Raw genomic sequence first — 55,954 nt, forward strand, 5'->3', positions numbered from 1 at the left:
GTGCAGTTCGACCTGCTGGAGGCGCAGACGGCGCTGCTGCGCGATATCCTCTATACCAACCTTCCCGGCGGGCTGGCCGGGCCGTTGCGCTTTGACGCCCGGATCGCTCGGAGTTTCGATCTGCGCATCAGGCCCCTGGACGAGGACGATATCGAGATCGAATTCATCGCTGCGCCGGATCGTGGTGTCACGCTCGCCGCGCTGCGGGCGGCCTTCGAGAGTGCCCTGGCCGAAGTTTCGGTCACCGGAATTCCCGAAACCACCTATTCCCGCGTCTTCAAGCGCTTCCGCGGGTTCTGGCCGGACTGGACCGATGCGGAGGAAACCGAAGGCTGGATGGCGCGCTATGTGCTTGACCGCGTGTCGGCCCTGCGCGTGCCGCTTTCAAAGGCCGAACTGCGGCAGATCGGCGGGGCGCTGTCGATTGAAACTGCAAACATGCTTCTTCGGCATCTGGCGGGCGAAGGCCGGACCGCCGTTGCCTTCCTTGGACCGATGGAGAGATTCAAATGATCAGGACATTGCTTGTTTTCCTCGTTCTTCTGGCACTTCCCGCCAGCGCTGCACCGACGGCTACTGCCAGCATGGAGATCAGCCCGGGCGGACTCGCCTATGCACGCCTGTTCGTGCCCGGTGCGAAAGAGGTGATCGTGCGAACGGCCTGGCCCACCGACTGGGCACAAAGGGCGGACGCCAATCAGGCGGTCCCCTATGTCGGAGCCGACCTGGTCTTGTCCGGCGGCGCCGAAGGCTATCCCGCCGGCGAGGTCATCGAGGCATTTGCCAATCTGAAGGCCCGGGCGCAACTGGTGCCGTCGGCCGACCATCTGTTCGGCGTTCTGGCGGTGCCGCGGAAGAATCTGAACGAAGCGGTCAGAATTGCGAATGCCCATCTTCGTGCTCCGTCGCTCGATCCGGCCTGGCTGGATCGTATCCGCGAAGGCTTCTCGCAGCGGGCGAGGGAAAACGGGTCGCGGCCGGTCAGCAGGGGATATGAAGCGCTTCGGTGGGCCGTTCTCGGCGACACGCCCTTGCGCCGGTTTCTGAGTACCGACCTTGCCGACGACTTTTCGGTCGTGACGCGCAGGAACGTCACCCTTTGGCACCGGCGGACGGTGTTGCGCAACACTGCCGTCATCGTGATTGCCGGCGACGTGACGCGCGAAGAGGCAGGGCAGGCGGTGGATGCCCTGTTCGACGGGCTTCCTGAGGGGCGGGCGCCGAAAGCGGCCTCTTTCGCGGCGGATTTCACGCCGCGGCGGATCCTGTTGCATGAACCCGACGTCCGTGACAGTCAGCTGACCTTCGTCGCGGCACTGCCGCCCACCCGTCAGGGTCATGTTTACGAGGATCTCTTTCTCCTCCGGGCGCTTGGTGCGGGGGACCGGGGCATCCTGTTCGAGACCGTGCGCACCGGGCTGAGGTCGAGCTATGCCTTCGGCGCCGTGCTTGACTACTTCGCCGCCGATCTGCGGATTCTCCTGTTCAATGGCGCGGTCGAGACTGCGAAACTCGCCCGAACCGAGCAGGCAGTGCGCGCGGCCTACGACAAGTTGCGCCGCGAAGGCTCTGCCGAGGGCATCGAAGCGCTGAGATCTCCGTTCGCGGTCAATGCCAGGGCGAATGCGACGATCCCGGCGGTTCTGTCCATGTCGGCGCTGTATGCGATGCTGGATGGCGACGGGCCGGAGGTCGCTCTGGAGACGGCTCGGAGTGTGGAAGCCGTCACCGCGCAATCCGTCGCGGATCGCTTGCAGCGCGCCTGGCCCACAGCCGGGGATTTCATCGTGGTGGCGGTGTCGCCCGACGCCGATGCCCTGCCCGGCGCCTGCGTCATCCGCAGCCCCGAACAGGCCGCCGCCTGCCGGTGAGGGAGGTGCCAACGGCGCAGGGGTGAGACGGGCCGGAAATACTGCTTGACCTTCCATTTGCTGGAACCGCTAGAGCGATGATCTGACAACGGATCATTCGAGTCGAAAGCAGTCATGGCACCGTACCCAACCGAAATGTCGGCCAGCCGCCGTGCCGGGAACCGCCGGGCAGGTGCGCCATGCTGAAACTGGCGCTGAAAAACGGGCTGTTCCGGCCGGGGCGGACCTTTCTGACGATCCTTGCGGTTGCGGCGATCCTGGCGGAAATCCTGATGCTGGAAGGCTTCCTGTCGGGCACCTACACACAGCTTCGGCAGGCGGTGATCCACCGCGGCGGCGATCTGATCGTGGGGCAGTCGGGCATCAGCAGCTTCATCGCCGCGCGCTCGGTCCTGCCGCAGCGCACCCGCGCCGAGGTAGAGGCGATCCCGGGCGTGGCGGCCGCGCATCCGCTGACCGCGCTGTCGCTGATCTACGAGGCGCGGGGGCGGCTCTCGCCCATCATCGTGATGGTCTATGACGATGCGGGCGGGCCGTCCTCGGTCGTCGCCGGGCGGGCGCCCGAGGGCGAGGGCGAAATCGCCATCGACCGGTCGCTGGCCGAACGCTACGGATTGCGGCCGGGCGACGTCATGCGCCTTGCGGCCTATGATTTCACCGTCACCGGTATCACCGAGGGTGCGGCGGCGCTGTTCACGCCCTTTGCCTTCATCACCTATGACGGGTTGATCGACTTCTTCTTCGCATCCGATGTGGGCGCCGACATCGCCGCCTTTCCGTTGCTGAGCTTCCTTCTGGTGGATGTGGCGCCGGGTGCCGATCCGGCGCAGGTCGCCACCGCGATCGAGGCCGGCGTGCCCACGGCCGATGCGCTGCTGCCCGCGCGGCTGGCGGCCAATGACGAGAACCTGGGCCGCGAGATGTTCGGCCCCATCCTCAACCTGCTGCTCGGGCTGAGCTATGGCATCGGCGCGTTGGCGATCGGGCTGTTTTCCTTCGCCTCGGTACGCAGTCGCAAGAAGACGCTGGGCGTGCTGCGGGCGCTGGGATTCACCACGCGGCACCTGATGACCGGAGTGGTCGCCGAGGCGCTGGGGATTGCGCTGCTGGCGATACCGCTGGGAATCGTGATGGCGGGCGGGCTGGCCACGCTGATCGAGACACTCTCTCCGGTCTATCTGGTGCAGACCAACGACCCGGTGGGACTGTGGCGCACCGCAATCGTCACCGTGTTTCTTGCGGTGCTGGGGGCGCTGGCGCCGCTGGGCACGTTGCGCCGGCTGGATCCGGCCATGGCATTCAGGGGGTGAAGGCGATGTTCGGCTGGACCGTCAAGGAACTGTTTTCGGCCCCGCAACAGCTGTTCGCCAGCGTTTCCGCAGTGGCCGGGGCCTTTGCGCTGGTGCTGTTCTTCGACGGCGTCTTTGCCGGCGAATCCGAACAGATCGTGGCGCTGATCGACCGGACCGACGCCGATGTATGGGTGATGCAGGACGGGGTCGGCAACATGCACATGACGACTTCGTTTCTCGCCGACTGGAAGATCGACGCGGTTGCCGCGGTCGAGGGGGTGAAGAAGGTCACGCCGATCCTCTACCTGAACGCAGTGATCGAGGCCGGCGGGCGCAACTGGTTTTCCTTCGTCGTGGGGCTGGAGCAGGGCGATTCGCGTGCCGGTCCGTGGGCGATGGCGGCCGGCGCCCCGCTGCCCGGCCCGGGAGAGGCGATCGTGCCGGACGTGTTCGCCTCGGACGCGGGTCTGGCAATCGGCGACCCGGTGCGCATTGCCGGGCGCGACTTCACCGTCGCCGGGTTTTCCGCCGACACGTTCTCGATGGCCAATTCCATCACCTTCGTGACGCTTGACGACCTGGCCGACACGATATCCTCGGTCGGCACGGTCAGCTACCTGCTGGTGGACGCCGAACCCGGCGTCGATGCGGCGGCGCTTGCCGCGCGGATCATGGACGAGGTCGAGAAGGTCAACGCGCTCACGCGCGAGGAATTTTCGGCCCGCGACTATTCCATCGCCGTGCAGATGGGGTTGGACATCATCTGGATGATGACACTGATCGGCGGCGCGCTGGCGGTGCTTCTGACCGGGTTCATCGTCTATTCCCACGTCACCGAGCGCGAACGAGAACTGGCGGTGATGAAGGCGCTGGGGGTGCGCGACCGGGCGATCTATGCCTCGCTGATGGTGCAGGCGCTGGTGATCGGCCTGCTGGCATTCTCCCTGGCGGTCGCGGTCGTCTCGCTTGCCGTGCCGACCACCCACGCGCTGGTTCCGAAGATCAGCCTTGCCGTCACCGCCGATTCGCTCTGGCGGACCGGGGTCACCGCGGTGCTGGTGTCGCTGGTTGCCGCCATCGTCCCGGTGCGCCGGGTGCTGTCCGTCGATCCCGTTTCCGCATTTCACCAATGAGGCCGAGAATGCCCGAACCGATCCTTCAAGCCGAAAACGTGGTCAAGGTGTTTGGCCAGGGCCGCGCGGCAGTGCGCGCCGTCGATGGGGTGTCGATTGCCGTGCAACCCGGCGAAATGGTCACCATCACCGGCCCCTCCGGGTCGGGCAAGACGACGCTGGTGTCGATCCTCGGTGCGCTGCTGCGCCCCGATGACGGCAGGGTGGTGATCGACGGCACCGACATTTCCACCCTGCGCGAGGGCGCGTTGTCGATGCTGCGTGCCCGCTCCATCGGCTTCGTCTTCCAGTCCTTCAACCTGCTGGAATCGCTTACGGTACGCGAAAACGTGCTGTTTCCTGCCCATCTAGCCCCCGGCGGCATGAACGCGGCACGCGGCCGGGCCGACGAGCTTCTGGAAACGCTGGGGCTTTCGCATCGCGCCACTGCCTTGCCGCGCACGCTGTCGGGCGGCGAGAAGCAGCGCGTGGCGATCGCGCGGGCGCTGATAAACCGTCCCCGGATGATCATCGCCGACGAGCCCACCGGCAACCTCGACAGCAGGAGCGGCCAGAACGTCCTGATGGTGCTGCACGATGTCGCCCGCGACGAGGGGCGCGCGGTCCTGATCGTGACCCATGACCGGCGGGTCGAGGACGTGGCCGACCGCATCCTGTGGCTGGAAGACGGCCATTTGCGCGACCGCAAGCAGGATGTGCATGAATGGGTGCGCGATCCGGTCTGCAACATGGCGCTGGACGGCTGGACCTCGGAGATCTTCGTGGATCGCGACGGCATCCGTTACCATTTCTGCTCGTTGCGTTGCCGCGAGCGGTTCGAAGCTGACCCCGAAACCTGGGTCGAGGCGGCGAGGAACCGGCGCCCGGCCCGCGAAGGAGCGGATCGATGAAACGCATTTTCCTTGTCATGTTCGGTTTCGTCATTCCCGGCCTTGTGGCGGTGGCGCCGGAGCGGGCATCCGCGCAGGACCCGGCGGCGCGCGGGCTTGAGATCGTGCGCGAGGCGGACCGGCGCGATTCCGGCTGGAAGGATGCGCGGGTGTCGCTGACGATGATCCTGCAGGACCGCAAGGGCAAAACCCGCGAGCGCAAGCTGCGGATGATGATGCTGGAAGTGCCCGGAGAGACGGGCGGCGACAAGTCGATCGCGATCTTCGACAGCCCGCCGGACCTGAAGGGAACGGTGCTTCTGACCCATGCGAAGGTGGGCGCCGATGACGACCAGTGGCTGTTCCTGCCGTCGCTCAAGCGGGTCAAGCGGATTTCCTCATCGAACAAGACCGGCGCCTTCTTCGGCAGCGAATTCACCTACGAGGACATCGCCGCCCCCGAGGTCGGCAAGTTCACCTATCGCTATCTGGGCAAGGAGCCCTGCGCCGGGCTGACCTGCTACAAGGTCGAGCGCAAGCCGAAATACCGCAACTCCGGCTACAGCGCGATCGTGAGTTGGTTCGATACCGCGCAGTACCGCCCGCAGCGGATGGACTACTACGACCGCAAGGGCCGGCTGCTGAAGGTTCTCACGCTCTCGGACTATCGGAAATACGGGCGTTTCTGGCGGGCGCAGGTGCTGACCATGAAGAACCTCAAGACCGGCAGGACCACGATCCTGAAATACGGGCCGTGGAAATTCGGCACCGGGCTGAGCGCCGCCGATTTCAGCAAGGCCAACCTGCGGAACATCCGGTGATGCGACGGGCGCTGGCGACGATCCTGGGCCTGCTGCCGGTCGTTTCGGCTCCGGCGCTCGCCCAGGAGTGGGATTTCTCGGGCACGCTGGGCGCCGAGGCGCGGTATTTCACCCAGGCGCCCCAGTGGCCGGGTCAGACCGCGCGGCGTTTCTACGGATCGTTCAGCTTCGAGGGGCGGGGCAGTTATGGCTGGAACGGTGGCGCCGACGAGATCGCCGTCGCCCCCTTCCTGCGCTGGAGCCCGAACGGCGACGGGCGCAGCCATGCCGACCTGCGCGAAGCCTACTGGCGCCACCTGGGCGAGGGGTGGAGCGTGACCGTCGGGGTGGACAAGGTGTTCTGGGGCGTCACCGAATCGCGCAACCCGGTGGATATCGTCAATCAGGATGATGTGCTGGAGGATATCGGCGGCGACGAGAAGCTTGGCCAGCCGATGCTGCGCCTCGGCCTGTTCGGCGACAGCTGGGCCGTGGACGTCTTCGTCCTGCCCGGCTTCCGCCCGCGCGAATACCCCGCCGTCGGTGCGCGACTGGCCTCGCCCATCCCCATCGGCCCGCCGGTCTATACCGGCCCGAACGGGCGGGGCAATGTCGATTTCGCGCTGCGCTTCTCGGCCAGCGCGGGAAGCTGGGACATCGGCCTGTCGGCCTTTACCGGCACCAGCCGCGAGCCTGTCCTCGTTCCCGCCGGGGCGGGGCTGGTGCCGCGCTATGACCGGATCACCCAGTTCGGGCTGGACGCGCAATATACCGCGGGCGACTGGCTGTGGAAGATTGAGGCCATCACCCGGTCGGGGCAGGGACCGCGGTTCGAGGCGGTCACCGCCGGGTTCGAGAAGAACTTCTACGGCATCGGCGGCGGTGGCGGCGATCTGGCGCTGCTGGCCGAGATCAACTATGACGGGCGCGAGAATGTCCTGTCGCTGGCCACCTATTTCGACAAGGATCTGTTCCTCGGGGCGCGCTATTCCATGGGCGACATCGGATCGACCACCTTTCAGGCCGGTGCGCTGTTCGACCGCGATTCGGATTCGCGCGTTTTCAAGGTCGAGGCACAAAGGCGTTTCGGCGAGGAGTGGGTGCTGGAATTCACCGGCCAGTTCCTGAGCAGCACCAACGGGAACGATCTGGTCGCGCTGTTGCGCAAGGAAGATTACGTGTCGCTGGTGCTCAAGCGGTCGTTCTGACGCGCAAGGCGCGGCGGGTGGGATCACGCCCCGGCGCGCAGCGCCTCGGCCATCTCCCGCCCGGTGACGAGGGCCTCCATGTTGAGGCGGGCCAGCTTGGGCGGAACCCGCGCCTGCGTTGCGCGTTCCAGAGCCTCCTGGTCGCACAGCCCGGCAAGCGACGCCAGCGCGCCCAGGGCGACGATGTTCGTCACCCGCCTGTTGCCCAGCTTGCGGGCGGTTTCGGCGAAGGGCAGGGCGATGGTGCGGAACTCTCCCCGGGGCGGGTCAGGGACGAGTTCGCTGTCGATCAGGACCAGCGTGTCCTCGCACAGCAGGTCGTCCGAGGCATGTGCCGCCGCCGCGTCGAGGATCAGCAGGTAGTCGAGGCGCGTGGCCAGGGGGTAGGGGGCCTCGCCGTCGCTGACCACCAGGTCGGAGCGGCTGAGCCCGCCGCGCGAGACGGGTTCGTAGCTTTGCGACTGGGCGACATTGCGGCCCTGCGCGACCAGGGCGGCGGCGAGGATGCGGGCCGAGGTGATCAGCCCCTGCCCGCCGCTGCCGCTGAAGCGGATCTCGGTCGTGGTCATGTTCCGCCTCCTTCGCCGCTCTCACGCAGGGCGGCGACCATCGCGCGATATGCCCGGCCGTATTCGGGCCGGTCGCGTTCGCACAATACGCCGGTTTTCAGCGCGTTGGGCCGGAACGGCACATCGACGGTGCTGCGATAGGTGTCAGGGCGCATGGTGGCCTTCTGGCTCAGCATCATTTCCGGGCTGGCGCCGAGATCGTTCTTGCGGCCGTAGATCTCGGTGCAGTCGGAGATCACCTCGACGAAGGAAAAGCCGTCATGCGCGATGGCCCGGGCGATCAGATCCTTCAGCCCCGTCACTTGCAACGTCACCTCGCGCCCGACGAACCCCGCACCGGCCGCGGCGGCCAGTTCGCAGGCATCGAAGACCGGTTCGGCATTGCCCGTCGGCGTGGTGGTGGTGTAGCGGTCCGAGGTCGTGGTCGGCGACACCTGCCCGCCGGTCATGCCGTAGATCTCGTTGTTGAGCATCAGGCAGGTCATGTTCAGGTTGCGCCGACAGGCATGGATCAGGTGGTTGCCGCCGATGGCGAGGCTGTCGCCGTCGCCGGTGATGACGATCACCGTCAGGTCCGGCCGCGCCAGCGCCAGCCCGGTGGCGAAGGCCAGCGGCCGGCCGTGGGTGGTGTGAAAGCTGTTGGCGTCCACATAGGCGCTCAGCCGCCCCGAGCAGCCGATGCCCGACACCACCGCCAGCCTGTCCCTGTCGATGCCCAGCTCGTGCACCGCCCACAGAAGCGCCCGCAGCGCGATGCCGTGGCCGCAGCCGGGGCACAGGAAATGCGGCATCATGTTCAGGCGGATATGGTCGTTGATGTCAAAGGGGCGATCCGGCGCCGTCATGTCGGTTTCCATGTTCATGGCTTCAGCTCCTCGCGCACCCTGGCGGCGATGTCCGCAGGCGAGATCGGTTCGCCGTCGAAGCGGGCCAGCCCGGACACGGGCAGATCGCGCGCCAGCAGGCGTTCGACCTCCAGCACCAGCTGCCCCTGGTTCATCTCGGGCACGATCACCGCGCGGGCGCCGGATTTCGCGGCGATGTCGCGCAGCGCCCGCTCCGGGAAGGGCCAGAGCGTGACCGGCCGGAACAGCCCGGCGCGGATGCCATCGGCGCGCAGATCCGTCACCGCCTTGCCCGCCGCCCGCGCGGTGATGCCGATGGCGACGATCAGCACTTCGGCATCCTCGCACCCTTCGGCGCGCCAGCTTTCGATCAGATCGGCATGCCGCTCCAGCTTGTCGGTCAGCCGCCCGATGGCCGCGCGCACCTCGTCCGGCTTCTGCGTCGGAAAGCCGTCGGGGCCGTGGGTGAGCCCGGTGGTGTGGGCGCGATACCCATCGCCGGGGCGCGGCATCGGCGGCACCAGGTCATCGGTCACCGCATAGGGCTGGAAGCCCTCGCGCGGGCCGGTCGCCCATTTGCGCGTGGCCGCCTCGCCGAGGGTGCCCAGCTCGACGGTTTCGACAAGATGGCCGATCACCTCGTCCAGCAGCACCACCACCGGCACCCGCAGCCGCTCGGACAGGTCGAAGGCGCGGATGGTTTCGCTGTAGGTCTCGGCCACCGAAGCCGGGGCCAGCACGATCAGCGCGTGATCGCCATGCGTGCCCCAGCGCGCCTGCATGATGTCCCCCTGCGCCGGACGCGTGGGCATCCCCGTGGACGGCCCGCCGCGCATGACATTGACCACAACACAGGGGATCTCGGCCCCGCAGGCATAGCCGAGATTTTCCTGTTTCAGCGAAAAGCCGGGGCCCGAGGTGGCGGTCATCGCCTTGACCCCGCCCATCGAGGCGCCGATGACCGCGGCCATCGAGGCGATCTCGTCCTCCATCTGGATGAATGTGCCGCCGACCTTCGGCAATTCGCCCGACATGGTTTCGGCGATCTCGGAGGACGGCGTGATCGGGTAGCCGGCGAAAAACCGGCAGCCGGCCTCGATCGCGGCCAGCGCGCAGGCCCGGTTGCCCTGAAGGTTGACACGTTGCGCCATCAGCCTGCGGCCTCCATGACGGGGGTGTTGGTGATGCGGATTGCGAAATCCGGGCACAGCAACTCGCACATCCGGCAGCCGGTGCACAGCTCGGGCAGCGCCAGTTCGGCGACCAGCCGTCCGTCGAGGCGCAGGCAGCGTTCGGGACACATCTTCACGCAGATGTCACAGCCCTTGCACCATTCGTCGGTGATCTCGACCGTGGTTTCGACCGGGCCATGACGCACCACGTCGCGGCGGCGGTGCAACCTGCTGGCAGCCTCGTCGATCCGCTTCGTCCCGGCCAGCGCCCATTCGCGCCCCTCCAGAAAGGCGCGGCGGTTGATCTCGACGGTCCTGGGTGGCACGAAGGCCTCGATCACCTCCAGCCAGTCCTCGGCCGGGAAGTCGAGCGCGGTCGAAAGCGCCCCCAGCAGGACGGTGTTCGCCGCCTTGGCGTTGCCCAGGTTGGCAGCCATGCCGGTGGCGTCCATGGCATAGCCGGTGCCGACCTGTTCCATGATCTCCTCGGGCGTCTGCGGGGCATAGGCGGGCTCGGCCCCGCGGCCGCGGTCGCGGCAGGCGAAGGGCGGAACGATGCGCTGGCAGTCGGCGATGAAGATGCCGGTATCGGGCTTCATGTAGTTGATCCAGCGTAGCCCCTCGGCCCATTCCAGGGCGACCAGGATATCGGCCTCGCCCGCGGGGATGGTGGGCGACCACACCTGCGGGCCGAAACGGACATGGCTGAACACGCCGCCGCCGCGCTTGGCCATGCCGTGCACTTCGCTCTGCTTCACCTGGTGGCCCTGATTCTGGCACAGCTGGGCCAGAACCTTGGACACCATGATGACGCCCTGACCGCCGACCCCGACGATCAGGACATTTTTAGGCCCTTCGGTCACGTCCTTCATGCGCGCCCCTCCTCCGGCGTCATCGGCGCGATGCTGTCGGTGGGACAGATCTGCGCGCAGAGCGAGCAGCCGATGCAGCTTTTGGGGTTTATCTCGACCTTGTGGCGGCCCTCGTGCCAGCCATCGGACCATGTGAGTGCCGGGCAGCCCAGATTCATGCAGGACTGGCAGGCGATGCACTTGTCCTGGTCCACCGCCAGCGCCGGCCCCTTGATCTTGACCGGGTCCAGCACGCAGGGCCGGTCCGAGATCACCACCGACACGCCCCTGAATTCCACCGCCTCGCGCAACGCGCGCAACATGCCGGCCATGTCGTAGCTGTCCACCTTGCGCACCCACTGAACGCCCAGCGATTTCACCAGTTCGACGAAATCCACCCGCGGGGCTTCGTCCCCGCGCAGGGTGCGGCCGGTACCGGGGTGATCCTGCCCGCCGGTCATGGCGGTGATGTGGTTGTCCAGCAGGAACACCGTGATGTCGGCGCCGTTATAGACCGCGTCGATCAGCGGCGGGATGCCCGAATGCAGGAAGGTCGAATCGCCGATGGTGGCGACGACGGGGCGGGTTTCGGTGCCGGCCATCGCGATGCCGGCCGCGTTGGCGATGCTCGACCCCATCGAAACCGTCGTGTCGATCGAGCGCAGCGGCTCGATCGCGGCCAGCGTATAGCAGCCGATATCTCCCGCCACCCGCGCATCCAGCGCCCGCAGGACCATGTAGCAGCTGGTATGCGGGCAGCCCGCGCACAGCACCGGCGGACGCACCATCGGCGCGAATTCGAAGGCCGCCTTGCGCGGCGCGGCGTCGATCACGCCGGCGCGGGCGAAACCCTCGCGCACGATCTCGGGCGAGAACTCGCCGGTGCGCGGGAACCATTCCTTGCCCTCGACCGGCAGCCCCATGACCTTCATCGCGTTCTCGATCACGGGTTCGAGCTCCTCGACCACGAACACCCGCTCGACCCGCCCGCAGAAATCGCGCAGAAGGCGCTTGGGCAGGGGCCAGCTTGCCGCCAGCTTCAGCACGCTGGCCCCCGGCATGACCTCTTTCACATAGGCATATGGAACCCCCACGGTGATGATCCCGACCGCGGTATCGCCCATCTCGACCCGGTTGAGCGGGCTGGTCTCCATCTCTTCCGCGACCCCGGCCTCGCGCTCCAGCACCTCGGGGTGACGCTGGCGGGCATGGGCGGGGATCATCACGTTCCTGCCCGGGTTTTCGTCGAAGGAGGGGGCCGGCGGTTCGGCCCGTTCCCCGGCCTGCACGGCGCTGCGGGTGTGCGACAGCCGCGTGGTCGCGCGCAGGATCACCGGCGTGTCGAAGCGTTCGGACAGATCGAAGGCATGGCGGGTGAAGTCCAGCGCCTCCTGCGCGTCCGAGGGCTCCAGCACCGGCACCCGGGCGAAGGCGGCATATATCCGCGTGTCCTGTTCGTTCTGCGAGGAATGGATGCCCGGATCGTCGCATACGGCGATCACCAGCCCGCCATTGGCGCCGATGTAGGAAAACGACATCAGCGCATCGGCGGCCACGTTCAGCCCCACATGTTTCATCGCGGCAAAGGCCCGCACCCCGGTGAACGAGGCCCCGATGGCCACGTCCAGCGCGGTCTTTTCGTTGGTGGACCATTGCGCGTGCAGATCCTCGACCGGGTAGCGGGCGAGGTTTTCCAGGATCTCGGTGGAGGGCGTGCCGGGATAGGCGGCGGCGACCTTCACGCCGGCCTCCCACGCGCCGCGGGCGATGGCCTCGTTGCCGGTCATCGGACGGGTTCGGGAATTGCTCCGAGGCGGTCGGGACAACCCGGCAGCGGCATGGTTCATCCGGCAATTCCCCCCTGATTTGCGTCTTTCGCGATGACAGCCGGGCTAACCATTGGGATGCGCGAATTCGTTGATTCAGATCAAGAACGCCCGTCCCGGACCAAGCGGCGTACCATAATCGCCATGATGGGGCCGCAATTGGGTGACAGGATCGTCCCGGAGGCTGATGATCCGTTCGCATCCGGTACGGGTGTCGCCTTCGAGTGACGGACCAGACGGGCAGGCAGGTACGATGACAAGGATCTGGCGACTCGAGAGCCCCCCAAGGCCCCGCGGCCATCCGGTCCCGATGCGCGAGGGGGCGCACCCGGAAGACCCCGCGCATGAGGGCGCGGGCCGGCCTCCCGGCGGGCGGCGTGGGGCCGGCATGTCCGGCCGGGGGATTTCGCGCGTGGTGGCCGACGGGCTGCACGCGGCGCTGATCCTGATGGTGATCGGGGCGGGGCTGTTCATCGGACTGCTGTTGCAGAACCTGCGCCTCGACGAGGCCCGCTCGGCTGCGGCCGACCGAGCGCAGAATGCTACCGCCGCCGTGGCCGCGCAGCTTCAGCGGATGATGAACGAACATGTGCTTGTCGCCAGGGCGGTCTCGGCCATTATCCGGCGCGACCCCGACGTGACCCAGAAGCAATACCAGTCCATCGTCGCAGACATCGTCGACCGGGGCGACCAGACCATACTGAATGTCGCGCTGCTGAAGGATTCGACCATCGTCCGGGTCTATCCGCTGGAACGGAACGCCAAGGCGCTCGGCACTGATATGACCTATGTTCATGCGCAACTGCCGGGCCTGAACCTCAGCCGGCGCGACCGCCGGCTGACGCTGAGCGGCCCGTTCACGCTGGTGCAGGGGGGGAAGGGGCTGATCTATCGCTTTCCGGTCCTGCTGCCCGATCCCGGCACCGGCAGGCCCCGCTACTGGGGCAATGTCAGTGTGGTTGTCAGCCTCGAGCGGATGATGGCCGATGCCGGTATTGCCGAGGTGGCCGAGGGGCACAGGATCGCCATTCGCAGCCTCGATTCCGCCGGCCAGCCGCGCGAGACCGCCTATGGCGACCCGGCGGTTTTCGAAAACGACCCGAAACTTCTGACCCTGCGTCTTCCGTTTGGGTCGTGGCAGGTCGGCGCGGTGCCTGATGGCGGCTGGCCGACGGCACCCAGGAACCCGTGGGAGAGCTGGCTGTGGGTGTTGGCGGTGACCGCCGTCTTCCTGCTGTTGATCCATTTCATCCGCCGGCTGACGATGCAGCGCGAAAACGCCCGCAGCCAGCTTGTCCGGGCCATCGAATCGATCCGCGACGGGTTCGTGATGTACGATGCCGAACAGCGGCTGGTGCTGTGCAACAGCCGCTACCGCGAACTTTACGGCCTGCGGGAAAGGGAAACCCGCCCCGGGACCCCGCGCCTGGACATCGCCCGCACCATCCTGTCGCGCGGGATCATCGTCGGGGCCGAGGGGCAGGAGGAAAAGTGGCTTGCCCGGCGGTTCGAGGAACTCAAACAGCCCACGCACGAGACCGAACACCGCCATATCGACGGCCGCTGGCTGCGGCTGTCCGACGTGCGGATGCCGGACGGTTACTCGGTCGGCCTGCGCACCGACATCACCGAACTCAAGGGGGCCCTGATCCGGGCCGAGGAAGCAAACCGCGCCAAGTCCGAGTTTCTCAGCACGGTGAGCCACGAGCTGCGCACGCCGCTGACCTCGATCAAGGGAGGGGTGGGGCTGGTGCTTAGCGGCAGGCTGGGGAAGATCCCCGACAAGGCCCGAGACTTCCTGCAGATCGCCTTGAGCAACAGCGATCGGCTGACCGGTATCGTCAACGACATTCTCGACATGCAGAAGATCGAGGCCGGGCGCATCGAGTACCGGTTCGAGCCGCTGGACGTGGGCGAAATGATCGAACAGGCGGTTGCGGCCAACCTGTCCTATGCCGAGCGTTTCAACGTCACCTACATGGTCGAGACGGCCAGCGGTCCCCGCGCCGTCATCCGCGCCGATCGCAACCGCTTTCTCCAGATCATGGACAACCTGCTTTCCAACGCCGCGAAGTTTTCGCTTCCCGGCGGCCGGGTCGAGGTAAGCTTCGCCGTCGAGGACGGGCAATGCCGGATCTCGGTGCGCGATCACGGCCGCGGCATCGCGCCGGAGGACCACGACAAGCTGTTCAGCGCCTTTTCGCAGATCGATTCCTCGGACACCCGCGAAAAGGAGGGCAGCGGCCTCGGCCTTGCGATCTGCAAGCGGCTGGTCGAGGAAATGGGCGGCCGGATCGGGCTGAAGAGCACGCCCGGCAGGGGAAGCGAGTTCTTCGTGATCTTCCCGATCCTGGCAGAGGCCGTGTCAACCGGCTGATGCAGCGGTCCCGGTTGCTCGATCGCACCGGCGGGCGAAACGCGGCGATCCGCGCAATGCCGCAAAAATACTCCGCATCTTTCCACAATTTCGTCTCAAAGACCCGGGAAACTCCGCCTTCGGGGCCGACTTCCCGGCCACCGGATTTCAAGCCAGAAAGGCGAGGCCCGTGTTTCTTTCAGTCGTCGTGCCATGCATGAATGAGGAAGAGTCGATCCCGGCTCTGGTCGAGCGCCTGGCCGGGGCGATCCGGCCATGGGCCGACCGGGCCGAGATCATCCTCGTGGATGACGGCTCGACCGATGGAACGTGGGAGGCCATCCGGAAGGCGCACAAGCGGGTGCCGCAGCTGGTGGGCCTGCGCCTGTCGGCCAATCGCGGGCACCAGGTGGCGCTGACCGCGGGGCTCGAGGCCGCGCGCGGCGCGCGCATCTTCATGCTGGATGCCGATCTTCAGGACCCGCCCGAGCTGCTGGGCGAGATGATGGCGATGATGGACCGGGGCTATGACGTGGTCTATGGGCGCCGGGCCCGGCGGCAGGGCGAGACCCTGTTCAAGAGGGCCTCGGCCTGGGCCTTCTACCGGTTTCTCAACATGCTGTCGGACGTGGCGATCCCGGCCGATACCGGCGATTTCCGGCTGGTCAGCCGCCGGGCGCTGGATGCGGTTCTGGCCATGCCCGAGCGCGCCCGCTTCGTGCGCGGCATGTTCGCCTGGGTCGGCTTCCGCCAGATCGGGCTGGAATATGTCCGTGCCCCGCGCGCGGCTGGCGAAACCAAGTATCCGCTGCGCGCCATGCTGCGGCTGGCCACCGACGCGCTGACCGGGTTCTCCACGAAACCGCTGCGCTTTGCCACGCGGCTGAGTTTTGCCAGCCTGTTCGTCACCTTCCTGATGGCGGTTTACGTGTTCGGCTCGCTGCTGCTCTACCAGACGGTGCCGGGCTGGGCCTCGGTGGTGCTGGCGGTGAGCTTCTTCGCCGCCATCCAGCTGCTGACGCTGGGCATCCTGGGCGAGTATGTCGGGCGGCTCTACATCGAAACCAAACGGCGCCCGCTCTATTTCGTGGCCGAAGAGGCGCGCGGGCCCCTGATCGTCTCTTCTTCGAACCCGAAACATTTCAAGGAAATCGCATGAAAACCCTGATTGAACTCCGCGTCTTCCGTTTTGCCCTGGTCGGGGGGCTGGTCGCGGTCATCTATGTTTCTCTCTATCTGGCATTCCTGCAACTGGGCCTGTCGCGCACGCTGGCCAACGGCGCGGCCTTCGGGCTGGCGGTGGTGACGCAGTATCTGGGCCAGACGCTGTTCACCTTTCGCCGCTCGTTGTCCGAGGCCGGCCAGATCGCGCGGTTCGCCACCATGATCGGGTTCGGCTTTCTCACCTCGGCGCTGGTGACCGGCTGGATCGGCCCGGCGGCCAGCGCGCCGGAATGGGCGGCTGCGGCGGCGGTGGCCGTGATCCTGCCGGTGCAGAACTACCTCCTGATGCGGCTGTGGGTCTATGCCGAGGCCCTTGAGGTCACGGAGAACTGAATGCCCGCCCGTCTGCCGGACAAGGCGCGATGACGGCGCTTGCCCAGCCATGGCGCCGGGTGCCGTTCGCGGCCTCGTTCGGGATCGTGGTGCTGGTGCTCGCGCTGGCATCGCTGCCGAACCTGCTGGATCCGATGGTGAGGCATGATGATTTCCCGGCATTGCTGGCGGACCCCGCGGGATATTACGTCAAGACACTGCACGAAGGCCGCTGGCTGAACTATCTGTGGCACATGCGCGGCTTCGTCACGCCGGCATGGCTCAACTTCGCGCTGTACCAGGCGCTGTGGGCGGCCTTCGCCACCGGCCTTGCGATGACCGCGCTGGGGCGCGAGGCGCCGCGCGGGCAGATTCTGGCGCTGGCGACGATGATCGTCGTGGCGCCGCAGGCGACGCTGATTTCCCTTTGGTTCAACACGCTGACGCCGGGCATGGCACTGGTGGCAGTCTTTGCCGCTCTGGCCACGCGGATGCGCCCGAGGACCATGCGCCGGCTTCTGGTCCTGTTCGTGCCGGCCACGCTGATGTCCTACACGATGTATCCGCTCTATCTGCTGGTCGTCTGCCTGGTCATGCAGGGGCAGCGCCGGTCATGGCGCGACCTGATCGGGCTGCATCTGTGGTTCGTGGCCTGTTTCGCGCTGGGGCTGGCGGTGATCTGGTTACTGAACTGGGCCGAGCACGGGGTGTTCGGCATTCCCATGGCCGAGTGGCGAAATCCGCAGCCGGCGCGGGATCTGGCCCAGGCGCTGGAGAACCTGCGAGCCTTTGGCGCCTTCCTGGAAAAGTCCGCCCTGGTCGCGGCATATGACTTCGCCCCCATGGCGCTGTTCCTGGGCGCCGCCTTCGCCATCGGCCTGGGGGCGCTGGCGCGGCTCGATCCGTGGTCGGTCCCCTACCTGCTGTCGGGGCTGCTGGCGGGGCTCGGCCTTCTGGGGGTGCAGGTGGTGGTGACCGGTGTCGAGGTTGCCCCGCGCACCACCCTGTTCGCCTGGTTGCTGCTGTCGGTGACGCTGGTGCGTGCGGTCGCGCTGTCCGGCGGGCGGTATCCGCAATTCTCGCGCTGGATGCGCAATGCGGTCATCCTCGTGATTGCGGGCCATGCCCTGCAGACCGCCCGCCAGTATGCGACCTATCGGCCGTGGCAGGCGCAGACCCGCGCGCTGGCCGCGGCGATCGGACAGGGGCCAGAAAGGGTGCAGGTCTCGGGATCCTATGTCGGGCTGCCTTCGGCGGCCCTGGCCGGCATCCAGGCGCCGCGTGGACTGCGCCTGCGGCTGGTCTATCTGACCGGGCGCAGGGTGGTGCTGTGCGAGGAAACTCCGGATGCGTGCATCGCGCCGCCGCACCGCGGCGCGGCGCTGGCGGTGGACAGGGCGGACGACGTGATCTTTCTGAACCTCCCCGCGCCGGTCGGGGTGATGGCCGCGTCCCGTCCGGTCGGACCGGCAGGCGGAACCCGCCTCTGAACCCGCAGGTCGCGGCGGCGGCAATCGGCCGTTCTTCCCCGCCCCCGATCACCGATCCGTGAAGGCGCGGGCATTCATGCGCTCTTGAGCCTGTAATGGTTACAGTGTTTGAGTGGGCGCATCGAACCGGCAAGGAAGGCGCGGCATGACGGAAACCTCTGCGGAAGAGCGACGGGCTCTTTTCGACGACGCGGCAGGGCGCGAGCGTGGCGCCTGGGTTCCCACGATCGGGAGCCTTGCGGGGGCGGCGGCCATGACGTCGTGCTGCATCCTGCCGCTGGTTCTGGTGAGTTTCGGCGTGGGCGGAGTGTGGATCGCGCAGCTCACGGCGCTTTACGCCTGGAAGTGGTACACCTTCGCCGCTGCCTCGGGCTTCATCGCCTGGGGGTTCTGGAAGCTGCGCCAGAGCGACGCGGGCGAATGCCGCGACGGCACCGCCTGCGCGCGGCCGGTGAACCGTCGGATCATGAAGGTTTCGCTGTGGCTGGCCACGCTTGTCACCGCGGTGGCGATGATCTTTCCCTATGTCACTCCTTGGATCCTGAGCTATTGAGAAAGGCCACGACATGCAACGTGCCGCAATGACGGTTTTCGCCCTGCTTCTGGCAACCGCCGCCTCCATCGCCTCCGCCGCCGAGCGGAAGGCAAGGATCGAGGTGAGCGAGCTTTTCTGCCCCTCCTGCCCGTATATCGCGGCCAAGGCGGTGAAATCGATCGAGAGCGTCGAGATCCTGAAGGGCGACTACGATCAGGACGCTCAGAAGATCGTGTTCGTCGTCACCTATGACGACGCGGTGACGAGTGCCGAGGATATCGCCGAGGCGCCGATGGAGTTCGGCTATCCGGGGCGGGTTCTCGATGCCGCGCCGGCATCGGGATCGTGACGCCGGGGGATACGGGTTTCATGGATGATCGAACCTTGCTGCGGCGCGGCCTGATCGGCAGCGTGGTGGCCGCCATCTGCTGCTTTACCCCGCTTCTTGTGGTGGTGTTCGCCGGGGTCGGCCTTTCGGCGCTGGTGGGCTGGCTCGACTATGCACTGTTCCCGCTTCTGTTCCTGTCGCTGGGGATCGTGGCGCAGGCGCTGTGGCTGCGCGCGGGCCGGCCGGGGCGCAGCCCGAAGATCGTCGTCACGGTGCTGGTGGCGGGTTTGTCGGGGCTGCTGTTCTGGCTCGAATTCCGCTATGCGCTGCGCATTTCGGTGGCCGCGGCGCTGGCGGTGGCGGGTTATGCGCAGTGGCTGAACCGGACGGCGCCGGGCAAGGGCGCGACGGCGGCGCAAGCGGCCCCTCCGGGCAAGGACACCGCCGCATGAACGGCCTGGTCGTCTATGCCTTTTCGGCCGGAGCGGTTGCGACCGTCAACCCCTGCGGTTTCGCGTTGCTGCCGGCGTGGTTCGCCCGGTCGATGGCTGCCCATGCCGGGCGACCCGCGGCCGAGAGGCTGAGCCGCGCGGCCCTGTCCGGCGCAGTGGTTGCCGCCGGTTTCGTGACGGTGTTCGTGGTCGCGGGCCTGCTGTTCGGGGCGGGGGCGGCGTGGCTGGGCGAAACCCTGCCGTGGATCGGCCTCGCGCTCGGCGTCGGGCTGGCGGCCATCGGGGCGGCCTGGCTGCTGGATGCGGACCTGCCGGGCCCGGCAGGAGCTGCCGGAGCCTGCCGGCGGGTGGATACGCGCCGTGGCGCCTATGGCTTCGGGCTGTCCTATGGCCTGGTGTCAATCTCGTGCACCTTGCCAGTGTTCACCTCTGTCGCGGGGTTGACCTTCCTGGCCGACAGCGCCGTCTCGCCCGCCGGGACCGGGGCCTTCCTCGGCGGCGCAGCGGTCATGTTCCTTCTGGTGTCGGTGAGTGCCGCGACCGCCGGCGCCGGGTTTTCGCGCTTCGTGGCCGACCGGGCCGGCATCATTCGCAGAATCGCCGGCGGGCTGACCCTGCTGGCCGGGCTCTATATCGCGATCTACTGGGGGCGGCTTCTGTTCGCCGCGCCCGCATGGGCCGACGCGCTGGCCAATCGCGGCGCCGGCTGGGCCTCGGCGGCGCAGAACGCCGTGGCCTCCGGCCTGCCGGCAATCGTCGCGGTCGGAACGATCCTGTCCCTTGCCGTCGGCGCGGCATGGCTTGTCCGCCTGCTCAGGCGCCCGGGTGGTCACACGGCGAAGCAGCGACAGGGCTGAGCCCGGCCGCGCCGCCGCCGATAGCGTGGCGCGGCAGGCTCTCCGTCTGCTCCCGCCTCAACCCCCGTCGCGGGCCCTTTCGGCCTCGGTCCGCGAGGCCTGGACCTCCTGAATGCGCGCGGGCCAGGTGGAGCGGATGAAGGCGAGGATGTCGCGGATGTCCTTGTCGCTCAGGGTATCGCCGAAGGCGGGCATGCCGCTCTTGGCATCGCCGGCGCCGATCTGCTTCAGCATCACCTCGCCGCCCAGCTTCACGTAGTCGAACAGGAGCTTGTCGCCGTGATGCCAGGTATGGCCGGTTTCGTCATGCGGCGGCGCGGGGAAGATTCCGTCCGGGCCGGGGCTGCGCCAGTCGTCCTGTCCCTGGAGATTGGCGCCGTGGCAGGAGGCGCAGTTCTCGGCATAGAGCGCCCGGCCGGCCTCGATGTCCGGCGGCGCCATGGCCAGCGTGTCCTCGGGCGATGTCGTCGTCCAGAACAACGCCACACCGCCCGCGATCACGCCGGCGCCCAGGATGGCCCACAGGATTTTCTTGTCCATTTTTCGTTCCGTTCGTTTCCGCTGCCGCACCCGGTCCGTGGCCGGGTCGCCGGGGCAGCCGTTCATGGGGCGCGGGCCGCACCGGCAATCCGGCGCGGGTCCCGGTTCAGAAAATGCCGTTCTCGCGTTGCAGTTCGCGGATATAGGCGACGATGGCCTTCACATCCGCCGCGGTCAGCCCCTCGATGGGAGGCATGTTGCCGAAGTTCCAGTGATGCGACTGGACGCCGTTCATCGCCGCGCTCAGGAAGGCCGCTTCGCCATGATGGCCGGGCCGGTAGGTCTGGTGCACCAGCGGCGGCGCGAACCCGGCCCGGCCGGCGGCGTTCTGGCCGTGGCATCGGGCGCACTTGGCCTCGAACGCGGCCTTGCCGATCTTCGCCTTCGGGCTCAGCTCGGCCGGCAGCTTGACCTGGGCGATCGGGTCGCCCTCGGGGATGCCCGAGGTGTCCGGCGGTGTCATGTCCATGCCGCCCCCCGAGGGCTGGTTCGCATTGTACCACAATGCAGCAACGCCGGCGACGACGACGCTGCCGACGAGCAAGGTCAGTTTGTCCATGTTCTTCCCAATGTTTCTCCGGTTGCCGCCTTCGAGGTCCGAAGGGCGTGACGTTCAGGGTTCGGGGCCGTGACCGGCATGGCGTGGCGGGAAAGGCCCGCATTTCTTCCGGTCATGTCTGTTCCGCATGTTGCCCGAAAATCATAGCAGCCTTCTATTGGGACCTTCCAGTGTTGGAAGGTCAAGCGGTGAAACTTCACCGGGACGTGATCGGAGGATCATTGACGCGCCACCCCGGCCCGCGGCAAATGGAGTCCGGCCCGCGCCGGCAGAACCGGGCGGATGACATCACCGGGATGCGGCCTTTGGCGTCCTTTACCGGGGACGCGATAATACCTATCTGTCGTGGCGGCACCGCGGCCCCCGATCACCGGGGAAACGAGCGAAGGAACACGGCCAATGCGCGCCTTGGACCAGCGAAAATGCCGCCAGATCCGCCCATGGGCGGGGAACGGCGGCCGGCCGATTTGTCTGCTTGACCTTCCATCGGCGGAAGGTGCCAGAAGGGGCCGGCTCCGATTCACGAGAGGGACTGAGGCCTGATGCAACGCTCCATCCGTCAGATCGCCCTGAAGCTTTTCGGCACCCTGCTGCTGGTTCTGGCCGCCTTCGCGCCGGCCGTGAGCCACGCCGCCCAGTCCGAGGAATTCGTGTCCACCCCGGTCACCGCGCGGCTGATCACCGTCGAGAACGGCGTGCCCCCCGGCGCGGGGACCGTATCGGCCGGGCTTCACCTGAAGCTGGCCGAGGGATGGAAGACCTACTGGAAATCCCCCGGCGAAGTCGGCATCCCGCCCGAGATCGACTGGGAAGGATCGACCAACATCGCCGATGTGCGCTTTCTGTGGCCGGCGCCCACGCGTTTCCGCGCCTTCGGGATCGAGAACTACGGCTACAAGAAAGAGGTCGTCTTCCCGCTTCAGGTCACGCTGAAGGAGCCGGGCCAGCCGGTGGATTTCCGTGCCAACGTGTCGCTTCTGGTCTGTTCCGAGGTCTGCGTGCCGCAGAATTTCGAACTGACCCTGAGTCTTGGCAGCGGTGCCTCGACCGATACCGACTCGGCGGCGCTGATCGGCACCTATGCCGCGCAGATCCCCGATGACGGCAGTGTCACGGGGATCTCGGTTTCCTCGGTCTGGCACGACCCGGAGATGACCCGCCTTGTGATCGAGGTGCGCAGCGAAACGCCGTTTTCGGAACCGGATGTTTTCCCCGACATGGGGCCCGATACCTCGTTCGGCCCGGCCGACATCCGCCTGGGGGACGGCGGGCGGGTGATGTGGGCCGAGGTGCCGATCCTGTCCACCGCCGAGACACCGCCGCCGCTGGAGGTGACGGTGACCGACGGTCTGCGTGCCGCCGAGTTCACGCCCGAATATGCCGACGCACCGGCCGAGCCCCCCTATGAATCGCAGGTTGCCGGCGCCACCGTTTCCGAGCTGGCGCTGATCGCGCTGGTGGCGCTTCTGGGCGGGCTGATCCTGAACGTGATGCCCTGCGTGCTGCCGGTGCTGTCGATCAAGTTTTCCTCGGCCCTGAAACTGCACGGGCAGGGCGCGGGGCGGGTGCGCGAGGGGTTCCTGGCCTCGGCGGCCGGGGTGCTGGCCTTCATGTGGCTGCTGGCCGGGATCCTGATCGCGTTGCGCGCGGCGGGGCTGTCGGTGGGCTGGGGCGTGCAGTTCCAGAACCCGTTCTTCCTGATCGTGATGCTGGCCATCCTGCTGCTGTTTGCCGCCAACATGTTCGGGCTGTTCGAAATCGCTCTGCCGCAGTCGTGGAACGCCGGGCTGGCCCGCGCCGGCGCGCGCGGAGGGCTGGTGGGCGATTTCCTGACCGGCGCCTTCGCGGCGGTTCTCGCCACGCCGTGCTCGGCGCCCTTCCTCGGCACCGCGGTCACCTTTGCCCTTGCCGGGCGGCCGCTGGACATCGTGGTGATCTTCACCGCCATGGGGATCGGCCTTGCACTGCCCTATCTGCTGGTCGCGGCGCGGCCGGGATGGGTCACGAAGCTGCCCAGGCCGGGCCGCTGGATGGTGGTGGTGAAATGGGCGCTGGGGGCGCTGCTGGCGCTGACGGCCGTGTGGCTGATCTGGGTTCTGGCGGGCGTCGCCGGCCAGCAGGTCGCCATCGCCGCCACCATCTTCATCGCGGTGGCCATCCTTCTCATCCGGTTCCCGGCGCGCGCGCCGGCGCTGCTGCGCACCGGCGGCTTTGCCGCGCTGGGTGCTGCCGCCCTTGCCGTGCCGGTACTGATCGAACCGGCGGCGCGCGCCGATGTGGGCGAAGAGCAGGTCATCCCCTGGGTCGCCTTCGACCGGGCGCAGATCGCGCGGCTGGTGTCGCAGGGCGAGGTGGTGTTCGTGGACGTGACCGCCGACTGGTGCCTGACCTGCAAGGCCAACAAGGCGCTGGTCATCGACCGCAGCCCGGTGGCCGACATCCTCATTTCGGGGCGGGTGCTGCCGATGCAGGCCGACTGGACGCGCCCGGACGAGAACATCCGCCGCTTTCTCGAAGACAATGGCCGCTACGGCATCCCCTTCGACATCGTCTATGGCCCGGCCGCGCCGGAAGGTATCGCCCTGCCCGAAGTTCTGACCACGCAGGCGGTTCTGGATGCGATGGAGAAGGCCGGGGCAGCCATGGACCTGGCCGAGAACTGACCGGGCGGGCCGGCCCCGCGTCAGCCGGGGCCGGCAACCTGACGGCGCTGGTCCTCGCGCCCCATGGCGACGAGGAGCGGCGCCGGCCCTTCCTGCATCCGGCGAAAGCCGTCGCGGTCGGAAAGCCCGCGCCAGCGCGCGCGAATCAGCGCCTGCGCCACCGCCCCGCCCAGGCTGTCTCCGGGTCCGGTGAGGATGAACAGGTCGGGGGCGAATTCGCGCGCCGCCACCTGCACCGCGCGGGTGAAATCGTAAAGAGCCGTCACCTGATGGCCCAGTGTGTAGTCCCGCAGCGCCCGGGTGTCGGTGGCGTGGGGCCACCAGATCGCCCCGCGCCCGTCGATCAGCGGCAGGCGCGGCTGGCCGAACATCCCGGCCTCCAGCCGGCGGCGCCCCTCTTCGGCCACCGGCGCCATCAGCGGGCTGTGAAAGGCGGCGTGCCCCGGCAGGCGCATGGGAAACCGCCCCTGGAGGGGGGGAACGGCGGCCTCGAAGGCGGCCAGCCCGGCCGCGTTCCCGGCCAGTACCAGCATCCCGCCCAGCTCGATCGACAGCGCCAGCGCGTGCCCCTTGCGGGAGGCGATGTCCTCGACCAGCGCCAGCAGTTCGGCCCGGCGGGCGGGATCGTCGCGCCAGTCCTCGTCCATGAAGGGGTAGATCAGCTGCCCGCCGGTGCCGCGCGCGTGCATCAGCCGGCCCATGGTGTCGGCCAGGCGGAACCCGTCCTCGGGGGCAAGCGCCCCGCCCGCCGCCAGCGCCGTATACCAGCCCATGGAGTTGCCGGTGACGGCGACGAGTTCGATATCGGGGGCCAACGAGAACGCATCGAGCAGCGAACAGGCGAAGATCAGCGGCGAGGCCACATCCCCGCGCAGGAATTTCCGCCCGTCGAAGCGGGCGGCGGCATCGAGTGCCGTCACCCCCTCGGCCCCCTCTCGGGCGCGGATGGCGTCGAAGGCGGCCAGCAGCGGCGCCTTGTCGGCATGGTAGCGGGCCAGCCAGCCCAGCTCAGCCCGGTTGTAGCTGCCCCGACCGGGGCAGATCAGCACCGCCGTCCGGGTCATTTCCGCCCCCCCGCAAGCTCCAGCGCAGCGGCTAGGATGCCCTCGCGCGAGGGCAGAGGCGCGGCATAGGCCGGGCCGGTGGCAATGAAGCAGTCCTCGGCCGCGACCCGCGCCGCCGGCGGGCCGCCGCGTTCGGCAAGCAGCGTCATCAGTGCCTCGGACAGGCTGCCGGTGCGGCGACATTCGTCCACGACCAGCACCGCCGCGCAATCGCGCGTGGCCTCCAGCAGGGCCTCTTCCGGCAGCGGCGCCAGCCAGCGCAGGTCGATCACGCGGGCCTTCAACCCGTGGCGCTCGGCCAGCAGCTTCTGCGCTTGGCGCGAGAGGTGGTGCCCGTTGCCATAGGTGACGATGGCCAGATCGCGCCCCTCGCCATGCACGCCCACCTCGCCCATGGCGATGCGCGCGCCCGGCGGGGGGTAGCGGGTCATCCAGCCATTGTCTCCCGCCGCGTAGAGATCGCGCATGGGATAGAGGGCGATGGGTTCGAGGAACACGCAGACGCGCTGCTCCTCGCGCGCAAGGCGCACGCATTCGCGCAGCATCCGCGCCGCATCCGCCCCGGTCGAGGGGCAGGCGATGACGATCCCCGGAATGTCCCGCAGCACGGCAATCGAGTTGTCATTATGGAAATGCCCGCCAAAGCCGCGTTGATAGCCCAGCCCGGCGATGCGCACCACCATCGGGTTGGTGAACTGGCCGTTGGAGAAGAACGGCAGCGTGGCGGCCTCGCCCCGGATCTGGTCCTCAGCGTTGTGCAGATAGGCGAGGAACTGGATCTCGGGGACGGGGATGAAGCCGTCATGGGCCATGCCGATGGCCAGCCCGAGGATCGACTGTTCGTCCAGCAGCGTGTCGATCACCCGGTCGGGGCCGAAACGGGCCTGCAGGTTGCGGGTGACGCCATAGACCCCGCCCTTGCGGCCCACATCCTCGCCCATGCAGATGATCTCGTCATGCTCCAGCATCAGCTCGGTCAGCGCCCAGTTGATGTGCCGCGCCATGGGCTGGGGATCGGCCTGGGCCTTCAGCTCGGCGCCGAGGCAGGCGGCAAGCGCCTGCGGGTCGGGGCCGTTGGAGGGGCGGCAGGGCCGCTTCGGAGGGATGAGGCTGGCCATGACCTCCCGGGCGGTGCGCAGATGGGGGCGGGTGACGGCCTGCCTGGCCACGCGCTCGGTGCGGGCGCAGGTCTCAAGATAGATCGCCAGCGCGTCGTCGGGGTCGAGCGCGCCGGCCTCGTGCAGCATCCGCACGCTGTGCAGAAGCGGGTCGTTTGCCTCGTCGGCCTCGACCTCGGCGCGGGAGAGATAGGCCGTGGGCACATCCGCCCCGGCATGGCCGTAAAGGCGCACCACGCGCAGATGCAGAAAGGCGGGCTTGCGCCGGCGGCGCACCCAGTCGGCGGCCTCGCGCGCCACCGCATGCGTGTCATAAATGTCCAGCCCGTCGGCGCTGAAATAGCGGATGCCGGGGCGGTTCTTCACCGAGGCCTCGACCCAGCCCGGGGGCGTGCGCACGGAAATGCCGATGCCGTTGTCCTCGCAGACGAACAGGATCGGCAGCGGCACCGACTGGAACGCGGTCCAGCCGGCGGTGTTGAGCGCCCCCTGCGCGGTCGCGTGGTTCAGCGAGGCATCGCCGAAGCTGCACATGGCGATCCCGTCCGGCGCCAGCAGGCGGTGCTCGGGCGGGTGGCGGCGGGCAAGGCCGATGGCATAGGCGGCACCGACCGCCTTGGGCAGGTGGCTGGCGATGGTCGAGGTCTGCGGCGGGATCATCAGCGCGCGCGAGCCCAGCACCTTGTGCCGGCCGCCGCTGATCGGGTCCTCGGACGAGCAGGCAAAGGACAGTAACATGTCCCAGGCGATGTTCTGCCCCGGCACCTGTCCCGCGCGGGCGATCTGGAAGGCGGCGTCGCGGTAATGCAGAAAGGCGATGTCGTCGGGGCGCAGCGCATGGGCGAGGGCGGCCATTCCTTCGTGCCCGCTGGAGCCGATGGTGTAATAGCCCGTCCCCGCCTTCTGCATTGCCCGGCTGGTCCGGTCGAGCGCCCGGGAAAGGCATTGCGCGCGGAACAGCGCCACCGCCTCGTGGCCGGCAAGGCCGGGGGTCGGGGGGCGGCCGGGGGGCAGGTCGCGCGTCGCGACCCGGCGCAGGAAGTTCTCGTGAACGATCTCGGCGCGGTCCATCTTCGCTCCTTCCCGGTGGCACGGCAGGGGGTGCGGCCCTTCAATAGCATCGCCAGCGGCGGGTGGAAGGGGGTTTCGCGCCGCCCGAGGGCGGCCGGGTCAGGTGGCGTTCCGGTCGCGGACAGGGGGGAAGCGGATCGCCACCCGCAATCCGGGCGCGTTGTCGCCCAGTTCGATCCGGGCGTCGTGCAGATCGGCAATCGCCCGCACCAGGCTGAGCCCCAGCCCGCTGCCCGGCGTGGTGCGGCTGCTTTCGAGCCGATAGAGGCGGCGGAATACCGCCTCGCGTTCCCCGGCCGGGATGCCGGGGCCGGTGTCGGCCACCTCCAGCCACGCCCCTTCCCCATCCCCTCCCGTTCGCACCCGTACCTCGGTGCCGGGCGGGGTGTGGCGCAGGGCGTTTTCGATCAGATTGGCGAAAAGCTGGCCGATCAGCACCTTGTCGCCCAGAACCGGCAACGGGCCGTCGGCCGGCGCACAGACCAGCCGGTGGCCGGATTCCTCGGCCGCAGGTTCATAGACCTCGCAGAAGGTGCGGGCCAGCGCCGACAGGTCCAGCCGGGCAAAGCGCGCCCGGGGCGAGCCGCCCTCGATCTGCGCGATCTGCAAGAGCGCCTGAAAGGTGCGCACCATGGCCTCGGCCTCGGCGCGGGCCTGATCGGCAAGCCGGGCGGCCGCATCGGGCAGCTCCGGCGCGGCAGCCAGCCGCTCCAGCAGCACGGTCAGCCGCTGGATCGGGGTCTTCAGGTCATGGGCGATGTCCGAGGACACCTGCCGCAGCGCGGCCACTTTCCGCTCCAGCTCGTCGGCCATGGAGTCGATCTGTTCGCCGATCCGGCTGAGATCGTCCTCGGGGCCGCCGATGGGACCGACGCGGGCGGCGAACTCGCCCCGGGCCAGGCGGTTGAGCGCCGCCTCCAGCCGGTCGATGCGCCGCTGCGAGCGCCGCGCCAGCACCAGCGCGCCGCCAAGCGCGATCAGCGTCGTCGGCACCAGGCTGAACAGGAACACACGGGTAAAGATGCGGCGCAGCGCGGCCACCGGCTCGGCGTTCACGGCGATGGTCAGCAGCCCGCCATGCAACACCTCGGTCAGGGTGAAATATTCGCCCTCGATATTGGCGGTTTCCGGCGACAGGGAAATGGCGCGATAGCCCTCGCGGTTGGCGATCAGTGCGGCGTTGCCGACCACCACGCCATTGGGCAGCCGATAGCTGATGATCCGCCGCTCGGGCTGCGTGACCTGCGACTGCGAGCGCACCAGGCTGGCCAGCGCCGAAGCCGAGGGCACGACGCGAAAGCCCGCCATTTCCTGGTTGAGCGTATCGCGCAGGCTTTGTTCAAGTGGCGTGCGGATGACGTAATAGGTGATCGTCAGGCTGGCAAAGCTGACCAGCGCGAATAGCGCCACCAGCGCCAGTGACAACCGCACCGGGGTCGAGCTCCAGATCCGTCGCGCCGCCATCCGCCCCTAGCCTTCGATCTTGTAGCCGGCGCCGCGCACGGTCTTGATAAGGTCCTTCCCGAAGGGTTTGTCCACCTTGGCCCGCAGGCGGCTGATATGGGTCTCGACCACATTGGTCTGGGGGTCGAAGCTGATGTCCCACACCGCCTCCAGCAGCATCGTCCGGGTTTGCACCCGGCCCTTGCGCCGCAGCAGATGTTCGAGCAGCGCGAATTCCCGTGGCAGCAGGTCGATGGCCTTTCCCGCCCGGGTGACCCGGCGCCGCACCAGGTCCATCTCCAGGTCGCCGGCGCGCAGCACGGTCTCTTCCTGGCTGATCTGGGGGCGGCGGCCAAGCGCGTTGATCCGTGCCGACAGCTCCCCGAAGGCGAAGGGCTTCACCAGGTAGTCGTCGCCGCCGGCATTGAGCCCCTCGATCCGGTCGTCCACCCCGCCCATCGCGGTCAGGAACAGCACCGGCGTCATCACCCCCGCCGCCCGGAGCGCCTTGACCAGCGACATGCCGTCCAGCCCGGGCACCATCCGGTCGATCACCAGCACGTCATGACCGCCCTCGGTGGCGCGGATCAGCCCGTCGCGGCCATTGTCCACCAGATCGACCACGTGGCCTTCCTCGCGCAGGCCCTCGGCGACATAGCTGCCCGTTGTGGCGTCATCCTCGACGACGAGTATCTTCATGCGCATGCCTCCGGCCTTGCCCGCAGCCGCCTTGCGACCTGCAGAACATGCCCGCATCCGGCCGCGCGCTCAACCACCACGGCAAAGATTACAAAGATTTAACCTCTCCGTAATCGGGCTGACAGGCTGGGGGGCGATATGGGTTGCGTCGAAGAATTCGAAACGGAGGGAACGATGTCCCGGATTTCCGCAAAAGGCAGACGGGCCGCCGCGCTGGCGCTGGCCGCTGCCATGATGTCAACCAGCCTTGTCGCGCTTGCTCCGGCGCCGGCATATGCGGTCCTGCCGGGCGGCTATGCCGATCTGGTGGAAAAGCTGGCGCCGGCGGTGGTCTATGTGGAAGTGACCGAAAGCGTCACGCCGGCGCGCTCGGACATGAAGATGCCGAACGAAGAGTTCATGCGCGAATTCCAGCGCCGCTTCGGCTTTCCGTTTCCGGGAATGCCGGGCGGGCCGGGCATGCCCGGCGCACAGGTCCGGCAGGGGGTCGGTTCGGGCTTCATCATCTCCGAGGACGGGCTGATCGTGACCAACAACCACGTGGTGAAGGACGCCCAGTCGGTGACGGTGAAGCTGTCCGACGGCACCCGGCTTGACGCCACGATCGTCGGCACCGATCCCCTGACCGACATCGCGCTGCTGAAGGTGGACAGCGACCGCCCCCTGCCGGTGGTGGAGTTCGGCTCGTCCTCCGAGATGCGCGTGGGCGACGAGGTGATCGCCATGGGCAACCCCTTCGGGCTGGGCGGAACGGTCACTGCCGGCATCGTCTCGGCCAAGGGTCGCGACATCCGGTCCGGTCCCTATGACAACTACATCCAGACCGATGCCGCCATCAACCGCGGCAACTCGGGCGGGCCGCTGTTCAACACCGAGGGCAAGGTGATCGGCGTCAACACCGCCATCCTCTCGCCCGACGGCGGTTCGGTCGGGATCGGCTTCGCCGTGCCGTCGGACATGGTGAAGAAGGTGGTGGCCGATCTCGAGGATGACGGCAGGATCGACCGTGGCTGGCTGGGAGTCCAGATCCGGCCCATGTCGGAAGAGGTCGCCGCGGTGCTGGGTTTCGAGAAGGGCACCGGCGCGGTCATCGACAGCGTGATGCCCGACAGCCCGGCGAAAAAGGCCGGACTGAAGCCCGGTGACGTGGTGCTGAAATTCGGCGACACCGAGATCAGCGAGCTGCGCGACCTGACCCGCGCCGTGGCCGCGTCGGCCCCCGGCAGCCGGCAGAAGATCGAGATCCTGCGCCGGGGCGAGCGGATGACGCTCGATGTCCGGCTTGACAACCGGGACGGTCACGACGCCTGACCCCGCTCCGGGCCGACTGTCCCTTCCCCCCGAGCTCTGGCGGGGGCCGGCCCGGACCACCACTCACGAACGGCGCGCACCGCGCCGGACACTGACGGCGTCGTGGCATTGCGGCAGTTCCCGGCAAGAGGCGGCCGGAACTGCCGCAATCGTTTCAGACGGCCTTCCCCGGATCGCGCCCTGCGCTCTCTCTCTTTCTCTCTTCCTCTTGCCGAAAATACTCCGGGGGTGTGGGGGCTGGCCCCCACTCCGGGCATCCAGGGCGGAGAGCCGTCGTCTCAGACTTCCCCCTGGTCGTCCCCGCCCTTCCCCAAGGCGGCGCCGGGCGCCCCATCCACACGAGGGCCGACGCTGCGTCCGGTCGCGCGGTGCAGGACGATCTCGACGGCAAGGGCCAGCAGGAAGAACCCGGCGATCCAGACCAGCAGCATGGGCGAGCGACTGCTCATGTGCCATGCGCTCAGCCCCACCGCGGCGCCATTGGCCACGACCGCCAGCGCCACCAGCCCCCGCGAGGCGCCGGTTTCCCGGATCAGCCGCAGGTGGCCGACATGCACGGTCATGTGAATCAGCAGCATCGACAGGGCGCCGATCACGGCGATCGAGCCGAGGTCGAAGAAGATGGCCAGCACGATGATGGCCGCCGAACTGATGACCAGCCCCTGCCGGCTGTGGCCGATGGGGCGCGAGAAGACGGCGGGCAGTTCGCCCAGCAGTGCCAGGCGGTAGGTGACATTGGTCACGGCGTAGAGACTGGCATTGATGGCCGAGGCGGTCGAGAACAATGCCGCGATGGCAACGATCGAGAACCCGAACCGGCCAAAGGCGGGCCGGGCGGCCTCGGCCAGGGCGAAATCCTTCGCCGCGACGGCCTCCTGCGGGGTGAGATTGCCGAAGACCGCCAACGCCACCCCCACATAGACTGCCATCACCAGCATGATCGCCGTCGCCATCGCCCGCGGCAGGGTGCGGGCGGGGTCGGCCATGTCCTCGGCGGCGTTGGTGATGACGCGAAAACCCTCATAGGCGAAGAAGGTGATGGCAACGCTGTAGAGGATCGCCGAAAACGGAGGGTAGGTGGCAGGCGAAAGCCGCTCGGGCGCGATCCAGGCCAGTCCGACCAGCGCGAACCCCACCAACACCGTCATCTTGATCAGCACCACGAGGTTTTCGGCCCGGGTCATCGAACGCGCGCCGTCGAGGTTGATGAACATGAAGACGAGCACCACCGCCGCCGCGAAAACCTGCACCAGCCAGCCGGGTGCGCCGGGCGGCAGCAGCGCGTGGGCATAGGTGCCGAAGGTGCGTGCCACCAGCGACACCGCCACCAGCGCGCCGATATACATCATCACGCTCATGGCGCCGGAAAAGCGGCCCACGCCGAAGGCCTGCACGAGATATTCCACCAGCCCTCCGGCGGAAGGATAGCGCGCGCCGAGCCGGCCGAAGGAATAGCCGCTGAGCATGGCGATGGTCCCGCCGATGACGAAGGACAGCCACACCGCGCTGCCGGCGATGGCGCCGGCTTCGCCCAGAAGCGCAAAGATGCCCGCCCCCACCATCGCGCCGATGCCCATGGCGACGGCCGACCAGAAGGATACCTCGTCACCCGATCTGTGCATGTCTCGCCTCCTTCGGATCGTACGGGGGCACAATGGGGCCGGGCCCGGCGCGGATCAACCGCAATCGAGGCCCGCAGCCGGCAGGGGCGCGTGGGAGCGCGTCGGAAAGACCTTGTCAGCCGCCGGAATTTCGCCAAGCCTGCTGCCGGTTGCGGATTCGGGAAAACGGCGGGGAGGCGCGGCATGACGACGGGAACGGGCGGGGACGGGCAGGGGCCGAACATCCTGTTCATCATGTATGACCAGCTGCGCCACGACTACCTGTCCTGCGCCGGTCACCCGCATCTGCACACCCCCAATTTCGACCGGCTGGCCGCCCGCGGCGTGCGCTTTACCAATGCCTATGTGCAGTCGCCCATCTGCGGCGCCTCGCGGATGAGCTTCTATACCGGGCGTTACACCTCCAGCCACGGCGCGCAGTGGAACGGCTTTCCCCTGCGGGTGGGCGAGATGACGCTGGGCGACCACCTGCGCCCGCTGGGCATGGACTGCTGGCTGATCGGCAAGACCCACATGGTCGCCGATGCCGAGGGCATGGCCCGGCTGGGCCTGTCCCCGGACAGCGTGATCGGCGCCCGCCAGGCCGAATGCGGCTTCGACGCCTGGCTGCGCGACGACGGCCTGTGGGCCGAGGGACCGGACGGCTTCTATGACGAGAAACGCTCGCCCTACAACGAATACCTCAAGGCCAGGGGCTATCCCTCGGACAACCCCTGGGCCGATTTCGCCAATGCCGGCATCGACGAGGAGGGCAACATCGCCTCGGGCTGGATGCTGGCCAATGCTGACCGCCCCGCCAACATCCGCGAAGAGGACAGCGAAACCCCCTGGCTGACCCGCCGGGCAATCGACTTCCTCGACCAGGCCGAGGGGCGCTGGTGTGCGCATCTGAGCTACATCAAGCCGCACTGGCCCTATATCGTGCCCGCCCCCTATCACGCCATGTTCGGCCCCAACCATGTTCCCCAGGCCGTGCGCCACGCGGTCGAGCGCGAGGACCCCCACCCGGTTTACGGCGCCTACATGGACGGCGCCATCGCCCGCGCCTTCCAGCGCGAGGAGGTCCGGCAGAAGGTGATCCCGGCCTATATGGGCCTCATCAAGCAGTGCGACGATCAGCTGGGCGTACTGCTCGACCACCTGGAGGCAACCGGGCGGATGGAGAATACCGTGATCGTGCTGACCTCGGATCACGGCGACTATCTGGGCGACCACTGGCTGGGAGAGAAGGAGCTCTTCCACGAACCCTCGGTCAAGATCCCGCTGATCGTGTACGACCCGCGCCAGCAGGCCGACGCCACCCGCGGCTCTACCTGCGATGCGCTGGTCGAGGCCATCGACCTTGCCGCGACCTTCGTCGAGCTGGCCGGCGGCAAGGTGCCCGATCATATCATCGAGGGGCGCTCGCTGCTGCCCTGGCTGCGCGGCGAGCGACCCGGGGACTGGCGCGAATTCGTCATCAGCGAATATGATTACGGGGCGACCGCGCAGGCGGCGAAACTGGGGGTGGCGCCGCGCGATGCGCGGCTGTTCATGGTTTTCGACGGGCGCTTCAAGCTGATCCATGACGAGGCCGGCACCCGGCCGATGCTGTTCGATCTGGCCGAGGACCCGGAGGAATTCCACGATCTCGCCAAGGGAGCGGCGCGGCGCACTGCGCACCGGGCCGAGATCGAGCGCCTCTACGACTGCCTCGCGCGCTGGGGGCGGCGGGTCTCGCAGCGGGTGACGCGCTCGGAAGACGACATCCGGGCAATGCGGGGCCGGTCGGTCCGGCGCGGTATACTTCCGTTTCTCTACGACGGCTCCGAGGTGCCCGACGAACTGACCGCGAAATATCGCGGCCGGGCAGGCGCGCGCCTTACCGGCGAGTGATCCACCGTTACCTGCGCGGAACGGACGCATCTTTCGGAATTGTCCGATATCTGCAATCAAGTGCCGGCGCGACGACCCGGATGCCGGGGCAGATTCGCCGGACGGCCCGCAACCGGACGGCGGAGGGTTTCACCAGCAGCGCGCGACCGGAGGAGCCGAAGCAATGACGGACGAGGCACCGGAACAGGGCAGGGCGGGCCGGTGGCGGCATGCGGTACCGGTCCTTCTGGGCCTGGGGCTGTTCGTGCTGGGCGTCGTGGCGCTTTACCGGATGCTCAGGCCGGTGCGGGCCGAGGACATTTTCGCGCAGGTCCACGCGACCCCCTGGGCCACGCTTGCCGGAGCCGGAGCGGCGACCTTCCTCGCCTATGTGGCGCTGATCGGTTACGACTGGTCGGCGCTGCGCTACCTGGGACGGAAGATCCCGCTGCGCATCGTCGCCGTCGGCGGGTTTCTGGGCTACAGCTTCGGCAACACGGTGGGGGTGGCGATCCTGTCCGGGGGGGCGGTGCGCTATCGCATCTACTCGGCCTTCGGGCTCAATGCGTTCGAAGTGGCCACCGTCTCGACCTTCGTGGCGCTGGCCTTCGGTTTCGGCATCACCGTGGTCGGGCTGGGCGCGCTGGCGCTGCAGCCCGACGCGCTGGCCTCGATCCTGCCGCTGTCGGCCATGGCGACGCGGCTGTGGTCGCTGGCCGGAATGGGGGCGCTGGTGGGGGGGCTCGCCTGGCTTTCGGTCACCGGCAAGACCCTGCGCATCCGCGGCTTCGAGCTGTCCGCGCCCAGCCCCGGCATCCTGTTCGGGCAGCTCGGCTTCACCCTGGCCGACACCGCCATGGCGGCGCTGACGCTCTACCTGCTGCTGCCGCCGGGCGCGCCGGGCTTCGTGCCCTTCCTGGCGCTGTTCTCGGCGGCGGTGATGATCGGCGTGCTCAGCCATGTGCCCGGCGGGGTGGGCGTGTTCGAAACCGCCGTGCTGGCGGCGATGCCCGCGGATGTGCCGCTGGAGCATGTGGCGGCCGCGCTGCTGCTTTACCGGGTGATCTATTATTTCGTGCCCTTCGGGCTGGCGCTGGCCTTCGTGGCCATGAACGAGGCCCGCCTTGCCGGCGGCGCGATCACCCGGCTGCTGGGCGACGTGCCCGAGCCGCTGCGGCCGGTGCTGCGCTCGGCCATCTCGGCGGCGCCGGCGCTGGCCGGGCTGACCGCCTTCGGGCTGGGAAGCTACCTGCTGCTGGCTTCGCTGATGCCGTCGGTGAGGCCCGACGAAATCGCCCCCGACGACCTGCTGGCCGCCATCCTCCTGGAGGGCGGGGCGATCCTGTCCGCAGTGCTGGGCGTGCTGCTGCTGATCCTCTCGCAGGGGTTGGCGCGGCGGGTGTCGGGGGCATTCTGGCTGACCCAGGTGGCGCTGGTCATCGGCGCGGTGGCGGCGCTGCTCAATGGACGCGACGTGGAAAGCGCGCTGCTGCTGTTCGGAGCGGCGCTGGTGCTGGCCCCGTTCCGGCGCGAATTCCACCGCTCGGCGCGGCTGACACGCGGGGTGTTCAGCCCCGGCTGGGTGATCCTCGTGGCCGGGCTGGTGGCTGGGGCGACCACGTTCTTCTTCTTCATGCACGAGGTAACGCCCTATTCCATCGGCAGCTGGGTCGAGTTTTCCAGCGCCGCGAACACGCCGCGGGCGTTGCGGGCGGGGCTGGCGGCATCGGCGTTGCTGCTGGCGGCGACCGTCTGGATCGCAACCCAGCCCGCGCGGGCCCACAGCCGCGCCCCCACCGCCGATGCCCTGGGTCGGGCCACCGACATCATCGCCCGCCAGGACGATCCCGGTGCCAACCTCGCCCTGAGCGGGGACAAGGCGCTGTTTTTCAGCGACGGCGAGGATGCGTTCGTGATGTACGCGACGCGGGGCAACCGCTGGATTGCCCTTGGCGACCCGGTCGGCCCAGACCGTTCGGTGGCGTCCCTGTCCTGGGCCTTCCTGGAAGAGGCCTATGGCAATTCGGCGCGGCCGATCCTGCACCAGATCTCTGACCGTTACCTGTCGCTGTGGGTCGAAATGGGGTTTTCGGTGCACAAGATCGGCGACGAGGCGGTTGTGCGCCTGCCCGGTTTCTCGCTTTACGGCACCGGGCTCGAACCCCTGCGCCACATGCACGCGCACGCGCGACAGGACGGGTTGCGCGCCGAGATCCTCGACCCGCCCCACGATCCCGCCCTGTTTGCCGAGCTGAAGGCGGTCGCGGATGAGGGGCCGGGCGGCGGAGCCGGGCGCGAGGCGGGATTTTCGGTCGGGCGGTTCGACCCGGGATATCTGAGTCGCTTCCCCGTCGCGGTCATTCGGCGCCAGGGTCGGGTGGTGGCCTTTGCCAACCTGCTGACGGCGGGGCAAGGGCGGCGGGTCGCGATCGACCTGCTGCGCCATCTGCCCGGGCAGGATGCGCAGCACGTCATGGCATTCCTGTTCACCGAGGCGATCCTGCACTTTCGCCAGCGGGGCGCGCAGGAGTTCAGCCTCGGACTTGCGCCGCTGGCGGGTTTCGAGGCCCGCCGCGGCACGCGGCTGTGGAACCGTTTCGGCGCGGTGCTGTTCCGCCACGGAGGCGCTTTCCCCGATTTCGAAAGCCTGCGCGCCTTCAAGCAGACATTCCGGCCCGAATGGCGGGCGCGTCACATCGCGGTGCCGCCGGGGGTTCTGCCGCTGGTGGCGCTGCGTGACGTGGCGATGCTGATCGCCGCGGATGCATCACCGGCGCGGACATCTTTTCGGCGCCGGTGATTGTGCCTGGATCATGTTGCGTTCATTCACATTCACACGACATGCTCCAGCCCCTTGTTTTCGCATGTCCGGGAAGCTCAAAACCGGTTCCCACTTTTGAGCGACATGCTCTAGACTGCGCGCAGTTCGAAAAGAACAAACTCCGGTAACGAAAGGAAACGAGCAGGTGAAACAGGCAATGAGGAAAAGTCTGTCAGCCGCGGCAATCGCGGCGATGCTGGGCGCGGGATCGGCGGTCACGGCGGGCTCCACCTTCCAGAAGGTGGGTGATGTGCTGCAGGTGGTCATTCCCGGCGCGGCCGCGGTCTGTTCGGTCCGGCAGGACGATCTGGCCCCCTTCGCCGGGCGGCTGGCGGGCCAGATCGTGACCACGCAGGCGCTCAAGCACGGGCTGGGAAACAGGTCGATCAACCGCCGCCCGAACGGAGAGTCGAAGGGGTTCCCCTCGGGTCACACGGGGGCGGCGTTCTACGGCGCAAGCTACCTGTCACGCCTCTGTCTGACCACGCCGGGTCAGAGGACGGTGGCCTATGGGCTGGCGGCGCTGGTCGGAGCCTCGCGAATCCAGAGCGACAAGCACGACCTGACGCAGGTGGCGGCCGGGGCGCTTCTGGGGGTCATGTTCGACAGGGTCGATGTAAGCTGGGACGGCAACCGGCTGGGCATCGGCTGGCGGCGCGACTTCTGACCGCTCTGCCGGGTGCCGCGCGGGCCATCCGATCCCGTCATGACCTTGCCGGAGAACGCCATCAAACGAAGGAATCTTGCGTCCGGCCCTTGAAATCCGCCCGCTGACGGTGGAAACCGCTGGCAAGGGCCGGCCCGCACCGGCGCACAGACGAGGAGCCCAGACCATGCCGCACTACCGATCCAGACGATCCACCCATGGCCGCAACATGGCCGGAGCCCGCGGGCTGTGGCGCGCCACCGGCATGACCGACGCCGATTTCGGCAAGCCGATCATCGCGGTGGTCAACTCCTTCACCCAGTTCGTGCCGGGCCATGTGCATCTGAAGGATCTCGGCCAGATGGTGGCGCGCAAGATCGAGGCCGCCGGCGGCGTCGCCAAGGAGTTCAACACCATCGCCGTCGATGACGGCATCGCCATGGGCCATGACGGGATGCTCTATTCCCTGCCCTCGCGCGAGATCATCGCCGATTCGGTGGAATACATGGTCAACGCCCATTGCGCCGATGCGATGGTGTGCATCTCCAACTGCGACAAGATCACGCCGGGCATGATGATGGCGGCGATGCGGCTGAACATCCCGACCATCTTCATCTCGGGCGGGCCGATGGAGGCCGGCAAGGTCACCGTGGGCGACCTGGATCGCGCGGTCGATCTGGTGGATGCGATGATCGCCGCCGCCGATGACAGCTATACCGACGACGAGGTGCGCCAGTTCGAGGAGAACGCCTGCCCCACCTGCGGGTCGTGCTCGGGCATGTTCACCGCCAATTCGATGAACTGCCTGGCCGAGGCGCTGGGGCTGGCGCTGCCGGGCAATGGCTCGATGCTGGCCACCCATGCCGACCGGAAGGGGATGTTCCTCGAAGCCGGGCGCCGCATCGTCGAGATCACCAAACGCCACTACGAAGGGGACGAGCCCGGCTTCCTGCCGCGCGAGATCGCCACCCGCGAGGCCTTCGAGAATGCCATGAGCCTCGACATCGCCATGGGCGGGTCCACCAACACGGTGTTGCACCTGCTGGCCATTGCCCATGAGGGCGAGGTGGATTTCACGCTGGCCGACATCGACCGGCTCAGCCGCAAGGTGCCGGTGCTGTGCAAGGTGGCCCCCTCCAAGCCGGACGTGCACATGGAAGACGTGCACCGCGCCGGCGGCATCATGGGCATCCTGGGCGAGATGCAGCGCGCCGGGTTGCTCCACGGCGACGCGCGCACGGTGCATTCGGACACGCTGGCGCAGGCGCTGGCGAAATGGGACGTGATGCAGACCAACGACCCCGAGGTCGAACGCTTCTACCGCGCCGCGCCGGGCGGAGTGCGCTCGCTTGAGGCCTTCAGCCAGTCCAACCGCTATGCGGAGCTGGACCGCGACCGCGAAACCGGCGTGATCCGTTCGGCCGCACACCCGTTCTCGGCCGATGGCGGGCTGGCGGTGCTCTACGGCAATATCGCCGAGCGCGGCTGCATCGTGAAGACCGCTGGGGTGGACGAATCGATCCTGAAATTCTCGGGCCCCGCAATCGTGTTCGAAAGTCAGGACGACGCCGTGAACGGCATCCTCACCGGCAAGGTCAAATCCGGCGATGTGGTGGTGATCCGCTACGAAGGCCCCCAGGGCGGGCCGGGCATGCAGGAGATGCTCTACCCCACCTCCTATCTGAAATCGAAGGGGCTGGGAAAGGAATGCGCACTGGTCACCGACGGGCGCTTCTCGGGGGCGACCTCGGGGCTGTCCATCGGCCATGTCAGCCCCGAGGCGGCCGAAGGCGGCCTGATCGGGCTGGTTGAGACCGGCGACATGATCGAAATCGACATCCCCGCCCGCCGCATCCACCTGGCCGTGGACGAAGAAACGCTGCAGGCCCGCCGCTCCGCCAGGGGGCCGCTGCCCTGGGGGCCGGCCGCGCCGCGCCCGCGGGCGGTGTCCACGGCGCTGAAGGCCTATGCGCTGCTGGCCTCCTCGGCCGACAAGGGCGGCGTGCGGATCCTGCCCGAAGGGCGCTGAGGCCGCCCGGGCCGTTCACCCCAGCGGCCCGGTGCGGAACAGCCGCACCTTCAGCCCGCCATGCGGCACCGGCGGGCCCTGCTCGACAAAGGGCAGGCCGGTGGCCCGCGCCAGCCCGGTATCGGAGCTCACCAGCCCGACCCGCCAGCCCGGGAACCCCTCGCGCAGCCGCGCCCCCAGCGTGGCGTAAAGCGCGAACAGAAGCTTGCGGTTGCCTAGGCGCGCGCCATAGGGCGGGTTGACCATGACCAGCCCCGGCGGCCCCTCCGGCGCCACCAGATCAGAGATCGCCTGACGGCGGAAATCGCACAGCTCCGCCACCCCCGCACGGGCGGCATTGGCGGCAGCCGCGCGCACGGCACCGTCATCGCGGTCATGGCCGTAGAACCGCACAGGCGCGGCTGGCGGCACACCCCCGACCCCGCCCTGCCGTATCTCCTCCCAGGCCCCGGCATCGAAGCCGGCCAGATGTTCGAAGGCAAAACCGCGCGCACGCCCCGGCGCCAGCCCCGCCGCCATCTCCGCCGCCTCGATCACGAAGGTGCCCGATCCGCACATGGGATCGAGAACCGGCTCCTCTCCGCACCAGCCGCAGCGCCGCAGAAACAGCGCCGCCAGCGTCTCGCGCAGGGGCGCCTTGCCCACCGCCACCTTGTATCCGCGCCGGTGCAGGCTCTCGCCCGAGCTGTCCACGCTCACGACCACCAGATCATCCTCGATCCGCACCTTGAGCCGCACCTGCGCATCGGCTGAAACCGGCGCGCCCAGCTTTTCGGCAATGGCCCGCTCGATTCGCTCCCGCGCCGCACCGGCATGATAGATGCGCGAGCGCCGACAGCTCACCTCGACCCGAACCGCCACGTCCGGGCGCAGCACCGCGCCCCAGGGAAACCGGCGCGCCCGCTTGTCCAGCTGCGCAAGATGAAAGGCCCGGAACGACCCGATCCGTACCAGAACCCGACTCGCGCCGCGCAGAACCAGATTGGCACGCCACACCTCCGGCCGGCCACCCCGGAACACGACACCGCCGGCCACGGCACGAACGCCGGCAAACCCGGCCTCACGCACCTCCTCGGCCAGAACCTCCTCCAGCCCCGGAGGCGCTACCGCAAAAATCTCCAGCGTCCCGCCATCACCCGCCATGATCCCCCCTTCCTCTTGCGAAAAATACTCCGGGGGGCGCGGGGGGCAGCGCCCCCCGCCCGATCCGCTCAATCCGCGGCCACCACTTCCTGCCGCTGACGGCCCAGACCCTCGACCTCCAGCTCCAGCACGTCGCCGGGCCGCAGGAAACGCTGGGGCGTCATGCCCATGCCCACACCCGAAGGCGTGCCCGTCGCAATCACGTCGCCCGGAACCAGCCGCATGAAGTTCGACATGTAGGCCACGATCCGTGCCACGCCGAAGATCATGTCCGAGGTGCTGGACTCCTGCATCACCTCGCCGTTCAGCGACAGCCGCAGCTCCAGCGCCTGCGGGTCCGGCACCTCGTCGGCCGTCACCAGCCACGGCCCGCAGGGGCCGAAGGAGGGCGCCGACTTGCCCTTCATCCACGTCCCCCCACGCTCGATCTGGAATTCGCGCTCGGACACGTCATTGATGACGCAATACCCGGCCACATGATCCAACGCCTCGTCCTCGCCAATGTAAAGCGCCTCGCGCCCGATCACCACGCCCAGCTCTACCTCCCAGTCGGTCTTGACCGAACCGCGCGGGATGACGACCGGATCGTCCGGCCCGCTCAGCGCGGTGGTCGCCTTGTTGAAGATGATCGGCTCCTTCGGCGGCGCGGCCCCGGTTTCGGCGGCGTGACGGGTATAGTTCAGGCCGATGCAGTAGAAATTCGGCACCCACCCCAGGCAGGGGCCGATGCGACCGGGATCTTCCACCAGCGGCAGCGAGGCCGGGTCGATCCCGCGCAAGGCCTCCAGCGCCTCCAGCGATACGCCGTCGCCGGCAAGATCGGCCGCATGCCCCGACAGGTCGCGGACATTGCCCTGCGCATCCAGCATTCCGGGTCTTTCCTGGCCCCGGGGCCCGAACCTGAGAAGTTTCATTTCCTGTCCTGTCCTCCTGTAAGCCGGTCGCCGCCGGTTTCGCAGGCTTCGCCCCCCGTGGTCAACCGCTCTTGCGCCGACCGGGCCGGAAAATCGCCGCCGGCCCAGGCGTCACCTTCGTGCCCGTGACGTGGGGTTCCTTGCAGTTCCCCATGGCAAATGCGGCCGGCGCGGTTAATCTGTTCACGATCTCACGGCATGATGAAGGAGGCGCCCCATGGATTTCGCCTATTCCCCAAAAACGCAGGAAATGCGGGAACGGCTGATCGCATTCACCGATGCCCATATCATCCCCCGCATCCGCCAGCACCACGAGGAAACCCAGGCGGGGAAATTCCCGGTTTCCTTCATGGAGGACCTCAAGGCGCTGGCCCGCGAAGAGGGGCTGTGGAACATGTTCCTGCCGGGCCTGCGCGATGACGAACCCGGAACCCGACTGAGCAACCTCGAATACGCCCCCTTGGCCGAGATCATGGGCCGGGTGCCGTGGTCGTCCGAGGTGTTCAACTGCTCGGCCCCCGACACCGGCAACATGGAGCTTCTGCACATGTTCGCCACCCCCGAACAGCGCGAGAGGTGGCTGATGCCGCTCTTGCGGGGCGAAATCCGCTCGGCCTTTGCCATGACCGAACCGGACGTGGCCTCATCGGACGCCACCAACATCACCACCTCGATCCGGCGCGAGGGGGACGAATACGTCATCAACGGGCGCAAGTGGTTCATCTCGAACGCCTGCCACCCGAATTGCCGGGTGTTCATCCTGATGGGCAAGACCGACCCCGATGCCGACCGCCACCGCCAGCAGAGCATGGTGATCGTGCCCCGCGACACCCCCGGCGTCGAGATCGTCCGCAATCCCACGATCCTCAACCACCACGCCCCCGAGGGGCATGCCGAAATCCTGTTTCGCAACGTTCGCGTGCCGGTGAGCAACCTCCTCGGCGAGGAGGGCGCCGGCTTTGCCCTGGCCCAGGCGCGGCTGGGGCCGGGGCGGATTCACCACTGCATGCGCTCGATCGGCGCGGCCGAACTGGCGCTGGAGCTGATGGTCGAACGCGCGCAGGAGCGCAAGACCTTCGGCAAATACCTCTCCGAGCAGGGGGTGGTGCGCGAATGGATCGCGAAATCGCGGATCGAGATCGAACAGGCCCGGCTGCTGGTGCTCAAGACCGCCTGGATGATCGACAATGTGGGGGCCAGGGCCGCGCGCAAGGAAATCTCGATGATCAAGGTGGTGGCGCCAAGCCTGCATACGCGGATCACCGACCGGGCGATGCAGCTGTTCGGGGCAATGGGGCTGACGCCCGACACACCGCTGGCCGATCACTACACCTGGGGCCGCGCGCTGCGCTTTGCCGATGGACCGGACGAGGTGCACCTGCAGGCGGTGGCGCGGCTGGAGTTGAAGGAAAGCAACCGCGGCAAGTCGATGGACTATCTCACGCCGCCGGAGCGGTAGAGCATGTCGCTCGAAAGTGGGCACCGGTTTCGCGCCCCCCGGACATTCGGCAGGCAAGGGCGTGCATGTCCCGTGAACGGGCATGAACGGATGTGTTCAGGCCCCGCACGCCCCCGCCACGCCCTCCGCACCGTCAGGCAAAGCCGATTTCGACCCGTCCGAAGGGGCCGAAATCGGCCTCGATCCGGGTGCCGGGCGGGCATTCGACGGGGCGGATGAAGCTGCCCGACAGGATCACCTGCCCGGCTTCGATCCGCCGGCCGTAACGGGCCAGGCGGCGGGCCAGCCAGACCACCCCGGCCACCGGGTCGCCCAGCACGCCGGCGCCCAGGCCGGTCTCTTCCACCACGCTGTCGCGGCTGACGATGGCGCCGGTCCAGCGCAGATCGAAGGCCTCCGGCGGGTGGCGCTGCGGCCCCGGCACATATCCCGCATTGGCGGCATTGTCGGCAATGGTGTCGCAGACATTGCGCGCCTGTCCGGTTTCGGGGTCGCGGCGCAGGATGCGGGTGTCGAGGATCTCCAGCACCGGTGCCACCTGCGCCGTCGCCGCCAGGACGTCCTCGCGCGTGACCCCCTCGCCGGCCAGAGGGGCGCGCATGAAAAAGGCGATCTCGGCCTCCACGCGGGGCTGGATGAAGCGCCCCGCCGGCACCACCGCGCCTGAGGCGAACTCCATGTCGTCAAGCAGTACCCCCGAATCGGGGGTCTCGATCCCCAGCGCCTGCTGCATGGCCCGCGAGGTCAGCCCGATCTTCCACCCCGCCACCCGCCGCCCCTGCGCGAGTTTCGCCGCCACCAGCGCCGCCTGCACCGCATAGGCGTCGTCCATGCTCATCTGCGGGTGCCGCCGCGACAGAAGGCCGATCTGCCGGCCCGTCGCCTCGGCCTCCAGAAGATCGGCGGCAGCGGTCGCGATTTCGGCCGCGCTCAGGGGCATTGCTCGTCCTCGACGGTATTGCGCAGGATGCCGATGCCGCTCACCTCGACCTCGACCACATCGCCGGGGGCCAGGAATTGCGGCGGGTCGCGCCGCGCGCCGGCGCCGGTGGGCGTGCCGGTGACGATGATGTCGCCCGGCACCAGCGTGGTGAAGGTCGAGATATAGGCGATCTGCGCGCGCACGGAAAACAGCATGTCGGCCACAGCCGCATCCTGGCGGACCTCGCCATTGACCCGCGTGGTGATGCGGGCGGCGTCGATCTGGGCCGGGTCGGTGAAGGGCACGATCCACGGCCCCATCGCCCCCGAGCGGTCCCAGTTCTTGCCCTGGGTGACGTTGAACTTGGCGTGCCGCACCCAGTCGCGAATGGTGCCTTCGTTGCAGATGGTCAGCGCGGCGATGTGGTCATAGGCGTCCCCGGGCGCGATCCGCCGCCCGCCGCGGCCGATCACCACCGCCAGCTCGCCCTCGTAATCCAGCATCCGGCTTTCGGGAGGGCGGATCAGCGGGCGCCCATGCCCGGTGAAGCTGCGCGCAAAGCGGGGAAACAGCGACATATGCGCGGGCTGGGTACTGCCGTCGCGATACTCGGCATTGCGATCGGGGAAATTGACCCCCACGCAGATGATCTTTTCCGGGTTCGTCACCGGGATTTCATGGACGAAGGCACCAAAGGGATGGGTGACCGCCCGCCCCGTCGCCGCCTGCTCCAGATCGGACAGCCCCCCCGCCGCAATCACCTCGCGCAGGCCGGGCCACTGAGGGAAATCCGGTGACAGGGCAATGAAACCGTCATCGACGATCGCCCCGTAAAGAAGGCTGCCGCCGACATTGCAACTGGCCAGGCGCACCGGCTCACTCCACCGGGAAGACGACATTGACCTGCCCGGTGCCGGACGAGGGGAAATACGCTGTCACCACCTCGCAGCGGCCGGCATATTCATCCCAGCCGAGCGCCCCGTACAGCATCGCCGTGTCATGCATCAGCCCCTCGCCATGGCACAGACGGGCATAGTCCGGCAGCATCTTCAGAAAGGTCGCATGATCGCCGCGCTTCCACATCTCCAGTACATGCAGATCCACCTGACGGTTGAACTCGGAACTGATGGTGAAGGTGCCGTTGTTCGGCCCGTAATCCCGGTTCGACCAGATCCGATGCGACAGCGACCCCGAAGCCAGCAGCAGCACCCGGCTGTCGCTTGCCTCGATCGCGGCCCGAATCGCCGCACCAAGAACACGGCTTTCCTCGTGGTCATGCACGCTGCACCAGGCGGCCACCGAAACCACCTTCATTTCATGTTCGCGCGACATGAAGCGCATCGGCACCAGCGTGCCGTATTCCAGCTCCAGACTGTCCAGATGATGGGCCAGAGTATGAACGCCCATCGCGGTCGCCTTCTCGGCAATGGCATCACCCAGCGCCGGGTTGCCCTCATATTCATAGGGCATGTCGCGAATGAACTGCGGAAACTCGTTCGAGGTGAACACGCCCCGGAACCGGGCATTGGCATTGACGTGAAACCCCGCATTTACCAGCCAGTGCGTATCGCAGACCACCACCGTATCGATCCCCAGATCCCGCGCCCGCCGCGCGATCTCCAGATGCCCGTCGATGGCCGCCTGACGGGTGCCCTTCAGCCGCCCCTCCTGCTCCGACAGCAGCATGGTCGGCACATGGGTCACCTTGGCAGCCAGAACCAGCTCTCCCATTTCCTCCTCCTCCGTCGCTCGGGCACCGCCCGCTCCTTCCTCTTGCCCCAAATACTCCGGGGTGTGGGGCAGAGCCCCACGAAAATCCGCCCCGCTCAGCCACCCGCCCCCAGCCGGGGGATGCGATGGCCGCCACGGGCAAAACCCACATGCTTCTGCTCCATGTAGAACTCGAAGCTCCAGTCGCCCCCATCGCGGCCGATGCCGCTGGCCTTGACCCCGCCGAAGGGCGTGGGCAGATGGCGGACATTCTCGGAATTGACCCAGATCATCCCAGCCTCCAGCCGGTCGGTGATGCGCAGGGCGCGGGAGAGGTTTTCGGTCCAGACATAGGCGGTGAGCCCGTAGGGGGTGCCGTTGGCGATGGCGAGGGCCTCGTCTTCGGTCGCGAAGCGCAGCGCCGTCAGCACCGGGCCGAAGATCTCCTCCTGCGCGATGGCCATGTGGGGCCGCGCGCCGGTGAACAGGGTAGGGCGGACGAAGAAGCCCGTTTTTCCCTCGCGGCGCCCGCCCGCGGCGATGGTGGCGCCTTCGGCGCGGGCCTTGTCGAAATAGCCCGTCACCTTGGCGAAATGACCCGCGTTGATCAGCGGCCCGATTTCGGTTTCCGGGTCGAGGGGATGGCCCACCCGGATGGCCTCGGCCCGCGCAGCCAGGCGTGTCTCGAAGTCGTCGGCGATGCTTTCGTGCACCAGCAGCCGCGAGGACGAGGTGCAGCGCTCGCCGTTGAGCGAGTAGATCATGAACACCGCCGCATCCAGCGCCCGGTCGAGGTCGGCGTCGTCGAACACGATCACCGGGTTCTTGCCGCCAAGTTCGAAATGCACCCGTTTGAGCGTGTCGGCGCCCTGGCGCATGATCGCGGCTCCGGTGCGGGATTCGCCCACGAAGGCGATGGCGCGGATCAGGGGGTGCTCGGTCAGGGCGCGGCCGGCCTCCTCGCCGAAGCCGTTGACCAGATTCCACACCCCCGCAGGCAGGCCGGCCTCTTCGGCGATCTCGATCAGGATCCGCGCGCTCAGCGGCGACAGCTCGGCCGGCTTGTGCACCACCGTGCAGCCCGCCGCCAGCGCCGGAGCGATCTTCCAGGTGCTCAGCATGAAGGGCGTGTTCCACGGCGTGATCACCCCCACCGGCCCGATCGGCACCCGGGTGGTGACGTTCATCAGCGTGGGCGAGGGCAGATTCTGCCCGTCCCGCGCCCGCGGTGCCATTTCGGCGAAAAAGCGGAAATTCTCGGCCCCGCGCAGCGCCGCCTTGGACATGAAGCGCAGCGCCTGCCCCGTATCCCAGCATTCGCACAGCGCGATTTCCTCGGCGCGGGCCTCGATTCCGTCGGCGATGCGCATGAGGATCCGCTTGCGTTCGGCCGCCGCCATGTCGCGCCAGGCCGGGAAGGCATCATGCGCGGCGCGGGCGGCGGCATCGATGTCCGCGGCCCCGCCACGGGCCACCGAGCAGATCACGCTTTCATCGACGGGCGAGATCGTCTCGAACACACCCGCCGCCCCGACACAGTCCTGCCCGCCGATGCGGTTGAGGATGCCGCCCTCGCGAAAACGGGAAAGATACCCGTTCAGCTTCTCGATGTTGCGGGCAAGATCGGACATGTGGGCTCCTGTCGCTGTCCCCGGGCCACCGGCCGTTCCGGTTCGACGGAAATCCTGCCACGAAACTGATTAACAAGTCAACTATTTTCATGCGCATATTTCCACCGTCCGCCGCGCCCGGGCGGATCACACCGGCATCGGCAGATCCAGCATCTCGCGCGCCGTGCGCCAGTCGGCGACGGGGCGGCCGTATCTTTCGCACAGATCCACCGCCCGCCGCACCAGCGCCGCATTGGATGGCGCCAGGGTTTCGCGGTCGAGGCGGATATTGTCCTCAAGCCCCGTCCGGCAATGGCCGCCCGCGCTGATGCTCCATTCGTTGAGTGCGATCTGGTGACGGCCAATGCCGGCGGCGCACCATTCGGCCTCGGGGGCAAGGCGCTCCATCGTGCGCACATAGAAATCGAACACCTCGCGATCCACCGGCATGGCGTTCTTCACCCCCATCACGAACTGGACATAGAGCCGCCCCTCAATCCGCCCGTCGCGGTTCATCGCCACCGCCTGATGGATATGAGAGAGGTCGAAGGCCTCGATCTCGGGCTTGACGTGGAATTTGCGCATCTCGCCGGCCAGCCAGTCGATCAGCTGGGGGCTGTTTTCATAGACCCGGGTGGGGAAGTTGTTGGAGCCCACCGCCAGCGAGGCCATGTCCGGCCGCAGCCCCAGCATGCCGCCGCGTTCTCGCCCCGAACCCGACCGCCCGCCGGTCGAGAACTGGACGATCATGCCGGGGCAGTGCTTGCGGATGCCCTCCAGCAGCCGGGCGAAACGCTCGGGGTCGCTGGTCGGCGTGCCGTCGTCGTTGCGCACATGGGCGTGGACGATGGCGGCGCCGGCCTCGAAGGCCTCATGGGTGCTTTCGATCTGCTCCTCGACGGTGATCGGGACGGCGGGGTTGTCCGCCTTCGTCGGGACCGATCCGGTGATCGCCACGCAGATGATGCAGGGCTTCATCGCGCGTCGCCATCCGCTTCGGCCCTGCCTCCGCCGCGCGGGAAGATGCCCTTGCTGAGAAACTCCATCACCACGGTTCCCTTCTGGTTGCGCACGCTGACATGGCTGAGCACGATACCGATTTCGGGGCGGCTTTTCGAGGGCTGAAGGCCGGTCACCTCCATCCGCACCGACAGCACGTCTCCGGGATAGACCGGATGGCGCCAGCGCAGGTTGTCAAGGCCGGGCGAGCCCAGCGAGCGGCCGTGGCGGTCCATGTGGTCCACCATCATGCGCATGGTCATGGCGCAGGTGTGCCAGCCGCTGGCGCAGAGCCCTCCGAACAGAGATTTCTTCGCCGCCTCGGGGTCGAGGTGGAAGAACTGCGGATCGTATTTGCGGGCGAATTCGACGATCTCCTCCTCGGTCACCTCATAGGCGCCGAATTCCTGCACCTGTCCCACCTCGAAGCTTTCGAAGGGGATGAAGTTCAGCTCGTCCTGCGGGGTCATTTCCGCTCCTTTCCTCAGGTATCGCATCGTGCCGGTATTGGTTGCAGGTCGCGCCCGGGGCCTCAACCGCGAAAAGCGCATCTTCCGCAGCGTTTCCGCCGGCCCTCTTGGCCGGGCTCGGGTCGCGCTTGCCCCGGCCCGGCGGCGGCGGCATAGTCGCCGCAGCCGAAAGACAGGACAGGACCGGGCAGCCCATGCAGGACGAACAGGACGAAAACGCGCGCCACCGCGCGAGGATGCGGAAGATCAAGGCCGCGCGCGACCGGATGATGGCGGAAAAGACCGGCGAGAAGGGGCTGATCATCGTGCTCACCGGCGCCGGCAAGGGCAAGTCGTCCTCGGGTTTCGGCATGGTGATGCGCTGCATCGCCCACAAGATGCCCTGCGCCGTGGTGCAGTTCATCAAGGGCAGCTGGAAGACCGGCGAGGCCACCTTCCTGCGCGAGCGCTTCGCCGAGGAATGCCGCTTCGTCATCTCGGGCGAGGGCTTCACCTGGGAAACCCAGGACCGCGAACGCGACATCGCCGCGGCAAGGCGCGGCTGGCAGGCGGCGCAGGAATTCATCCGCGACCCCCGGATCCGCTTCGTGCTGCTGGACGAGATCAATATCGCCCTGCGCTATGGCTATCTCGACCCGGGCGAGGTGGTGGCGTTTCTCGAAACCGAAAAGCCGCCCATGACCCATGTGGTGCTGACCGGCCGCAACGCGCCCGCGCCGCTGATCGAGGCGGCCGATCTGGTCACCGAGATGACCCTGGTCAAGCACCCCTTCCGCGACGGGATCAAGGCCCAGCCGGGCGTGGAGTTCTGAGCGCGATGCCCGCGCTGATGCTGCAGGGGACCGGCTCGAATGTCGGCAAGTCGCTGCTGGTGGCGGGGCTGGCGCGGGCGGCGCGGCGGCGGGGGATCTCGGTGGCGCCCTTCAAGCCGCAGAACATGTCGAACAACGCCGCCGTCACCGCCGACGGGGGCGAGATCGGCCGCGCCCAGGCCCTGCAGGCGCGGGCCTGCGGGCTGGAGCCCTCGGTGGACATGAATCCGGTGCTGCTCAAGCCCGAGACCGATCGCGGCGCCCATGTGGTGGTGCAGGGGCGGCGGCTGGCCACCGTGGCGGCCCGCGATTACGGGGCGTTGAAGGGGCGGCTGATGAAGGCGGTGCTGGACAGCTTCGCCCGCCTCTCGCGCGCCCATGAGCTGGTGATCGTCGAAGGCGCCGGCAGCCCGGCCGAGGTCAACCTGCGCCCCCGCGACATCGCCAACATGGGCTTTGCCCGCGCGGCGGATGTGCCGGTGGTGCTGGTGGGCGACATCGACCGGGGCGGGGTGATCGCCCAGATCGTCGGCACGCAGGCGGTTCTGGATGCGGCCGATGCGGCGATGATCGCGGGCTTTGTCATCAACCGCTTTCGCGGCGATGCGCGGCTGTTCGAGGACGGCTACCGCCTGATCGAAAGGCGCACCGGCTGGCGCGGCTTCGGCGTGCTGCCCTGGTTCGCCGATGCCTGGAAACTGCCGGCCGAGGATGCCCAGGACATCGCCCGGAGCGATCGGGGCGAGGGCGGTTTTCACGCGGTCTGCCTGCAGCTGTCGCGGATCGCCAATTTCGACGATCTCGACCCCCTGGCGCAGGAGCCGGGGCTGCGCCTGACCATGCTGGCGCCAGGCCGGCCGATCCCCGCCGATGCCGACCTGGTGATCCTGCCCGGCACGAAATCGACCCGCGGCGACCTGGCCTTCCTGCGGGCGCAGGGCTGGGACGTGGACCTGATCGCCCATCACCGGCGCGGCGGGCGGGTGCTGGGCATCTGCGGCGGCTACCAGATGCTGGGCCGGATCGTGGCCGATCCCGCCGGGGCCGAGGGCGAGCCGGGCGAAACCCGCGGGCTGGGCCTGCTGGACGTGACCACGGTGATGGCCGCCGACAAGCGGGTACGGCGGGTGCGGGCGGTTCATGCGGAATCGGGCCTGGGGCTTGACGGCTACGAAATCCATGTCGGGCGCACGCAGGGGGCCGATTGCGCCCGCCCCTTCGCCCATGTGGACGGCCGCCCCGATGGCGCGACCAGCCCCGACGGGCGGGTGATCGGCACCTATCTGCACGGGCTGTTCCGCGACGATGCCTTCCGCCGCCAAATGCTGATGCGGTGGGGGGCGGAAGGTTCCGACCTGTCCCACGCGGCCACGGTCGAGGCCACGCTGGAGGCTCTGGCCGATCACATGGAGATGCATCTCGATGTGGACGCCCTCCTGGCGGCGGCGCGATGAAACCGGCGATGCGGGGCTGTCGGTGGTCGCGAAACAGGCCGGGAACCGGGCAGGGGGGCCGTCAGACCGCCCCATCCCCGGGCTGCCGTCGTGCCTCGCGCTGCCACAGATGGCTGGCGACGATGCCCAGAACCGCCCAACCGGCCATCGCCACGCCAAAGGCGCGGGCGGTGAACAGGGCAGAGATTTCGGGCGGGACGGGGCCGGCAAAGCTGTCCGGTTCGGGGGCGCCGATCAGATGTGGGGCCAGCAGCAGCACAACGGCCACGCTCCAGGCGGTCCAGCCGCGCCCGAAGGCGATCAGCCACAGCGCCACGGCCGCCGCGATCACGGTGGAAACCCACCAGACCTGGCGCGGCAGCACATCAGCCGCGGCCACGCCCGGCACCTCGGGCGGCAGCGACAGGCCCGGCGCGAAGACCACCGCGATGAACCCGGCCAGCCCCCACAGGATGCCGGCGTGGCCGTTCACCGGCAGCCCCTGCGCATCTGCCAGCGACATTACCGCCACCATGACCAGCGCAAACCCGGTATAGGTGAACATGGTGAACAGGATGCTCAGCCCGTCGCGCAACGGCTGAAAGCCCGGCAGCGATTGCTGCGCACTGATCGGCGCGGCCCCGAAATGCACCAGCGCGCCCGATTCATAAAGTTCCGCATGCAGCAGCACCGGCTGCACGAACACCAGCTGCAACAGGGCCGCGACCAGTCCTGCCGCAGCCCCGGCCAACAGCGCGCTGGTGACGATGCGGAAAAACATGGGCCTAGTGACAGGGGAAGCCGGTGGCGTGGCGCACGTCATGGGCTGCGTCATGCAGGACGGTGGCCTGCGCGATCCCCGCCAGCACGATCAGAGCAACCCCGATGGCTCCGGCCAGCAGCGCCGGGGCGACCCGGGTTCCGGTGGCCGCAGCCCGGAATGTTTCAGTCGTCATCATGGATATCCTCCTTGCCACCTGCACAGCCGCCGAACCGAATGAACCGGCATCTTTCCTTGTCCCCGGCCTGCACCGGCCCGGTTGACCGTTTCAGATAATTGCCATGCCAGGCGCCTCGCAATGGAAAAATGCACACCACGAAATGGTTCCCCGGATGCCGCTCCGCCTCGGCCGATGCGACCGAACGCCGCCATTGACAGGGATGCATTTACCATAATCCTGCTTATAGGCTTGAGCCGCCTGCGGCCGTCAGGCGAAAACGACACCATCCATCAACTTGCGCGCCGTGCGCAGAATCGATGCCCGCCTCACCGCGCCGTCCTCGTCCAGCTCGACCACCACCGTCATTTCGCCGCTGGGATGTTCGATCGACAGGTTGCGCAGCGGCCCTTCTCCGACAGAGGCAACGCTGCGGGCGACGCTTCCCTCCAGCAGACAGGCGGTGGCGACACTGACCGCCCCCAGAACGCCGATGGCCCGGTGACAGTGATGCGGAATGAAAGTCCGGGTCGAAACCGCTCCCCCGGCCCCGGGCGGCGCCACCAGCACCATCTTGGGAACCGACTTTTCCGCCACATCCCCCAGGTTCATCAACGGCCCGCAGGCCAGGCGAATGGCCTCCAGCCGCGACCGCAGCCCGGCATTGCCCTCCAGAACCTCCGGCGCCTCGTCGCCCGAAACCCCCAGGTCGGAGGCCCGGATCAGCACGCAGGGCATCCCGTTGTCGATCATCGTCACCGCAATACCGTCAACAAGATCCACCACCTGGCCACTGGGCAGCAGCGCCCCGCAACTGGACCCGGCGGTATCCCGAAAGGCGATCGAGACCGGCGCGGCCGTGCCCGGCACACCGTCGATCCGGGCATCACCCTCGTAACGCACCCGCCCGCCCGGCGTGCAGACCCGCAACTCGGCCACCTGCCCGGTATTCTCCATCCAGACCACCACCGGCGTCTCGCCCTCGCGCGCCGCCACCAGCCCGCGTTCGATGGTGAACGGCCCGACCCCGGCCAGGATGTTCCCGCAATTCTGCGCGTCCGTCACCATTGGCCGATCCACGAAGACCTGAAGGAACAGGTAGTCCACATCCACCCCCGGCCGATCCGAGGGCCGCACCACCGCCACTTTCGAGCTCAGCGGATCGCCCCCGCCCATCCCGTCGATCTGCCGGGGATCGGGCGAGCCCATGATCCGCAGCAGCAGCCGGTCGCGCGCGGCCCCGTCCGAAGGCAGATCCGAAGCCAGGAAATACCCCCCCTTCGAGGTCCCCCCCCGCATCCACATGGCACGAATGCCGCCCCCCCCTTCGACCGGCCCTTTCATCTTGCCAGAAATACTCCGGGGGTCCGGGGGCTGGCCCCCGGCCGGCCGACCCGCCGGGCGCCACGCTCAGACATATTTCAATCCCTTCGCCGCCAGCTTCTCGCGCATCCCGTAGATGTCCAGCCCCAGCTCGCCCGCCGCCAGCCGCCGCCGCGTTTCCTCCTCCGCCGCCAGCCGCGCCTGCGCCTTTTCGGCCACTGCCTCGGCCTCGCTACGCGCCACCACGCAAACCCCGTCGTCATCGGCCACGATCACGTCGCCGGGATTGACCGGCGCCCCGGCACAGACCACCGGCACGTTCACCGCACCCAGCGTCTCCTTCACCGTGCCCTGCGCCGAAATGGCAGTGGACCACACGCCGAAGCCCATCGCGCGCAGCTCGCGGGTGTCTCGCACCCCGGCATCTATCACCAGCGCCCGGCAGCCATGCGCCATGGCGCTGGTGGCCAGCAGATCGCCGAAATAGCCCATGTCGCAGGGCGCGGTCGGCGCCAGAACCATGATGTCGCCCTCGCGCAGCTGCTCGATGGCCACATGCAGCATCCAGTTGTCTCCCGGAGGGGCGCTGATCGTCACCGCCGGTCCCGCGATACCCAGATCCTGCTGGATCGGCCGCATCCGCGACGACATCAGACCGCGCCGCCCCTGCGCCTCATGCACCGTCGCCACGCCCGCCGCTCCCAACCGGGCGACAACTTCGGGATCGGCGCGCTCGACATTCTGCCGGACAATGCCCATCGTGTTCACGCTCCCTTCACCGGCCAAGGGCTTTCAAAAGCCCTTGGACACGCCGCTTGCAAGCGGCGTCTGAACGCGGTTTGCAAACCGCGTGCGAAAGGCGCTTCGAAGCGCCTTTCCCCGCCTGCCGTCACAACTCATCCACCGTTCGCGGAAAGACCGACTGGAACCCTTCCGCATATTTCGCCTCGCGCCCGCCGGCCTGCCCGCCCGAATTGCGGCGGAAGTGATTGGCCCGGTTCTGCGCCACGTTGGTATAATACTCCCACAGGTGATGCTGGCCCTCCATGCACTCGATAGCGGCGCGCTTGCGCTCCCAGACCGGGGTGATGTCCAGGAACACGTCCGGCTTCCAGCCCATCTGCTCGGTCTGATGCGGCTCGAATAGGTAGAGCTGCGGCGCACCCAGCACCTTCTGCCCCGGCGCGTGCCCCCAGGCCTGGGCAATCATCCGGCATTCCAGCGCCACCTGCGTGGCATACATGTGGTCGGTATTGTAGGGATCCCATTTCGAATGGCTCATCATCCAGCGCGGTTGCACCTCGCGGATGATCTCCACCAGCCGGAATTTTGCCTCGCGGTCCATCTCCAGCGGGTAATCCCCGAGATCCAGGAACCGGATATCCGCCACCCCCAGCGCGGATGCCGCATTTTCGGCCTCCCGCCGGCGGGAGGCCTTGACCTTCTCCAGCGTCATCCCGCCCTGCTTCCACAGCCTCGCGCTTTCGCCGCGCTCGCCATAGGACAGGCAGACCACCGTCACTTCATAGCCAAGCTGCTGATGCAGGGCGATCGCGCCGCCACAGCGCCAGACGAAATCGGCCGCATGCGCCGATATGACCAATGCCGTCTTCCGGCCTGTTTCCGACATGGCACGCCCCGATTGATGCCCGGTTGATGATCGCCTGCCCCGACCATAAACGCAGGCACGACCGCGGCCATTTGAAAACCCGCACCGCGCGATTGAAACTGGTTATATCGGCGGGGATGCGCCTTTACCCGTCGTCGTCACCGGGCACGTGCCGCAGCCTTGCCAGCAGGCGCAGAGTCGACCCGTCCCGACCGGCGGCGGGTTCGTCACCCCGAACCGCCGGCAGCAGCGCGCCGGCCAGATCCTTGCCCAACTCGACCCCCCACTGATCGAACGGGTTGATCCCCCAGATCGTGGCTTCGGTAAAGACCCGGTGTTCGTAAAGCGCCACGATCTGACCCAGGACGAAGGGGGTCAGCCGCTCATAGGCGATGGTCACCGAGGGCCGGTTGCCGGAAAAGACCCGATGCGCGGCCTGGCGGCGGGCCTCTTCCCCGTCAAGGCCCGCGGCGCGGACGATCTCCAGCGCCTCGTCGAAGCTGCGCCCACGCATCAGCGCCTCGGACTGGGCAAGACAGGCGGCCTTGAGCAGATCGTGATGATGGGCCAGATCGGCCTCGTGCCCCCGCGCGGCGATCAGGAACTCCACCGGCACGACATCGGTGCCCTGGTGAAGAAGCTGGAAGAAGGCGTGCTGGCCGTCGGTGCCCGGAGCGCCCCAGACCACCGGTCCCGAATCTCGCGGCACCGGCGCACCGTCCAGCCGCACGCCCTTGCCGTTGCTTTCCATGTCCAGCTGCTGAAGATAGGCGGGCAGGCGGGCAAGACGCTGGTCATAGGGCACCACCGCCCGGCTGGCATGACCGCAGATGTTGCGGTGCCAGATGCCCACCAGCCCCAGCAGCACCGGCAGGTTCCGCCGCAGCGGCGCAGCGCGGAAATGGCGGTCCATGGCCGCGCCGCCTTCAAGGAAGCGGCGGAAATTCTCCGCCCCCACCGCCAGCATCACCGGCAGCCCCACCGGCCCCCAGACCGAATAGCGCCCGCCCACCCAGTCGGCATAACCGAAGACGCGATCGCCCGGCACGCCGAAGGCCGCCGTGCGCTCCGGCGCCGAGGACACCGCCGCCAGATGAAAACGCGCCGCTTCGCCCACTGCCGCACGCAGCCAGCGCAGGGCGGTTTCGGCATTGGTCATCGTCTCGACCGTGGTAAAGCTCT

At 68.0% G+C, this 55,954-nt stretch carries 50 protein-coding genes (2 of these 50 only partly in view); 24 read left to right on the forward strand and 26 right to left on the reverse strand.

Annotation, left to right across the window (positions count from 1 at the left end):
* The 7 genes from ACZ5CM_RS16390 to ACZ5CM_RS16420 form a co-directional block, all read left to right on the forward strand.
* Positions 1-513, forward strand: partial view of a peptidase M16 family protein gene (locus ACZ5CM_RS16390; protein ID WP_464642958.1) — the 3' portion only. It extends 483 nt beyond the left edge of the window; the window shows 513 of its 996 coding nt (coding positions 484-996); its start codon lies off the left edge, out of view; its stop codon occupies positions 511-513.
* A complete protein-coding gene (locus ACZ5CM_RS16395; RefSeq protein ID WP_464642960.1) occupies positions 510-1,871 on the forward strand; it encodes a M16 family metallopeptidase in 1,362 nt (453 codons plus the stop codon). Before ACZ5CM_RS16390 ends, ACZ5CM_RS16395 begins: the two co-directional genes overlap by 4 nt.
* A gap of 179 nt (positions 1,872-2,050) precedes the next feature.
* The gene (locus ACZ5CM_RS16400) at positions 2,051-3,181 is read left to right on the forward strand and encodes an ABC transporter permease (protein ID WP_464642962.1); all 1,131 of its coding nucleotides are present in this window, start codon (positions 2,051-2,053) and stop codon (positions 3,179-3,181) included.
* A 5-nt stretch (positions 3,182-3,186) separates the two neighbouring features.
* Complete coding sequence (locus tag ACZ5CM_RS16405) at positions 3,187-4,296, forward strand: ABC transporter permease (protein ID WP_464642964.1); 1,110 nt, start codon at positions 3,187-3,189, stop codon at positions 4,294-4,296.
* Between the two features lie 8 nt (positions 4,297-4,304).
* Positions 4,305-5,186, forward strand: a complete 882-nt coding sequence (locus ACZ5CM_RS16410) for an ATP-binding cassette domain-containing protein (RefSeq protein WP_464642965.1) — start codon at positions 4,305-4,307, stop codon at positions 5,184-5,186.
* Entirely contained in the window at positions 5,183-5,986 is an 804-nt protein-coding gene (locus ACZ5CM_RS16415; RefSeq protein ID WP_464642966.1) for an outer membrane lipoprotein-sorting protein, read from the forward strand. Before ACZ5CM_RS16410 ends, ACZ5CM_RS16415 begins: the two co-directional genes overlap by 4 nt.
* Positions 5,986-7,173, forward strand: coding sequence for a hypothetical protein (locus ACZ5CM_RS16420; RefSeq protein ID WP_464642968.1), 1,188 nt, complete (start codon positions 5,986-5,988; stop codon positions 7,171-7,173). The genes ACZ5CM_RS16415 and ACZ5CM_RS16420 overlap by 1 nt, the downstream gene beginning before the upstream one ends.
* Before the next feature lie 23 nt (positions 7,174-7,196).
* On the opposite strand, the gene ACZ5CM_RS16425 is transcribed toward ACZ5CM_RS16420, so the two are convergent.
* The 5 genes from ACZ5CM_RS16425 to iorA are packed head-to-tail and all read right to left on the reverse strand — an operon-like array spanning position 7,197 to position 12,397.
* On the reverse strand, positions 7,197-7,742 hold the full coding sequence (locus ACZ5CM_RS16425) for a 2-oxoacid:acceptor oxidoreductase family protein (protein WP_464642970.1): 546 nt from the start codon (positions 7,740-7,742) through the stop codon (positions 7,197-7,199).
* Positions 7,739-8,605: a thiamine pyrophosphate-dependent enzyme gene (locus ACZ5CM_RS16430; protein WP_464642972.1), complete on the reverse strand. Its 867-nt coding sequence runs from the start codon at positions 8,603-8,605 to the stop codon at positions 7,739-7,741. Before ACZ5CM_RS16430 ends, ACZ5CM_RS16425 begins: the two co-directional genes overlap by 4 nt.
* On the reverse strand, positions 8,602-9,738 hold the full coding sequence (locus ACZ5CM_RS16435; RefSeq protein WP_464642974.1) for a 2-oxoacid:acceptor oxidoreductase subunit alpha: 1,137 nt from the start codon (positions 9,736-9,738) through the stop codon (positions 8,602-8,604). The genes ACZ5CM_RS16430 and ACZ5CM_RS16435 overlap by 4 nt, the downstream gene beginning before the upstream one ends.
* Positions 9,738-10,631: a 2-oxoacid:acceptor oxidoreductase family protein gene (locus ACZ5CM_RS16440; RefSeq protein WP_464642976.1), complete on the reverse strand. Its 894-nt coding sequence runs from the start codon at positions 10,629-10,631 to the stop codon at positions 9,738-9,740. Before ACZ5CM_RS16440 ends, ACZ5CM_RS16435 begins: the two co-directional genes overlap by 1 nt.
* Complete coding sequence (iorA, locus tag ACZ5CM_RS16445; RefSeq protein ID WP_464642978.1) at positions 10,628-12,397, reverse strand: indolepyruvate ferredoxin oxidoreductase subunit alpha; 1,770 nt, start codon at positions 12,395-12,397, stop codon at positions 10,628-10,630. The genes ACZ5CM_RS16440 and iorA overlap by 4 nt, the downstream gene beginning before the upstream one ends.
* 427 nt (positions 12,398-12,824) lie before the next feature.
* On the opposite strand from iorA, the gene ACZ5CM_RS16450 reads away from it, so the two are divergent.
* The 8 genes from ACZ5CM_RS16450 (at position 12,825) to ACZ5CM_RS16485 (ending at position 19,990) form a co-directional block, all read left to right on the forward strand.
* Entirely contained in the window at positions 12,825-14,813 is a 1,989-nt protein-coding gene (locus tag ACZ5CM_RS16450) for an ATP-binding protein (protein WP_464642980.1), read from the forward strand.
* A 169-nt stretch (positions 14,814-14,982) separates the two neighbouring features.
* On the forward strand, positions 14,983-15,951 hold the full coding sequence (locus tag ACZ5CM_RS16455; protein ID WP_464642982.1) for a glycosyltransferase family 2 protein: 969 nt from the start codon (positions 14,983-14,985) through the stop codon (positions 15,949-15,951).
* Complete coding sequence (locus tag ACZ5CM_RS16460) at positions 15,948-16,349, forward strand: GtrA family protein (RefSeq protein WP_464642984.1); 402 nt, start codon at positions 15,948-15,950, stop codon at positions 16,347-16,349. The genes ACZ5CM_RS16455 and ACZ5CM_RS16460 overlap by 4 nt, the downstream gene beginning before the upstream one ends.
* 29 nt (positions 16,350-16,378) lie before the next feature.
* Entirely contained in the window at positions 16,379-17,818 is a 1,440-nt protein-coding gene (locus ACZ5CM_RS16465) for a hypothetical protein (RefSeq protein WP_464642985.1), read from the forward strand.
* 145 nt (positions 17,819-17,963) lie between these two features.
* Complete coding sequence (locus tag ACZ5CM_RS16470) at positions 17,964-18,371, forward strand: mercuric transporter MerT family protein (RefSeq protein WP_464642987.1); 408 nt, start codon at positions 17,964-17,966, stop codon at positions 18,369-18,371.
* Between the two features lie 13 nt (positions 18,372-18,384).
* Entirely contained in the window at positions 18,385-18,702 is a 318-nt protein-coding gene (locus ACZ5CM_RS16475) for a heavy-metal-associated domain-containing protein (RefSeq protein WP_464642989.1), read from the forward strand.
* A 20-nt stretch (positions 18,703-18,722) separates the two neighbouring features.
* Positions 18,723-19,133: a mercury resistance system transport protein MerF gene (gene merF, locus ACZ5CM_RS16480; RefSeq protein WP_464642991.1), complete on the forward strand. Its 411-nt coding sequence runs from the start codon at positions 18,723-18,725 to the stop codon at positions 19,131-19,133.
* A complete protein-coding gene (locus tag ACZ5CM_RS16485) occupies positions 19,130-19,990 on the forward strand; it encodes a cytochrome c biogenesis CcdA family protein (protein WP_464642993.1) in 861 nt (286 codons plus the stop codon). Before merF ends, ACZ5CM_RS16485 begins: the two co-directional genes overlap by 4 nt.
* Before the next feature lie 57 nt (positions 19,991-20,047).
* Here ACZ5CM_RS16485 and ACZ5CM_RS16490 read toward each other — a convergent pair whose 3' ends face one another.
* Entirely contained in the window at positions 20,048-20,530 is a 483-nt protein-coding gene (locus tag ACZ5CM_RS16490) for a c-type cytochrome (protein WP_464642995.1), read from the reverse strand.
* A gap of 106 nt (positions 20,531-20,636) precedes the next feature.
* Positions 20,637-21,089, reverse strand: coding sequence for a c-type cytochrome (locus ACZ5CM_RS16495; protein WP_464642997.1), 453 nt, complete (start codon positions 21,087-21,089; stop codon positions 20,637-20,639).
* Positions 21,090-21,631: 542 nt separating this feature from the next.
* Between ACZ5CM_RS16495 and ACZ5CM_RS16500 the strand changes: the two genes are divergently transcribed.
* Positions 21,632-23,752 (forward strand): protein-disulfide reductase DsbD family protein, encoded by a 2,121-nt coding sequence (locus tag ACZ5CM_RS16500; protein ID WP_464642999.1) that lies wholly within the window; start codon positions 21,632-21,634, stop codon positions 23,750-23,752.
* Between the two features lie 20 nt (positions 23,753-23,772).
* On the opposite strand, the gene ACZ5CM_RS16505 is transcribed toward ACZ5CM_RS16500, so the two are convergent.
* The 4 genes from ACZ5CM_RS16505 to ACZ5CM_RS16520 all read right to left on the reverse strand — a co-directional run bounded on the left by ACZ5CM_RS16505 (position 23,773) and on the right by ACZ5CM_RS16520 (position 29,147).
* The gene (locus ACZ5CM_RS16505) at positions 23,773-24,816 is read right to left on the reverse strand and encodes an ACP S-malonyltransferase (protein ID WP_464643000.1); all 1,044 of its coding nucleotides are present in this window, start codon (positions 24,814-24,816) and stop codon (positions 23,773-23,775) included.
* Positions 24,813-27,005, reverse strand: a complete 2,193-nt coding sequence (locus ACZ5CM_RS16510; RefSeq protein ID WP_464643002.1) for a thiamine pyrophosphate-dependent enzyme — start codon at positions 27,003-27,005, stop codon at positions 24,813-24,815. Before ACZ5CM_RS16510 ends, ACZ5CM_RS16505 begins: the two co-directional genes overlap by 4 nt.
* A gap of 99 nt (positions 27,006-27,104) precedes the next feature.
* Positions 27,105-28,469 carry a HAMP domain-containing sensor histidine kinase gene (locus ACZ5CM_RS16515; RefSeq protein ID WP_464643004.1) on the reverse strand — a complete coding sequence of 455 codons (1,365 nt, stop codon included), beginning with the start codon at positions 28,467-28,469 and terminating at the stop codon, positions 27,105-27,107.
* 6 nt (positions 28,470-28,475) lie between these two features.
* Positions 28,476-29,147, reverse strand: a complete 672-nt coding sequence (locus tag ACZ5CM_RS16520) for a winged helix-turn-helix domain-containing protein (RefSeq protein WP_464643006.1) — start codon at positions 29,145-29,147, stop codon at positions 28,476-28,478.
* Positions 29,148-29,321: 174 nt separating this feature from the next.
* On the opposite strand from ACZ5CM_RS16520, the gene ACZ5CM_RS16525 reads away from it, so the two are divergent.
* The gene (locus ACZ5CM_RS16525) at positions 29,322-30,458 is read left to right on the forward strand and encodes a S1C family serine protease (protein WP_464643008.1); all 1,137 of its coding nucleotides are present in this window, start codon (positions 29,322-29,324) and stop codon (positions 30,456-30,458) included.
* Positions 30,459-30,736: 278 nt separating this feature from the next.
* On the opposite strand, the gene ACZ5CM_RS16530 is transcribed toward ACZ5CM_RS16525, so the two are convergent.
* The gene (locus ACZ5CM_RS16530) at positions 30,737-32,080 is read right to left on the reverse strand and encodes an APC family permease (RefSeq protein ID WP_464643010.1); all 1,344 of its coding nucleotides are present in this window, start codon (positions 32,078-32,080) and stop codon (positions 30,737-30,739) included.
* 183 nt (positions 32,081-32,263) lie between these two features.
* Between ACZ5CM_RS16530 and ACZ5CM_RS16535 the strand changes: the two genes are divergently transcribed.
* The 4 genes from ACZ5CM_RS16535 (at position 32,264) to ilvD (ending at position 39,430) form a co-directional block, all read left to right on the forward strand.
* Positions 32,264-33,955, forward strand: coding sequence for a sulfatase-like hydrolase/transferase (locus ACZ5CM_RS16535; protein ID WP_464643012.1), 1,692 nt, complete (start codon positions 32,264-32,266; stop codon positions 33,953-33,955).
* Positions 33,956-34,118: 163 nt separating this feature from the next.
* Entirely contained in the window at positions 34,119-36,734 is a 2,616-nt protein-coding gene (gene mprF, locus ACZ5CM_RS16540) for a bifunctional lysylphosphatidylglycerol flippase/synthetase MprF (protein WP_464642756.1), read from the forward strand.
* 178 nt (positions 36,735-36,912) lie between these two features.
* The gene (locus ACZ5CM_RS16545; RefSeq protein ID WP_464642758.1) at positions 36,913-37,422 is read left to right on the forward strand and encodes a phosphatase PAP2 family protein; all 510 of its coding nucleotides are present in this window, start codon (positions 36,913-36,915) and stop codon (positions 37,420-37,422) included.
* A gap of 166 nt (positions 37,423-37,588) precedes the next feature.
* Positions 37,589-39,430: a dihydroxy-acid dehydratase gene (gene ilvD / locus ACZ5CM_RS16550; protein ID WP_464642759.1), complete on the forward strand. Its 1,842-nt coding sequence runs from the start codon at positions 37,589-37,591 to the stop codon at positions 39,428-39,430.
* Positions 39,431-39,445: 15 nt separating this feature from the next.
* Here ilvD and ACZ5CM_RS16555 read toward each other — a convergent pair whose 3' ends face one another.
* Both ACZ5CM_RS16555 and ACZ5CM_RS16560 read right to left on the reverse strand, forming a co-directional pair.
* Positions 39,446-40,573 carry a THUMP domain-containing class I SAM-dependent RNA methyltransferase gene (locus tag ACZ5CM_RS16555; protein WP_464642761.1) on the reverse strand — a complete coding sequence of 376 codons (1,128 nt, stop codon included), beginning with the start codon at positions 40,571-40,573 and terminating at the stop codon, positions 39,446-39,448.
* Positions 40,574-40,641: 68 nt separating this feature from the next.
* A complete protein-coding gene (locus ACZ5CM_RS16560) occupies positions 40,642-41,487 on the reverse strand; it encodes a fumarylacetoacetate hydrolase family protein (protein WP_464642763.1) in 846 nt (281 codons plus the stop codon).
* Positions 41,488-41,704: 217 nt separating this feature from the next.
* Between ACZ5CM_RS16560 and ACZ5CM_RS16565 the strand changes: the two genes are divergently transcribed.
* Positions 41,705-42,946, forward strand: coding sequence for an acyl-CoA dehydrogenase family protein (locus ACZ5CM_RS16565; protein WP_464642765.1), 1,242 nt, complete (start codon positions 41,705-41,707; stop codon positions 42,944-42,946).
* A 133-nt stretch (positions 42,947-43,079) separates the two neighbouring features.
* On the opposite strand, the gene hpaH is transcribed toward ACZ5CM_RS16565, so the two are convergent.
* The 6 genes from hpaH to ACZ5CM_RS16595 form a co-directional block, all read right to left on the reverse strand.
* On the reverse strand, positions 43,080-43,886 hold the full coding sequence (gene hpaH, locus ACZ5CM_RS16570) for a 2-oxo-hept-4-ene-1,7-dioate hydratase (RefSeq protein ID WP_464642766.1): 807 nt from the start codon (positions 43,884-43,886) through the stop codon (positions 43,080-43,082).
* Positions 43,877-44,740 (reverse strand): fumarylacetoacetate hydrolase family protein, encoded by an 864-nt coding sequence (locus tag ACZ5CM_RS16575; protein WP_464642768.1) that lies wholly within the window; start codon positions 44,738-44,740, stop codon positions 43,877-43,879. The genes hpaH and ACZ5CM_RS16575 overlap by 10 nt, the downstream gene beginning before the upstream one ends.
* A gap of 4 nt (positions 44,741-44,744) precedes the next feature.
* Positions 44,745-45,599, reverse strand: coding sequence for a 3,4-dihydroxyphenylacetate 2,3-dioxygenase (hpaD, locus tag ACZ5CM_RS16580; RefSeq protein ID WP_464642770.1), 855 nt, complete (start codon positions 45,597-45,599; stop codon positions 44,745-44,747).
* A 95-nt stretch (positions 45,600-45,694) separates the two neighbouring features.
* Positions 45,695-47,209, reverse strand: coding sequence for a 5-carboxymethyl-2-hydroxymuconate semialdehyde dehydrogenase (hpaE, locus tag ACZ5CM_RS16585; RefSeq protein WP_464642772.1), 1,515 nt, complete (start codon positions 47,207-47,209; stop codon positions 45,695-45,697).
* Between the two features lie 126 nt (positions 47,210-47,335).
* Positions 47,336-48,166 carry a 3-oxoadipate:acetyl-CoA acetyltransferase gene (locus ACZ5CM_RS16590; protein WP_464642774.1) on the reverse strand — a complete coding sequence of 277 codons (831 nt, stop codon included), beginning with the start codon at positions 48,164-48,166 and terminating at the stop codon, positions 47,336-47,338.
* Complete coding sequence (locus ACZ5CM_RS16595) at positions 48,163-48,657, reverse strand: MaoC family dehydratase (protein WP_464642775.1); 495 nt, start codon at positions 48,655-48,657, stop codon at positions 48,163-48,165. The genes ACZ5CM_RS16590 and ACZ5CM_RS16595 overlap by 4 nt, the downstream gene beginning before the upstream one ends.
* Positions 48,658-48,851: 194 nt before the next feature.
* Between ACZ5CM_RS16595 and cobO the strand changes: the two genes are divergently transcribed.
* The gene (gene cobO, locus ACZ5CM_RS16600) at positions 48,852-49,469 is read left to right on the forward strand and encodes a cob(I)yrinic acid a,c-diamide adenosyltransferase (protein WP_464642777.1); all 618 of its coding nucleotides are present in this window, start codon (positions 48,852-48,854) and stop codon (positions 49,467-49,469) included.
* A gap of 5 nt (positions 49,470-49,474) precedes the next feature.
* The gene (locus tag ACZ5CM_RS16605) at positions 49,475-50,923 is read left to right on the forward strand and encodes a cobyric acid synthase (protein WP_464642778.1); all 1,449 of its coding nucleotides are present in this window, start codon (positions 49,475-49,477) and stop codon (positions 50,921-50,923) included.
* 61 nt (positions 50,924-50,984) lie between these two features.
* Here the strand turns inward: ACZ5CM_RS16605 and ACZ5CM_RS16610 are convergent, their stop codons facing one another.
* The 6 genes from ACZ5CM_RS16610 to pgi all read right to left on the reverse strand — a co-directional run.
* Positions 50,985-51,683, reverse strand: coding sequence for a CbtA family protein (locus ACZ5CM_RS16610; protein WP_464642780.1), 699 nt, complete (start codon positions 51,681-51,683; stop codon positions 50,985-50,987).
* A 4-nt stretch (positions 51,684-51,687) separates the two neighbouring features.
* A complete protein-coding gene (locus tag ACZ5CM_RS16615) occupies positions 51,688-51,861 on the reverse strand; it encodes a CbtB domain-containing protein (RefSeq protein ID WP_464642782.1) in 174 nt (57 codons plus the stop codon).
* A gap of 249 nt (positions 51,862-52,110) precedes the next feature.
* Positions 52,111-53,184: a 4-oxalomesaconate tautomerase gene (locus ACZ5CM_RS16620; RefSeq protein ID WP_464642783.1), complete on the reverse strand. Its 1,074-nt coding sequence runs from the start codon at positions 53,182-53,184 to the stop codon at positions 52,111-52,113.
* 66 nt (positions 53,185-53,250) lie between these two features.
* Entirely contained in the window at positions 53,251-53,922 is a 672-nt protein-coding gene (locus ACZ5CM_RS16625) for a 4-carboxy-4-hydroxy-2-oxoadipate aldolase/oxaloacetate decarboxylase (RefSeq protein WP_464643018.1), read from the reverse strand.
* 130 nt (positions 53,923-54,052) lie between these two features.
* Complete coding sequence (locus ACZ5CM_RS16630) at positions 54,053-54,793, reverse strand: PIG-L deacetylase family protein (RefSeq protein ID WP_464642785.1); 741 nt, start codon at positions 54,791-54,793, stop codon at positions 54,053-54,055.
* Between the two features lie 124 nt (positions 54,794-54,917).
* Positions 54,918-55,954 carry the 3' portion of a glucose-6-phosphate isomerase gene (gene pgi / locus ACZ5CM_RS16635; RefSeq protein WP_464642787.1) on the reverse strand. It continues 634 nt past the right edge of the window, so 1,037 of the gene's 1,671 nt are visible here — the last part of the coding sequence; the start codon falls outside the window, past its right edge; its stop codon occupies positions 54,918-54,920.

The sequence above is a fragment of the Piezobacter thermophilus genome, from assembly GCF_055386745.1.

Bases quoted from the DNA above. Each gene is read 5' to 3' on its own strand.
- ACZ5CM_RS16500 (WP_464642999.1), top strand. From the start codon at position 21,632: ATGCAACGCTCCATCCGTCAGATCGCCCTGAAGCTTTTCGGCACCCTG.
- ACZ5CM_RS16405 (WP_464642964.1), top strand. From the start codon at position 3,187: ATGTTCGGCTGGACCGTCAAGGAACTGTTTTCGGCCCCGCAACAGCTG.
- ACZ5CM_RS16420 (WP_464642968.1), top strand. From the start codon at position 5,986: ATGCGACGGGCGCTGGCGACGATCCTGGGCCTGCTGCCGGTCGTTTCG.
- ACZ5CM_RS16525 (WP_464643008.1), top strand. From the start codon at position 29,322: ATGTCCCGGATTTCCGCAAAAGGCAGACGGGCCGCCGCGCTGGCGCTG.
- ACZ5CM_RS16410 (WP_464642965.1), top strand. From the start codon at position 4,305: ATGCCCGAACCGATCCTTCAAGCCGAAAACGTGGTCAAGGTGTTTGGC.
- ACZ5CM_RS16560 (WP_464642763.1), bottom strand. From the start codon at position 41,487: ATGAAACTTCTCAGGTTCGGGCCCCGGGGCCAGGAAAGACCCGGAATG.
- ACZ5CM_RS16625 (WP_464643018.1), bottom strand. From the start codon at position 53,922: ATGGGCATTGTCCGGCAGAATGTCGAGCGCGCCGATCCCGAAGTTGTC.
- ACZ5CM_RS16605 (WP_464642778.1), top strand. From the start codon at position 49,475: ATGCCCGCGCTGATGCTGCAGGGGACCGGCTCGAATGTCGGCAAGTCG.
- ACZ5CM_RS16460 (WP_464642984.1), top strand. From the start codon at position 15,948: ATGAAAACCCTGATTGAACTCCGCGTCTTCCGTTTTGCCCTGGTCGGG.
- ACZ5CM_RS16470 (WP_464642987.1), top strand. From the start codon at position 17,964: ATGACGGAAACCTCTGCGGAAGAGCGACGGGCTCTTTTCGACGACGCG.
- mprF (WP_464642756.1), top strand. From the start codon at position 34,119: ATGACGGACGAGGCACCGGAACAGGGCAGGGCGGGCCGGTGGCGGCAT.
- ACZ5CM_RS16395 (WP_464642960.1), top strand. From the start codon at position 510: ATGATCAGGACATTGCTTGTTTTCCTCGTTCTTCTGGCACTTCCCGCC.
- ACZ5CM_RS16610 (WP_464642780.1), bottom strand. From the start codon at position 51,683: ATGTTTTTCCGCATCGTCACCAGCGCGCTGTTGGCCGGGGCTGCGGCA.
- ACZ5CM_RS16435 (WP_464642974.1), bottom strand. From the start codon at position 9,738: ATGGCGCAACGTGTCAACCTTCAGGGCAACCGGGCCTGCGCGCTGGCC.
- ACZ5CM_RS16615 (WP_464642782.1), bottom strand. From the start codon at position 51,861: ATGATGACGACTGAAACATTCCGGGCTGCGGCCACCGGAACCCGGGTC.
- ilvD (WP_464642759.1), top strand. From the start codon at position 37,589: ATGCCGCACTACCGATCCAGACGATCCACCCATGGCCGCAACATGGCC.
- ACZ5CM_RS16450 (WP_464642980.1), top strand. From the start codon at position 12,825: ATGTCCGGCCGGGGGATTTCGCGCGTGGTGGCCGACGGGCTGCACGCG.
- ACZ5CM_RS16440 (WP_464642976.1), bottom strand. From the start codon at position 10,631: ATGAAGGACGTGACCGAAGGGCCTAAAAATGTCCTGATCGTCGGGGTC.
- ACZ5CM_RS16425 (WP_464642970.1), bottom strand. From the start codon at position 7,742: ATGACCACGACCGAGATCCGCTTCAGCGGCAGCGGCGGGCAGGGGCTG.
- ACZ5CM_RS16590 (WP_464642774.1), bottom strand. From the start codon at position 48,166: ATGAAGCCCTGCATCATCTGCGTGGCGATCACCGGATCGGTCCCGACG.
- merF (WP_464642991.1), top strand. From the start codon at position 18,723: ATGGATGATCGAACCTTGCTGCGGCGCGGCCTGATCGGCAGCGTGGTG.
- ACZ5CM_RS16530 (WP_464643010.1), bottom strand. From the start codon at position 32,080: ATGCACAGATCGGGTGACGAGGTATCCTTCTGGTCGGCCGTCGCCATG.
- hpaE (WP_464642772.1), bottom strand. From the start codon at position 47,209: ATGTCCGATCTTGCCCGCAACATCGAGAAGCTGAACGGGTATCTTTCC.
- ACZ5CM_RS16430 (WP_464642972.1), bottom strand. From the start codon at position 8,605: ATGAACATGGAAACCGACATGACGGCGCCGGATCGCCCCTTTGACATC.
- ACZ5CM_RS16485 (WP_464642993.1), top strand. From the start codon at position 19,130: ATGAACGGCCTGGTCGTCTATGCCTTTTCGGCCGGAGCGGTTGCGACC.
- ACZ5CM_RS16415 (WP_464642966.1), top strand. From the start codon at position 5,183: ATGAAACGCATTTTCCTTGTCATGTTCGGTTTCGTCATTCCCGGCCTT.
- ACZ5CM_RS16545 (WP_464642758.1), top strand. From the start codon at position 36,913: ATGAGGAAAAGTCTGTCAGCCGCGGCAATCGCGGCGATGCTGGGCGCG.
- ACZ5CM_RS16510 (WP_464643002.1), bottom strand. From the start codon at position 27,005: ATGGACCGCGCCGAGATCGTTCACGAGAACTTCCTGCGCCGGGTCGCG.
- ACZ5CM_RS16555 (WP_464642761.1), bottom strand. From the start codon at position 40,573: ATGGCGGGTGATGGCGGGACGCTGGAGATTTTTGCGGTAGCGCCTCCG.
- hpaH (WP_464642766.1), bottom strand. From the start codon at position 43,886: ATGCCCCTGAGCGCGGCCGAAATCGCGACCGCTGCCGCCGATCTTCTG.
- ACZ5CM_RS16620 (WP_464642783.1), bottom strand. From the start codon at position 53,184: ATGAAAGGGCCGGTCGAAGGGGGGGGCGGCATTCGTGCCATGTGGATG.
- hpaD (WP_464642770.1), bottom strand. From the start codon at position 45,599: ATGGGAGAGCTGGTTCTGGCTGCCAAGGTGACCCATGTGCCGACCATG.
- ACZ5CM_RS16515 (WP_464643004.1), bottom strand. From the start codon at position 28,469: ATGGCGGCGCGACGGATCTGGAGCTCGACCCCGGTGCGGTTGTCACTG.
- ACZ5CM_RS16595 (WP_464642775.1), bottom strand. From the start codon at position 48,657: ATGACCCCGCAGGACGAGCTGAACTTCATCCCCTTCGAAAGCTTCGAG.
- ACZ5CM_RS16400 (WP_464642962.1), top strand. From the start codon at position 2,051: ATGCTGAAACTGGCGCTGAAAAACGGGCTGTTCCGGCCGGGGCGGACC.
- iorA (WP_464642978.1), bottom strand. From the start codon at position 12,397: ATGACCGGCAACGAGGCCATCGCCCGCGGCGCGTGGGAGGCCGGCGTG.
- ACZ5CM_RS16465 (WP_464642985.1), top strand. From the start codon at position 16,379: ATGACGGCGCTTGCCCAGCCATGGCGCCGGGTGCCGTTCGCGGCCTCG.
- ACZ5CM_RS16495 (WP_464642997.1), bottom strand. From the start codon at position 21,089: ATGGACAAACTGACCTTGCTCGTCGGCAGCGTCGTCGTCGCCGGCGTT.
- ACZ5CM_RS16490 (WP_464642995.1), bottom strand. From the start codon at position 20,530: ATGGACAAGAAAATCCTGTGGGCCATCCTGGGCGCCGGCGTGATCGCG.
- ACZ5CM_RS16505 (WP_464643000.1), bottom strand. From the start codon at position 24,816: ATGACCCGGACGGCGGTGCTGATCTGCCCCGGTCGGGGCAGCTACAAC.
- ACZ5CM_RS16565 (WP_464642765.1), top strand. From the start codon at position 41,705: ATGGATTTCGCCTATTCCCCAAAAACGCAGGAAATGCGGGAACGGCTG.
- ACZ5CM_RS16475 (WP_464642989.1), top strand. From the start codon at position 18,385: ATGCAACGTGCCGCAATGACGGTTTTCGCCCTGCTTCTGGCAACCGCC.
- cobO (WP_464642777.1), top strand. From the start codon at position 48,852: ATGCAGGACGAACAGGACGAAAACGCGCGCCACCGCGCGAGGATGCGG.
- ACZ5CM_RS16630 (WP_464642785.1), bottom strand. From the start codon at position 54,793: ATGTCGGAAACAGGCCGGAAGACGGCATTGGTCATATCGGCGCATGCG.
- ACZ5CM_RS16535 (WP_464643012.1), top strand. From the start codon at position 32,264: ATGACGACGGGAACGGGCGGGGACGGGCAGGGGCCGAACATCCTGTTC.
- ACZ5CM_RS16520 (WP_464643006.1), bottom strand. From the start codon at position 29,147: ATGAAGATACTCGTCGTCGAGGATGACGCCACAACGGGCAGCTATGTC.